At 69.8% G+C, this 57,124-nt stretch carries 48 protein-coding genes (2 of these 48 running past the window's edge); 29 read left to right on the top strand and 19 right to left on the bottom strand.

The features are described from left to right. The 8 genes from dapB to QRD43_RS04235 all read left to right on the top strand — a co-directional run. Positions 1-67: the end of a 4-hydroxy-tetrahydrodipicolinate reductase gene (gene dapB / locus QRD43_RS04270; protein ID WP_285981232.1), read on the top strand. The gene continues 749 nt to the left of window position 1, outside the view; 67 of the gene's 816 nt are visible here — the last part of the coding sequence; its start codon lies beyond the left edge, outside the window; the stop codon is at positions 65-67. Between the two features lie 5 nt (positions 68-72). After that, positions 73-711 (top strand): MotA/TolQ/ExbB proton channel family protein, encoded by a 639-nt coding sequence (locus tag QRD43_RS04265; protein ID WP_285981231.1) that lies wholly within the window; start codon positions 73-75, stop codon positions 709-711. 10 nt (positions 712-721) lie between these two features. After that, complete coding sequence (locus QRD43_RS04260; RefSeq protein ID WP_285981230.1) at positions 722-1,150, top strand: ExbD/TolR family protein; 429 nt, start codon at positions 722-724, stop codon at positions 1,148-1,150. Positions 1,151-1,187: 37 nt separating this feature from the next. Then, positions 1,188-3,842: a leucine--tRNA ligase gene (gene leuS / locus QRD43_RS04255; protein WP_285981229.1), complete on the top strand. Its 2,655-nt coding sequence runs from the start codon at positions 1,188-1,190 to the stop codon at positions 3,840-3,842. A 5-nt stretch (positions 3,843-3,847) separates the two neighbouring features. Then, positions 3,848-4,345: an LPS-assembly lipoprotein LptE gene (locus tag QRD43_RS04250; protein ID WP_285981228.1), complete on the top strand. Its 498-nt coding sequence runs from the start codon at positions 3,848-3,850 to the stop codon at positions 4,343-4,345. Positions 4,346-4,354: 9 nt separating this feature from the next. Beyond that, entirely contained in the window at positions 4,355-5,449 is a 1,095-nt protein-coding gene (holA, locus tag QRD43_RS04245) for a DNA polymerase III subunit delta (RefSeq protein ID WP_285981227.1), read from the top strand. 78 nt (positions 5,450-5,527) lie between these two features. After that, the gene (locus QRD43_RS04240; RefSeq protein ID WP_285981226.1) at positions 5,528-6,145 is read left to right on the top strand and encodes a methylamine utilization protein; all 618 of its coding nucleotides are present in this window, start codon (positions 5,528-5,530) and stop codon (positions 6,143-6,145) included. A gap of 30 nt (positions 6,146-6,175) precedes the next feature. Continuing rightward, complete coding sequence (locus tag QRD43_RS04235; RefSeq protein WP_285981225.1) at positions 6,176-8,590, top strand: putative bifunctional diguanylate cyclase/phosphodiesterase; 2,415 nt, start codon at positions 6,176-6,178, stop codon at positions 8,588-8,590. A gap of 10 nt (positions 8,591-8,600) precedes the next feature. Here QRD43_RS04235 and QRD43_RS04230 read toward each other — a convergent pair whose 3' ends face one another. The 7 genes from QRD43_RS04230 to QRD43_RS04200 form a co-directional block, all read right to left on the bottom strand. Next, positions 8,601-11,387 (bottom strand): sensor histidine kinase, encoded by a 2,787-nt coding sequence (locus QRD43_RS04230; RefSeq protein ID WP_285981224.1) that lies wholly within the window; start codon positions 11,385-11,387, stop codon positions 8,601-8,603. 97 nt (positions 11,388-11,484) lie between these two features. Further along, the gene (locus QRD43_RS04225; RefSeq protein ID WP_285981223.1) at positions 11,485-12,453 is read right to left on the bottom strand and encodes a 2-hydroxyacid dehydrogenase; all 969 of its coding nucleotides are present in this window, start codon (positions 12,451-12,453) and stop codon (positions 11,485-11,487) included. Then, positions 12,453-12,953 (bottom strand): CinA family protein, encoded by a 501-nt coding sequence (locus tag QRD43_RS04220; RefSeq protein WP_285981222.1) that lies wholly within the window; start codon positions 12,951-12,953, stop codon positions 12,453-12,455. Before QRD43_RS04220 ends, QRD43_RS04225 begins: the two co-directional genes overlap by 1 nt. A gap of 5 nt (positions 12,954-12,958) precedes the next feature. Then, entirely contained in the window at positions 12,959-13,531 is a 573-nt protein-coding gene (locus QRD43_RS04215) for a phosphatidylglycerophosphatase A family protein (RefSeq protein WP_434063825.1), read from the bottom strand. Between the two features lie 77 nt (positions 13,532-13,608). Continuing rightward, positions 13,609-14,571, bottom strand: coding sequence for a thiamine-phosphate kinase (thiL, locus tag QRD43_RS04210; RefSeq protein WP_285981536.1), 963 nt, complete (start codon positions 14,569-14,571; stop codon positions 13,609-13,611). 42 nt (positions 14,572-14,613) lie between these two features. After that, on the bottom strand, positions 14,614-15,246 hold the full coding sequence (locus QRD43_RS04205; protein ID WP_285981221.1) for a response regulator transcription factor: 633 nt from the start codon (positions 15,244-15,246) through the stop codon (positions 14,614-14,616). Positions 15,247-15,296: 50 nt separating this feature from the next. After that, positions 15,297-17,402 (bottom strand): sensor histidine kinase, encoded by a 2,106-nt coding sequence (locus QRD43_RS04200; RefSeq protein ID WP_285981220.1) that lies wholly within the window; start codon positions 17,400-17,402, stop codon positions 15,297-15,299. 263 nt (positions 17,403-17,665) lie between these two features. Between QRD43_RS04200 and QRD43_RS04195 the strand changes: the two genes are divergently transcribed. The 4 genes from QRD43_RS04195 (at position 17,666) to QRD43_RS04180 (ending at position 21,986) form a co-directional block, all read left to right on the top strand. Next, a complete protein-coding gene (locus QRD43_RS04195; protein WP_285981219.1) occupies positions 17,666-19,963 on the top strand; it encodes an NADP-dependent malic enzyme in 2,298 nt (765 codons plus the stop codon). Positions 19,964-20,379: 416 nt separating this feature from the next. Beyond that, positions 20,380-20,748 carry a guanyl-specific ribonuclease gene (locus tag QRD43_RS04190; RefSeq protein ID WP_434063824.1) on the top strand — a complete coding sequence of 123 codons (369 nt, stop codon included), beginning with the start codon at positions 20,380-20,382 and terminating at the stop codon, positions 20,746-20,748. A gap of 46 nt (positions 20,749-20,794) precedes the next feature. Next, positions 20,795-21,190, top strand: coding sequence for a barstar family protein (locus tag QRD43_RS04185; protein WP_285981218.1), 396 nt, complete (start codon positions 20,795-20,797; stop codon positions 21,188-21,190). A gap of 487 nt (positions 21,191-21,677) precedes the next feature. Further along, positions 21,678-21,986 (top strand): hypothetical protein, encoded by a 309-nt coding sequence (locus tag QRD43_RS04180; protein ID WP_285981217.1) that lies wholly within the window; start codon positions 21,678-21,680, stop codon positions 21,984-21,986. A 173-nt stretch (positions 21,987-22,159) separates the two neighbouring features. On the opposite strand, the gene rsmA is transcribed toward QRD43_RS04180, so the two are convergent. From rsmA to QRD43_RS04165, 3 genes are read right to left on the bottom strand one after another with little or no spacing between them, the layout of a single operon-like run. Next, the gene (gene rsmA, locus QRD43_RS04175) at positions 22,160-22,921 is read right to left on the bottom strand and encodes a 16S rRNA (adenine(1518)-N(6)/adenine(1519)-N(6))-dimethyltransferase RsmA (protein WP_285981216.1); all 762 of its coding nucleotides are present in this window, start codon (positions 22,919-22,921) and stop codon (positions 22,160-22,162) included. Between the two features lie 13 nt (positions 22,922-22,934). Further along, positions 22,935-24,251 carry a peptidylprolyl isomerase gene (locus QRD43_RS04170; protein WP_285981215.1) on the bottom strand — a complete coding sequence of 439 codons (1,317 nt, stop codon included), beginning with the start codon at positions 24,249-24,251 and terminating at the stop codon, positions 22,935-22,937. After that, entirely contained in the window at positions 24,244-26,748 is a 2,505-nt protein-coding gene (locus QRD43_RS04165) for an LPS-assembly protein LptD (protein ID WP_285981214.1), read from the bottom strand. The genes QRD43_RS04170 and QRD43_RS04165 overlap by 8 nt, the downstream gene beginning before the upstream one ends. Positions 26,749-26,847: 99 nt before the next feature. On the opposite strand from QRD43_RS04165, the gene QRD43_RS04160 reads away from it, so the two are divergent. Then, on the top strand, positions 26,848-27,897 hold the full coding sequence (locus QRD43_RS04160; protein ID WP_491572001.1) for an aminoglycoside phosphotransferase family protein: 1,050 nt from the start codon (positions 26,848-26,850) through the stop codon (positions 27,895-27,897). Positions 27,898-27,933: 36 nt separating this feature from the next. Here the strand turns inward: QRD43_RS04160 and QRD43_RS04155 are convergent, their stop codons facing one another. From QRD43_RS04155 to argS, 7 genes are all read right to left on the bottom strand, one after another. Next, entirely contained in the window at positions 27,934-28,884 is a 951-nt protein-coding gene (locus tag QRD43_RS04155; RefSeq protein WP_285981212.1) for a LysR family transcriptional regulator, read from the bottom strand. Between the two features lie 51 nt (positions 28,885-28,935). Further along, the gene (locus QRD43_RS04150; protein WP_285981211.1) at positions 28,936-30,456 is read right to left on the bottom strand and encodes an RNA polymerase factor sigma-54; all 1,521 of its coding nucleotides are present in this window, start codon (positions 30,454-30,456) and stop codon (positions 28,936-28,938) included. 12 nt (positions 30,457-30,468) lie between these two features. Then, entirely contained in the window at positions 30,469-31,242 is a 774-nt protein-coding gene (gene lptB, locus QRD43_RS04145; RefSeq protein ID WP_285981210.1) for an LPS export ABC transporter ATP-binding protein, read from the bottom strand. Beyond that, the gene (lptA, locus tag QRD43_RS04140) at positions 31,239-31,874 is read right to left on the bottom strand and encodes a lipopolysaccharide transport periplasmic protein LptA (RefSeq protein ID WP_285981209.1); all 636 of its coding nucleotides are present in this window, start codon (positions 31,872-31,874) and stop codon (positions 31,239-31,241) included. Before lptA ends, lptB begins: the two co-directional genes overlap by 4 nt. A gap of 208 nt (positions 31,875-32,082) precedes the next feature. Further along, the gene (locus tag QRD43_RS04135) at positions 32,083-32,760 is read right to left on the bottom strand and encodes a thiol:disulfide interchange protein DsbA/DsbL (RefSeq protein WP_285981208.1); all 678 of its coding nucleotides are present in this window, start codon (positions 32,758-32,760) and stop codon (positions 32,083-32,085) included. 50 nt (positions 32,761-32,810) lie between these two features. Beyond that, positions 32,811-33,494, bottom strand: a complete 684-nt coding sequence (locus QRD43_RS04130; protein ID WP_285981207.1) for an SPOR domain-containing protein — start codon at positions 33,492-33,494, stop codon at positions 32,811-32,813. 83 nt (positions 33,495-33,577) lie between these two features. Beyond that, a complete protein-coding gene (gene argS / locus QRD43_RS04125; RefSeq protein ID WP_285981206.1) occupies positions 33,578-35,302 on the bottom strand; it encodes an arginine--tRNA ligase in 1,725 nt (574 codons plus the stop codon). Positions 35,303-35,453: 151 nt separating this feature from the next. Between argS and QRD43_RS04120 the strand changes: the two genes are divergently transcribed. Then, positions 35,454-36,854, top strand: a complete 1,401-nt coding sequence (locus tag QRD43_RS04120) for a serine/threonine-protein kinase (RefSeq protein ID WP_285981205.1) — start codon at positions 35,454-35,456, stop codon at positions 36,852-36,854. A gap of 131 nt (positions 36,855-36,985) precedes the next feature. Beyond that, complete coding sequence (locus QRD43_RS04115; protein WP_285981204.1) at positions 36,986-37,366, top strand: hypothetical protein; 381 nt, start codon at positions 36,986-36,988, stop codon at positions 37,364-37,366. A 93-nt stretch (positions 37,367-37,459) separates the two neighbouring features. On the opposite strand, the gene QRD43_RS04110 is transcribed toward QRD43_RS04115, so the two are convergent. Together QRD43_RS04110 and QRD43_RS04105 are read right to left on the bottom strand one after the other, a co-directional pair. Continuing rightward, the gene (locus QRD43_RS04110) at positions 37,460-37,915 is read right to left on the bottom strand and encodes a DUF2214 family protein (protein ID WP_285981203.1); all 456 of its coding nucleotides are present in this window, start codon (positions 37,913-37,915) and stop codon (positions 37,460-37,462) included. A gap of 56 nt (positions 37,916-37,971) precedes the next feature. Next, a complete protein-coding gene (locus tag QRD43_RS04105; RefSeq protein ID WP_285981202.1) occupies positions 37,972-38,895 on the bottom strand; it encodes a LysR family transcriptional regulator in 924 nt (307 codons plus the stop codon). A gap of 218 nt (positions 38,896-39,113) precedes the next feature. On the opposite strand from QRD43_RS04105, the gene QRD43_RS04100 reads away from it, so the two are divergent. The 14 genes from QRD43_RS04100 to QRD43_RS04035 all read left to right on the top strand — a co-directional run. Next, positions 39,114-39,803 (top strand): haloacid dehalogenase type II, encoded by a 690-nt coding sequence (locus tag QRD43_RS04100; RefSeq protein ID WP_285981201.1) that lies wholly within the window; start codon positions 39,114-39,116, stop codon positions 39,801-39,803. Positions 39,804-39,833: 30 nt separating this feature from the next. Beyond that, the gene (locus QRD43_RS04095) at positions 39,834-42,026 is read left to right on the top strand and encodes a malate synthase G (protein WP_285981200.1); all 2,193 of its coding nucleotides are present in this window, start codon (positions 39,834-39,836) and stop codon (positions 42,024-42,026) included. 258 nt (positions 42,027-42,284) lie between these two features. Then, complete coding sequence (locus QRD43_RS04090) at positions 42,285-45,164, top strand: TonB-dependent receptor domain-containing protein (protein WP_285981199.1); 2,880 nt, start codon at positions 42,285-42,287, stop codon at positions 45,162-45,164. A 163-nt stretch (positions 45,165-45,327) separates the two neighbouring features. After that, positions 45,328-46,581, top strand: a complete 1,254-nt coding sequence (locus QRD43_RS04085) for a geranylgeranyl reductase family protein (protein WP_285981198.1) — start codon at positions 45,328-45,330, stop codon at positions 46,579-46,581. Positions 46,582-46,594: 13 nt separating this feature from the next. Then, positions 46,595-47,350: a class II glutamine amidotransferase gene (locus tag QRD43_RS04080; RefSeq protein WP_285981197.1), complete on the top strand. Its 756-nt coding sequence runs from the start codon at positions 46,595-46,597 to the stop codon at positions 47,348-47,350. Between the two features lie 119 nt (positions 47,351-47,469). Next, complete coding sequence (locus QRD43_RS04075) at positions 47,470-48,624, top strand: sensor histidine kinase (RefSeq protein WP_285981196.1); 1,155 nt, start codon at positions 47,470-47,472, stop codon at positions 48,622-48,624. Further along, positions 48,621-49,784 (top strand): sensor histidine kinase, encoded by a 1,164-nt coding sequence (locus QRD43_RS04070; protein WP_285981195.1) that lies wholly within the window; start codon positions 48,621-48,623, stop codon positions 49,782-49,784. Before QRD43_RS04075 ends, QRD43_RS04070 begins: the two co-directional genes overlap by 4 nt. 29 nt (positions 49,785-49,813) lie before the next feature. Continuing rightward, entirely contained in the window at positions 49,814-50,575 is a 762-nt protein-coding gene (locus tag QRD43_RS04065; RefSeq protein ID WP_285981194.1) for a LytR/AlgR family response regulator transcription factor, read from the top strand. 327 nt (positions 50,576-50,902) lie between these two features. Next, on the top strand, positions 50,903-51,436 hold the full coding sequence (locus QRD43_RS04060) for a hypothetical protein (protein ID WP_285981193.1): 534 nt from the start codon (positions 50,903-50,905) through the stop codon (positions 51,434-51,436). Between the two features lie 35 nt (positions 51,437-51,471). Beyond that, on the top strand, positions 51,472-52,404 hold the full coding sequence (locus QRD43_RS04055; RefSeq protein ID WP_285981192.1) for a hypothetical protein: 933 nt from the start codon (positions 51,472-51,474) through the stop codon (positions 52,402-52,404). Between the two features lie 455 nt (positions 52,405-52,859). Then, positions 52,860-53,495, top strand: coding sequence for a hypothetical protein (locus QRD43_RS04050; RefSeq protein ID WP_285981191.1), 636 nt, complete (start codon positions 52,860-52,862; stop codon positions 53,493-53,495). A gap of 245 nt (positions 53,496-53,740) precedes the next feature. Continuing rightward, positions 53,741-54,484 carry a hypothetical protein gene (locus QRD43_RS04045; protein WP_285981190.1) on the top strand — a complete coding sequence of 248 codons (744 nt, stop codon included), beginning with the start codon at positions 53,741-53,743 and terminating at the stop codon, positions 54,482-54,484. 45 nt (positions 54,485-54,529) lie between these two features. After that, on the top strand, positions 54,530-55,477 hold the full coding sequence (locus QRD43_RS04040) for a hypothetical protein (RefSeq protein ID WP_285981189.1): 948 nt from the start codon (positions 54,530-54,532) through the stop codon (positions 55,475-55,477). A 114-nt stretch (positions 55,478-55,591) separates the two neighbouring features. Then, positions 55,592-57,124, top strand: the 5' portion of a protein-coding gene (locus QRD43_RS04035) for a M14 family metallopeptidase (protein WP_285981188.1). It continues 183 nt past the right edge of the window; 1,533 of the gene's 1,716 nt are visible here — the first part of the coding sequence; it begins with the start codon at positions 55,592-55,594; its stop codon lies off the right edge, out of view.

Here is a 57,124-nt window from a genome sequence, read left to right as displayed (position 1 = left end):
GGCCCGCAGCGGCCCGGGCCTCTACGGCATGGACGACGTCCTCGGCCTGACCGGCCGGGGCGCCTGAGCACCATGGGCGGCTTCCTCCAGTTCTGGGCCCAGAGCGATGGCGTGGGCCGCACCGTGGCCCTCGTGCTCCTGGCGATGTCCGTCAGCGCCTGGGTGCTGATCTTCTGGAAGGGCTGGCAGCTGCGCCGGGCCCGCCTGGACCTGGCGCAAGGCATGAGCGCCTTCTGGAACGCCCCGTCGCTGGACGAAGGTCGCACCACCGTGGCACGGATCGACCGCGAAGGCGTGCTCGCGCCGCTGCTGCAGGCCGCCACCGAGGCCCCCGCCGCCCAGACCCTGGCCGCCCAGGGCGACCGGGACTCCCAGCTGACCCGCCGACTGCGCGACGCCCTGCACCGCATCGTGCAGCAGCTGCAGTACGGGCAGGTGCTCCTGGCCTCCGTGGGCAGCACCGCGCCCTTCGTGGGTCTCTTCGGCACGGTCTGGGGCATCTACCACGCCCTCGAAAGCATCTCGGCCGCCGGCAATCTCACCATCGACCGGGTGGCCGGCCCGGTGGGCGAGGCGCTCGTGATGACGGCGGCCGGCCTGGCCGTCGCGATTCCCGCCGTGCTGGCCTACAACGTCTTCGGCAAGCGCATCGGCGCCTGCGAGGCCGAGCTCGAAGGTTTTGCGCACGACCTGCGCGAATTCCTGGAATAGGCCTGCCGCCATGGCCTTCGGACGCCTGGAACGCCGCGAAGCGCCCAAGCCCATGGGCGAGATCAACATGACGCCGCTGATCGACGTCATGCTGGTGCTGCTGGTCATCTTCATGATCACGGCGCCGCTGATGACCTCCTCCCTGCGCCTCGACCTCCCCAAGAGCGAGGCCGCCTCACCCTCCGACACGCCGCAGTTCATCGCCGTCGCGCTAAGCCCGGCCGGCGAGCTCTTCCTGGGCGAGGAGCGTCTCGACCCGGCGACCTTCAAGACCCGCATCAAGCAACTCGGCCAGTCCCGGCCCGAGATGGAAGTGCAGCTGCGCGCCGACCAGGCCGTGCCCTACGGCCGCGTGGCCGAACTCATCGGCTGGATCCAGGACGGCGGCCTGCACCGCATTGCCTTCGTCGCCCAAGCACCGAGCAGCGACAAGCCCTGAAGCGGGCGCACCACACCCTGCGCCTACAATTTGGCGCATGAACGACAAGTACGCCCCCAACGAGATCGAAGCCGCCGCGCGGCAGTACTGGAACGAACGCGACGCCTACCGTGTTCTAGAAGACGAGAACAAGCCCAAGTTCTACGCCTGCTCCATGCTGCCCTACCCCAGCGGCAAGCTGCACATGGGCCATGTGCGCAACTACACGATCAACGACATGCTCACGCGTCAGCTGCGCATGAAGGGCTACAACGTGCTGATGCCCATGGGCTGGGACGCCTTCGGCCTGCCGGCCGAGAACGCCGCCATGAAGGGCAAGGTGCCGCCGGCGCAGTGGACGTACTCCAACATCGCGTACATGAAGTCGCAGATGCAGGCCATGGGCCTGGCGATCGACTGGTCGCGCGAGATCGCCACCTGCCAGCCCGAGTACTACAAGTGGAACCAGTGGCTGTTCCTGAAGATGCTCGAGAAGGGCATTGCCGAGCGCCGCACGCAGGTCGTCAACTGGGATCCGGTCGACCAGACCGTGCTGGCCAACGAGCAGGTCATCGACGGCCGCGGCTGGCGCTCCGGCGCGCTGGTCGAGAAGCGCGAGATCCCGGGCTACTACCTCAAGATCACCGACTACGCCGAGGAGCTGCTCGCCGCGGTGGCCAACCCCGAGGACAAGAACTACCTGTCCGGCTGGCCCGAGCGCGTGCGCCTGATGCAGGAGAACTGGATCGGCAAGAGCCAGGGCGTGCGCTTCGCCTTCCCGCATGACATCAAGGACGCCAGCGGCGCCCTGATCCAGGACGGCAAGCTCTACGTCTTCACCACCCGCGCCGACACCATCATGGGCGTGACCTTCTGCGCCGTCGCGCCGGAGCACCCCCTGGCCGCGCATGCCGCCGCCGGCAATGCCGAGCTGGCCGCCTTCATCGAGGAATGCAAGCAGGGCGGCACCACGGAAGCCGAGCTGGCCACGCAGGAGAAGAAGGGCCTGCCCACGGGCCTCGTGGTCACCCACCCGCTGACCGGCGCGCAGGTGCCGGTGTGGATCGGCAACTACGTGCTGATGAGCTACGGCGACGGCGCCGTGATGGGCGTGCCCGCGCATGACGAGCGCGACTTCGCCTTCGCCAACAAGTACGGCATCGAGATCAAGCAGGTCGTGGCCGTCGAGGGCCAGACCTTCTCGACCACCGCCTGGGCCGACTGGTACGGCGACAAGTCGCAAGGCGTGTGCATCCACTCCGGCGTGCTCGATGGCCTCACCCACAAGCAGGCCGTCGACAAGGTCGCCGAGCTCGTCGGCGCCAAGGGCCTGGGCGAGAAGAAGACCACCTGGCGCCTGCGCGACTGGGGCGTGAGCCGCCAGCGCTACTGGGGCACGCCGATCCCCATCATCCACTGCGAGGAGCACGGCGCCGTGCCGGTGCCCGAGAAGGACCTGCCGGTCGTGCTGCCCGAGGAGTGCATCCCGGACGGCAGCGGCAATCCGCTGAACAAGCACAGCGCCTTCCTGAACGTGCCCTGCCCGGTCTGCGGCAAGCCCGCCAAGCGCGAGACCGACACCATGGACACCTTCGTGGACTCGTCCTGGTACTTCATGCGCTACTGCGACGCCCAGAACCAGGACGCGATGGTGGGCGCCGGCACCGAATACTGGATGCGCCCCGGCGCCGCGATGGACCAGTACATCGGCGGCATCGAGCACGCGATCCTGCACCTGCTGTACGCGCGCTTCTGGACCAAGGTCATGCGTGACCTGGGCCTCGTGAAGATCGACGAGCCCTTCACCAAGCTGCTGACGCAGGGCATGGTGCTGAACCACATCTACTCGCGCCGCACGACACAAGGCGGCATCGAGTACTTCTGGCCGCACGAGGTCGAGAACGTCTTCGACGAGAAGAGCGGCAAGATCGTCGGCGCCAAGCTCAAGAGCGATGGCTCGGCCATCGACTACGAGGGCGTGGGCACCATGTCCAAGTCCAAGAACAATGGCGTGGACCCGCAGGAGCTGATCAACCAGTACGGCGCCGACACGGCCCGCCTGTTCGTGATGTTCGCCAGCCCGCCCGAGCAGACGCTGGAGTGGAACGACGCCGGCGTGGAAGGCGCGCACCGCTTCCTGAAGCGCGTGTGGGGCTTCGCCGCCAAGAATGCCGACACGCTGAAGGCCGCCGGCAATGACTTCGCCGCCCTGAGCGCCGACGGCAAGGCCCTGCGCCGCGAGGTGCACCTGGTGCTCAAGCAGGTCTCCTACGACTACGAGCGCATGCAGTACAACACCGTGGTCTCCGGGGCCATGAAGCTGCTGAACGCGCTGGAAGCCTTCAAGGACGTGGCCGGCCAGGCCGCCGCCGTGCGCGAAGGCGTCTCGGTGCTGCTGCGCGTGATCTACCCGGCCTGCCCGCACATCGCCCACACCCTGTGGCAGGCGCTGGGCTTCGCGGCCCAGCTGGGCGACCTGCTCGACACGGCCTGGCCGACGGTCGACGAAGGCGCGCTGGTGCAGGACGAGATCGAGCTGATGCTGCAGGTCAACGGCAAGCTGCGCGGCTCGCTGAAGGTGCCGGCCGGCGCCGACAAGGCCGCCATCGAGGCCGCCGCCCTGGCGCACGAGAAGTTCGCCGAGTTCAGCGGTGGCCAGGCCCCGAAGAAGGTCGTGGTCGTGCCCGGCCGTCTCGTCAACGTGGTGGTCTGAGCGCCATGGGCCCTGTCTCGCGCCGTGGGCTGCTCGCGCTGCCCCTGCTCTCGGGTCTGGCGGCCTGCGGCTTCGAGCTGCGCCGCGAGCCGGAGTTCGCCTTCCAGTCCCTGGCGATGACGGGCTTCGCGCCCGAGTCCCCGCTGGCCGAGGAGCTGCGCCGGCAGCTGCGGCAGTCGCCGCTGCAGCTGGTGCAGGATCCTTCCAAGGCCCAGGTCGTGCTGGAGGCGCTGCGGGACAGCCGCGAGCGCTCGGTCGTGGTGTCCACGAGCGCCGGCCAGGTGCGCGAGTGGCAGCTCAAGCTGCAGCTCGACTACCTCGTGCGCACGCCCGGCGCCGAGCCGCTGCTGCCCATCACCGAGCTGCGCATGAGCCGCGAGATGAGCTACCTCGAATCCCAGGCCCTGGCCAAGGAGCAGGAGGAAGCGCAGCTCTACCGCGCCATGCAGTACGACGCCGCCGCCCAGGTGATGCGCCGCCTTGCCAGCGTGCGCCTGCGCTGAACGGCCCGCATGCAGATCCGTCCTGACGCGCTGGCCGCGCAACTCGCCAAGGGCCTCAAGCCGATCTACACCGTGCACGGCGACGAGCCGCTGCTGGCCCAGGAAGCCGCCGACGCCATCCGCGCCGCCGCGCGCACGCAGGGCTACAGCGAGCGCAAGGTCTTCATCGTCACCGGTGCCTATTTCGACTGGGGCCCGGTGCTGGGCGCGGCGCAGGCCCTGAGCCTCTTCGCCGAGCGCCAGTTCATCGAGATCCGCATTCCCTCGGGCAAGCCCGGCAAGGATGGCTCCGAGGCCCTGCAGCGTTACTGCGCAGCACTGCCGGAGGATGTCCTCACCCTGGTCACCCTGCCCCGCCTGGACAAGACGCAGCTCTCGAGCGCCTGGTTCACCGCCCTCGACCAGCAGGGGGTGAGCGTCAAGGTCGAGCCCGTGGAGCGCCGCGCGCTGCCGCAATGGATCGCCCAGCGCCTGGCCGCGCAGGGCCAGTCCGTCGTGGAGGGCGAGGAGGGCCAGCGCGCGCTGACCTTCTTTGCGGACCGCGTCGAGGGCAACCTGCTCGCCGCGCACCAGGAGTTGCAGAAGCTCGCGCTGCTCCATCCCCCCGGGCCGCTGAGCCTGGAGCAGATCGAGGGCGCCGTGCTGAACGTGGCGCGCTACGACGTCTTCAAGCTCAGCGAGGCCATCCTTTCCGGCCAGACCGCCCGCGTGCTGCGCATGCTGGAGGGCCTGGAAGCCGAGGGCGAGGCTGCCGTGCTCGTCCACTGGGCCCTGGCCGATGACGTGCGGGCGCTCAAGCGCGTGCGCGACGCCGTCGATGCCGGCAAGCCCCTGCCGATGGCGCTGCGGGAGTCGCGCGTCTGGGGTGCCAAGGAACGGCTGTTCGAGCGCATCGTGCCCGGCCTGCACCGCAGTCAGCTCCAGGCGCTGGTGGATGCCGCCCAGGTCTGCGACGGCATTGTCAAAGGCCTGCGTCACCGGGACTGGCCACTGGATCCGTGGGCCGCGCTGCAGAAGCTGGCGCTCCTGTTGCTGGAGACGGCGCAGGGTCCCGTCGGGCGCCAAGCGGGCGGACGTCACGCCAGCCTCGTCCTGAAGGCCTGAGCCCGGCATTCCTGCCTGCCGCAGCGCGGCGTTTCGCGTTATGGTCTGCCCTGTGTTTCTTCGCAGGAAGGCGCCGGCATGCTGCCCCAGTCCCCACGAGCCCGTTTCCTGGCCGCGCTGTGCCTCGGCGGCCAGCTGCTGGCGCTGCCGGGCCTGTCCGCGGCCGCGAGCTGGCAATTCCAGGTCCGCAACCCCGAGGGGCAGCCGCTGGCCGATGCCGTGGTGGCCGTGGAGATCAAGGGCCCGACCCGCACCACCAGCGCTCGCGCCGAAATCGCCCAGCGGGAGCGCCGCTTCATCCCCAACGTGCTGGTCGTGCAGACGGGCACGGCCGTGTCCTTCCCCAACCAGGACACGGTTCGCCACCACGTCTATTCCTTCTCGCCGGCCAAGCGCTTCGACATCAAGCTCTATGCCGGGACGCCCGCCGAACCCATCGTGTTCGACAAGCCCGGCGTCGCCCCGCTGGGCTGCAACATCCACGACCGCATGAGCGCCTTCGTGGTGGTGGTCGACACCCCCGTCTTCGGCAAGACCGACGAGCAGGGCCTCCTCACCCTGGACATCCCCCCGGGCGAGCACGTCCTCAGGCTGTGGCATCCCTCCCGTCTGCAGCCGCAGCTCGTGGAGCAGAAGTTCAGCGTGGCGGCCGGCCAGGCCAGCGGCCAGTCCAGCCTCGTGCTGACGCCCCAGTGACGCCGCCGTGACGCCGCCGTGATGGGTTCAATGCCGCTGCCCGCCTTCCTCAACCCGCGCCGCATCGAGGGGCGCATCGTGGCGCTGTTCCTCGGCCTGCTGCTGCTCGTGCAGCTCGCGAGCTACGGCTTCATCGGCCACAGCATTGAAGCCAACGCGGAAGCCGCCATCGACGCCAAGCTGGCCACCGCGGGCCGCATGCTGCAGCGGCTGCTGGTGCAGCAGGCCGCGCGCGAGCAGGCCGCCGCCGAGCTGCTGGCCGCCGACTACGGCTTCCGCGACGCCGTCACCGCGGGCCAGACGCCCGAGGGCCAGGAGGACGTCGAGACCCTGCGGTCGGCCCTGGGCAACAACGGCGAGCGCGTCAACGCCTCGCTGGTGGCCTACGCCAACGTCAACGGCCAGCTGGTCGCCGCCACGCGCGACCGGGCCGAGCTCTACCTGCCGCTACTCAAACGCCGGCAGGTCGACCCCGAGCAGCCCACGCTGGTGCTCCTGGACCGCGAGATCATGCAGGTGGTGACGGTGCCGGTGCGTGCGCCCATGACCATCGGCCACGTGCTGATGGGCTTCCGCCTCGACGAGGTGCCGCTGCTGGACCTCAAGCGCCTCATCAACGTGGACGCCATGTTCGTCGTCGGCGAGCGCGGCCGCTGGCAGGACAGCGTGTCGGTGGCGGAGGACGGCGAGCGGGGCCCGGCCTTCTTCGCCGCCATGGCCGATCTGGCGCCCGGCCAGTCGCTGCGACGCGAGTGGGGCGGCCAGCACTGGCGCGTGCGCCTGCTGCCCCTGCCGCAGGAGCTGGCGGGCCGCCGCGAGATCGGCGCCGTGATGTGGGCCTCGTTCGACGAGGAGGTCGCGCCCTACCGCCAGCTGCAGTGGTCCCTGCTGGCATTGACCGCCGCGGGCATCGCCGCCTTCGCGATGGGCAGCGTGTTCACGGCGCGGCGCATCAGCCGGCCCATCGCCGCGCTGACGAAATCGGCCCAGCGCCTGGGGGCCGGCGACTACGACACGCCGGTGGCCTCCGGCTCCGACCTCGGCGAGGTGGCCGAGCTGGCCCGCAGCTTCGAGGCCATGCGCCAGGGCATCCGCGAGCGCGAGGAGCAGGTGCACCGCCTGGCCTACTGGGACCCGCTGACCGGGCTGCCCAATCGCGAGCAGTTCAGCCAGCGCCTGCAGGAGCGGCTGCAGGCGAGCGAGGCGCCCTGCGCCGTGCTGATGCTGGACCTCGACCGGTTCAAGCATGTCAACGACGTGCTCGGCCACCGCATGGGCGATCAGCTGCTGTGCGGGGTCGGCGCGCGCCTGACCGAGCTGTGCCGGGGTTCGCACAGCCTGCTGGCGCGGCTGGGCGGCGACGAGTTCGTGCTGCTGCTGGACGGCGCCGATGAGGACGCCGCGCTGGCCATGGCGCAGCGCATCCAGCGGGACTTCGAGCAACCCCTGCACATCGAGGACCAGACGGTCGACCTGGGCGCCGGCATCGGCATCGTGCTGTACCCGAAGCAGGCCCGGGACGCCGGCGGCCTGCTGAGCCGCGCGGAGCTGGCCATGTATGCCGCCAAGCGACGCCAGAGCGGCAGCCAGCTCTACAGCCCGAGCCTCGACGCCGGCAGCCAGGAGTCCCTCAGCCTCCTGGGCGAGCTGCGCCGCGCCGTCGAGGGCGGGCAGCTGCGGCTGTTCCTCCAGCCCAAGGTGGACCTGCGCAGCGGCCAGGTCATCAGCGCCGAGGCCCTCGTGCGCTGGGAGCACCCGCAGCGCGGCCTGGTGCCGCCGATGCAGTTCATCCCGTTCGCCGAACAGACGGGCTTCATCCGCCAGCTCAGCGCCTGGGTGATCGCTGCCTCGGCCCGCGCCTGCCGCATTGCCCGCGAACGGGGTCAGGTCTTGCGCATCAGCGTCAACCTCTCGACCCGCGACCTGATGGACCAGGACCTGCCGCTGAAGATCCGTGCGGCCATCGAGGCCGAGGGCGTGCCGCCGTCCGCCCTGTGCCTGGAGATCACCGAGAGCGCCATCATGGACGACCCCGCGCGGGCGCTGGGCACGCTGGAGCAGCTCTCGGCCATGGGCTTCAAGCTGAGCATCGACGACTTCGGCACGGGCTACTCCTCGCTGGCCTACCTCAAGCGGCTGCCGGTGGACGAGCTCAAGATCGACAAGAGCTTCGTGATGGCCATGGAGCGCGACCTCGACGATGCCAAGATCGTGCGCTCGACCATCGAGCTGGCGCACAACCTCGGGCTGTCCGTGGTGGCAGAGGGCCTCGAGACGCTGCAGGCCTGGCAGATCCTCGCCCGCCTGGGCTGCGACGAAGGCCAGGGCTACTACATCAGCCGGCCCATGCCCGAGGCAGAGTTCAACGACTGGCTGGCCCAGTGGACGGCCCCGGCGCTCGACGCCGAGGATCCGCCGGACACGCTGCTGGCCGGGCTCGGCTGACCCGACGTGCTCAGGGCGCCACCAGCGGCAGCTCCAGCACGAAGCGGCTGCCCTGCCCGGGCTCGCTGCTGACGCGGATGCGCCCGCCCAGCAGGGTCTCCACGATGTTCAGGCAGATGGACAGGCCGAGCCCGCTGCCGCCCTGCCCGAACTTGGTCGTGAAGAAGGGCTCGAAGACCCGCCTGAGCACGGCCTCGCTCATGCCCACGCCATCGTCGGACAGGCTCAGGTGGACCTGGTCCAGGCCGACAAGCTGGGACTCCAGCAGCAGCCGCCCCTGCTCCCGCCCCTCGAAGGCATGGGTGACCGCGTTGTTGATGAGGATCACCAGCACCTGGCTCAGCGCCCCCGGATAGCCCTGCAGCATCAGCCCCTGAGGCACGGACAGCTGCAGGTGCACGCCGGCGCGGCGCAGCATCAGGCCCAGGCTCTGCTGGCATTGCTGGCACAGCTCCAGCAGCTCGTAGGGCCGGCGCTGTTCGGCGCTGCGGTCCACCGCCACCTGCTTGAAGCTGCGCACCAGGGCCGCCGCCGTGTCCATGCAGCGCTCGATGACCTCGAGGCCCTCGCGCGTGCGTTCGGCATGCAGCTGCCAGTCGCTGCGCCTCAGGGCACCACGCTGGACCTGCGTCTCGAAGTCGCGGGCATCGCTCAGCAGCGCGGACGCCACGAGCAGGCTGTTGCCGATGGGCGTGTTCAGCTCATGCGCCACGCCCGCCACCATGGCGCCCAGCGCGGCCAGCTTCTCCTGGGCCATCACGTGGCGCTGCAGCTCCGACAGGCGCAGGTAGGCGCGGGCGTTGTCCAGCGCGATGGCGGCATAGGCGCAGAGGCTGGCAAAGATCAGCTCCTCGCGATGGCCGTAGGCCGCCACCTTGGGCGTCTGCACCGTCATGACGCCGACGACGCGCTCGCTGATCATCAGGGGCGAGAACATCACGCTGTGCATCTCGCTCGTGCCGGGCACCTGGGACTCCTCGTGCGGCCGCTCGTCGATGCCCAGCACGAAGCCGCGCCGTTCGCGGACGCAGCGGGCACAGTAGCTGTGGACCTCATCCACCGGCACCGGCGGATCGACGAAGGCCTGCGCCTCCTCCACACCGAAGGCGCAGACGAGCTGCGTCCGCGTCTCGTCGAGCAGGTAGATGGCCATGCAGCTGACCGGCAGCAGGGCATGCACATGGCGCTCCAGGGCCTCGAACACGCGCTCGGCCACCAGCTCGGCGGTGATCTCCTGCCCGATGCGGCTCAGGTGGGTGAGCACCTGGTGCGCATCCTCCAGCGCCTGGGCCCGGGCCGACTCGGCCTCGGCCAGCCGGCGCAGGTGCTCGCGCTCGGCGGACATGGCCTCGATCTGCTGGTGCAGATGCAGGGCCGCGGCCCGCTTGGCGGCCTCGTCGCTGAGGCTGTCACGCCGCACGAGCGCGGCCCGGCGGGCATGGGCATAGGCTTCCTCATGGCGCCCTGCGGCCGCCAGCGCCTCGGCGGCCTCCTCCAGCAGCCCGGGCGGCGCCCGGTATCCCTCGATGGCACCGGCGAGCGTCACCGCCTCGGACAGGCCCTCCAGCACGACCGCGGAGGTGGCGCCGGCAGAGCGGGCAATGGCCGTCAGCAGCCACAGCAGCTCCACCCGCATCGTCTGCTGCTGCAGCTGCTGCGCCAGCCCGAGCGCGGCCTGGGCCACGCCGCGCGCGTCGTCCAGCCGATGCAGGCGATGCAGGCTGCGGGCCCGCCCCAGCTCGCCGTCGAGGCGCAGGTCCGTGGACCCGACCTGCAGCGCGCGCGACACGAGCGTCTCGAACAGCGCCAGAGCCTGCGGCGCGTGGTCCGAATCCAGCTCCACCTGCCCGAGGTAGCTCAGGGCCAGCAGGATGGTCCGGCTGACGGGATGGCCGTCGAGCGTGTCGAGGCATTCCTGCAGCAGCTCCCGCGCCGCCGCCACCTGCCCGACCCGCCGCATCGCCTCGCCCGTCTGCGCGAGGCACAGGCCGATGGAGCCGGGCCAGCCGGCCTTGCGGGCCAGCGCCAGGCCCCGCTGCAGCCAGTCGATGGCGCGGGCGTAGTCGGAGGCGGCGGTGAAGGTGAAGCCCAGGTTGGATGCCAGCGCCATGGCCCGGCGCAGCTGGCCGGACGCGAGCGCCTGCTCGAAGCCGAGTTCGAACCAGTTCGCCGACGCCGCGAAATGCGACAGCAGCCCCTCGCGCACACCGAGGTAGTCCGCCAGCGCGGCCGCGCACATGGACGACAGGCCCTCCGCGGATTCGGGCAGGCGCCCCGCCCAGGCCTGGCGGGCCTGCTCGGCGTCCTGCAGCATGTCGGAGCGCGCCATCACGATGCGGAAGTACAGCTGCCGCTCCGGCTCCGCCGCCCGCTCGGCGTGGCGCAACGCCTCCTGCAGCGACTGGCGCAGGGCCTGGGTGTCCCCGCGATCCGCCGCCAGCATGTGGTGCAGCCAGCAGACATCCGCCAGGCCGCAGGCATCGTCCACGGCGGCGAACAGCGCCCGGGCCTGCGCCGCGGCCTGCTCGGCGTCGTCCAGGCGCAGATGCTGCAGGTGGACTTCGGCCAGGATCAGCGTCATGCGGCCCTGCAGCTGCACGCCTTGCTTCCCCGCCAGCGCCAGGCCCGGCAGCGCCTCCAGCACCTGCGTGGCCCACAGCAGGGCCTGGTGGCCGTCCTGCTGACGTTCGGTCCAGGCCCGCCGCGCCAGGGACAGCACCGACAGCGACGCCTCGGCGCCCCCGCCCGCGGGCGTCACGCGACCGGGAAACAGCGCAGGCCTGCGAAGCCAATCCATGGTGTGCCTTCCACCCGACGACAGTCGCAAGGCTATCGCAGGCGTCCCGCCGCTGGGAAGCCCTTGTTGGGGGACGCCCTACGGCCTGCCGGCCGGCTCAGTAGCCCTGGCTGCGCTCCACGCGATGCAGCAGCGGCGCCCCTCGGCGCCAGGCCCGCACATTGGCGGCCACGACCTCGGCCGCGGAGCGCGGGTCCGTCTGGGCCGCCGTGTGCGGCAGCACGGTCACGCGCTCATGCCGCCAGAAAGGGTGCGGCGCGGGCAGCGGCTCCTGCTGGAAGACGTCCAGCACCGCATGCCCCACCTGCCCGCTGTCGAGCGCCGCCAGCAGCGCCGCCTCGTCGAGATGCGCGCCACGCGCCAGGTTGATGAGGCTGGCGCCGCGCTTGAAGGCGGCGAGGCGGCGGGCGTCGAGAAAGCCGCGGGTCTCGTCGGTCAGCGGGAGGAGGTTGATGACCGTGTCCGCCGCAGCCAGGCCTTGGGCCAGCCCGTCGGCGCCATGCAGGCCTTGGCGTCCCTGCAAGGCTTCCGAGGGGCGCGGGCGGCGGCTCCAGCCGGTCACGGCATAGCCCAGGCCGGCCAGCGCACGGCCGACGCGCCCGCCCAGCTCGCCCTGCCCCAGCACCAGCACCTGCCACTCCGCGGCGCGCAGCTGCGGCGGCTGCCGCCACAGCGCCTCGCGCTGCTGGCGCTGGCACTGGAAGAAGCCCCGGTGCAGCGCCAGGGTGGCCCACAGGGCCGTCTGCACCATGGCCTCGTTCATGGCCGGGTCGACCATGCGGCACAGGGGCGGCTCCTGCGGCACGGTGCCGTCGAGCAGCAGCCGGTCGACCCCGGCCCACAGCGACTGGATGAGCCCCAGCGCCGGCAGGCCCTGCAGGCTGCCGGGTGGCGGGTTGGCCACCACGGCGACGTCGATGCGCCCGGCGGCCGCGCCATCGGCGGGCGACTGCAGGATCCACTCCTCGCCCGGCAGCGCCTGCTCCAGGGCCGCCAGCCAGCGCTGCTGCTCGGCCCGTCCCTCGGGCTGGTCCAGGCGCCAGCCCCCGCACAGCAGCAGGGCCATCAGCTGTCCCGGTCCTCCAGGGCCTCGCACAGTGCCGCAAGGCCCACGCGGACGGTGGCGGCGCGCACCGCATGGCGATCCCCCGTGAACAGCTCGTGCCAGACCTTGACCGGCTTGCCGTGGTGATAGAGCGCCAGCCAGACCGTGCCGACAGGCTTGTCCTCGCTGCCGCCGCTCGGGCCGGCAATGCCCGTCACGGCCAGCGTCCATTCCACCGGCGCATGCGCATAAAGGCCGCGGGCCATGCTCTGCGCCACCTCGGCGCTGACGGCGCCGTGCAGCTCCAGCAGACCGGGCGGCACGCCCAGCATCTCGGTCTTGGCCTGGTTGCTGTAGCTCACCACACTGCGCTCGAACCACTGGCTGGAGCCGGCGAGGCTCGTGCAGGCCGCCGCGATCAGGCCACCGGTGCAGGACTCCGCCGTGCCCATGCGTTCGCGCCGCTGGATGAGCGCGAGGGCGATGCGATCGATCAGTTCGGGTTCGTCAGGGCACAGCATGATGGTCATCCTCCGAGGGTGAAGCGCCACAGCGCCAATGCCACGAGCGTACATCCGGCCGCGACCAAATCATCCAGAAGGATGCCCACGCCCTGGCGCCAGCCGATGGGCTCACCGGGGCGGCACTTGAACAGGCCGTCCGCCCATCGCACGGGGCCGGGCTTGGCCGCATCGAAGTAGCGGAACAGGGCAAAGGCGAGCAGCTGCCCGCCGAAGCCCACCGGCATGACCAGGCACAGGATGAGCCAGAAGGCGAGGACCTCGTCCCAGACGATGGCCCCGGGGTCGGCCACGCCCAGGTGCTGGGCGGTGCGCGTGCAGGCCCACACGCCCACCAGCGTCCCGGCGGCGATCAGGGCCAGCCATTGCAGATCGCTCAGCCAGGGCTGCAGCAGCACGAAGCTGAGCCAGGCCCACAGCGTGCCGACGGTGCCTGGCGCCACGGGCGACAGGCCGCTGCCGAAGCCCAGCGCGATCCAGCGGGCAGGGTGGCGCAGCATGAAGCCGGCGGTCGGGCGGCGGGGTGCGGCACGGCGAGCCGCCGCGTCGGGCGGTGCTTCGGCCGGCGCCTCGGCCATGTGCACATCGTCTGGTCGCAGCGGGGCGCCGACGTCGTCCACGGGTTCCGGGGTCAGGTCTTGCGGGAGGCTCATGCTCAGCTCTTGAAATGGTCGAACGACGCGAAGCGCAGGGCCAGCGGGGCGCCATGGGGATCGAGGACCTCGAGGCCAGGCTCGGTGCGGATCCGGCCCACCCGCCGCACCGGCGTGCCCGCGCGGGCGGCGGCGTCCCGCACGGCCTGGTGCTGCTGCGGCGACGCGGTGAAGACCAGCTCGTAGTCGTCGCCCCCTGCCAGCAGGCACTCCTGCTGCAGGGCCAGGTCTTGCCCGGCCAGCACGGCGCTGCGCGGCAGGGCCTCGAAGTCGATCGTCGCCCCGACGCCGGAGGCCCTGAGCACGTGGCCGAGGTCGCCCATCAGCCCGTCCGACACGTCGATGGCGCTGCTGGCGATGCCGCGCAGGGCCTGCCCCAGCGCCACGCGGGGCTGAGGCAGCTCCATGGCGCGGCGCACTTGCGCGAACGCATCGCCCGGCAGGCTCCGCGTGCCGCGGAAGACCTCCAGCGCCAGCCGGGCGTCCCCCAGCGTGCCGCTCACCCACAGCTCGTCGCCGGCCCGAGCGCCGCTGCGCAGCAAGGCCTGACCCTGCGGCGCCTCGCCCATCACGGTGATGCAGACGTTGAGCGGCCCGGCCGTGGTGTCCCCGCCGGCCAGGGCAATGCCGTGGGCATCGGCGAGGGCGAAGAGCCCGCGGGCGAAGCCTTCGAGAAAGCGGGCATCGGCGCGCGGCAGCGACAGCGCCAGGAAGAAGGCACGCGGCGTCGCGCCGCAGGCGGCCAGGTCGCTGAGATTGACGGCCAGGGCCTTGTGCCCGAGACGCTCGGGTTCGACCGTCGACAGGAAGTGCCGGCCCTCGACCAGCATGTCCGTCGACACCAGCCACTGCGAGCCCGGCGTCGGCGACAGCACGGCGCAGTCATCGCCGATGCCCGTCGCCACGCCCGGCGCGGCCGGGCCCTGGCGGTCGAAGAAGCGGCGGATCAGCTCGAATTCACCCAGGCTTGCACTCATGCCGCGATTGTCGCCGGGCCGGCGCCTGCCTCAGCGCAGAAGGTTCGACAGCTCGACCGCGGACTTCACTTCCATCTTGTCGAAGACCCGCGCCCGGTGCACCTCCACCGTGCGCACGCTGATGTGGAGCTGGTCCGCGATGAGCTTGTTGGGCAAGCCCTGCACGATGAGCTGCATCACCTCGCGCTCGCGGTCCGTCAGCTCCTGCACGCGCTGCTGGAGCTGGCGCTCCTGCGTCCGCCGGGCGATGGCCTCGCCGCTCTGCGCCAGCGCCTGCAGCACGCGGTCCACGAGGGCGTTGTCGGAGAAGGGCTTCTCGACGAAGTCGTAGGCCCCGCGCTTGAGCGCGTCCACGGCGCTCGGCACATCGCCATGGCCGGTCAGGAAGATGACGGGCAGGCGTTCCAGCAGGCCCCGCTCGATCAGAAGCTCGAACAGCGCCAGGCCGCTCAGGCCGGGCATGCGGACGTCCAGCAGCACGCAGCTCGGGCAGTTCGGCCACTGCGCGCCGCCTTCGGGCAGGGCGTCCAGGAACTCGAGGAAGGCCTCGGCGCTGGGGAAGCCTTCGAAGAGCTGGCGTCGCGAGCGCAGCAGCCAGCCCAGGGCGTCGCGCACGACCTCCTCGTCATCGACGATGTAGACCATGGGCAGGCTGGCGGACATGGGCAGGCTCCTGTGTTCGGCACCGTGGATGGTAGACCGTCGCCCGGCCGTCAAGCCGCGTGATCCGCCGGCAGGGTGAAGCGGAACACGCAGCCGCGCCGCGCGCCCTCCTCGCCCAGGTTCTCGAAGTCCATCGCGCCGCCGTGCTGCTCGATCACGGTGCGGCACAGGCTGAGGCCAAGGCCCATGCCCTCGCTGCGCGTCGTGAAGAAGGGCGTGAAGAGCTGGCGCGCGACGCCCTCGGGAATGCCCGGCCCGCGGTCCTGCACGGTGATCATGACCCAGCGCCCCTGCACGCTGGCGCCCAGCGTCAGCACCCGTTCGCCCAGCGCCGTCTGCGCCTCCATCGCCTGGATGCCGTTGCGGCTCAGGTTCAGCAGCACCTGCTCGACCATCGTGCGGTCGCAGCGCAGGTCCGGCAGGCCGTCCGGCACGACCACGTCGATGCGGGTGCCGCTCTTGCGTGCCTGCAGGCGGATCAGCGGCAGCACCGCCTCGAAGAGCCGCGGCACGGCGATGCGCTCGCGCGCCTGCTCGCGGCGCCGCACGAAGTCATGCACGCTCTTGATCACGCGGCCGGCCCGCTCGGCCTGCTCGGCGATGCGGGTGACGGCCTGGCGCACCATGTCGGGCGTCTGCGGGTCCTGGGCCTCGAGGCGCAGCAGGTTGAGCGAGGCCGTCGCGTAGCTGGCGATGGCCGACAGCGGCTGGTTCAGCTCATGGCTCAGCAGCGAGGCCATCTCGCCCACCGTCGCCAGGCGTGCCGTGGCCTGCAGACGCTCCTGCTGCTGGCGCGACAGCTCCTCGATGCGGCGCTGCTCGCTGATGTCCAGCGCCGCGCTCATCCAGCCCGTCTGCTGGCCCTGGGCGTCCAGCAGCGGCGCCTCGAAGATCATCACCGGGAAACGCTCGCCGGTGCGCCGCATGAAGACCGTCTCGAAGCCCTGGCGCGGATCCTGGCCGCCTGCGGCGGGCTCGTCCGCCTGCCAGCGGGCGCTGCGCTCGCGATGGCGGCGCCGGTATTCCTCGATGAACTCGGGCGGCCAGTAGGGCGGCGCGCTCTGCTCGCGCTCACCGCCGGTGGCCAGGATCTCCTCGGCGCTGAAGCCGACCATCTGGCAGAAGGCCGGGTTCACGTAGCTCACGCGGCCGTCCATGTCCCGGGCGCGCAGGCCGGTGATCAGCGAGTTCTCCATCGCCTTGCGCAGCGCCAGGGCCTCGGCCAGCGCGCGCTCGGCGAAAGCGCGCCGTCGCACATCGCGCGCCAGCAGCACCACCACCGCGAACAGCGCGAGCGAGAGGCCCAGCACCAGCGAGGTCATCAGGTTGGGGATCAGCTTCGGGCTGCCCGACGCGCTGTCCACCCGCAGCTGCAGCGTCACCCCGGGCAGGTCCAGCACGCGCTCGGCGCGGTAATGGCCAGCGCCCCGCACGAGGCCGGCGCGGGCCAGCCGCGTGCCGTCGCCCTCGACGAAGCTGAACTCGTGCCGCCGCGCCTGCTCGGGCGTCGAGGCCTCGTCCAGCCAGGGCCGCAGGCCGATCGTGGCGACGAGGTAGCCCTCCGTGCGGCCGGCCTGCAGGCGCGGCAGGCACAGGTCGATCACCTCGAGGCCGTCCCCGCCGCCCAGGGGCACGAAGTAGCTGCGGGAGAACTGCGGCGAGCCCTGGCGCACGGCCGCGGTACAGGCCAGCTCGGACTCCAGCTGCAGCTCGGCACGGCCCAGCCGCGCGAAGATCGGACCGCCGAAGGGTGAATCGACCGCCCGCTGCACCTGCCGCCGGGCGTCGCGCCACTCCAGCCGCAGCAGCGGGCGCGAGGTACGCAGCAGCCGGGCGGCCTCGGCCTGCCAGTTCATCGCGACGTCCTCCCACATGAGCGCCTGCACGTCCTGCATCTGGCGCGCGCCGAGCTGCTGCAGCCGGCCCACGAGCTCCAGCGCCAGGGCATCGACCTGGTCCTGCGCCCGCTGGGTCTCGTAGCTGAGCGTCAGGGCCAGCAGCAGGCTCTGCGCCACCAGCAGCAGCGACACGAGGGCGGCCCACAGCAGCCAGCGGCGCCCGCGGCGGGACGGCAGGGCGGCGGCCGCCGGTGCGGTGTCGGGGCGCGAGGCGGGAAGCGGGTCCGGGCTCGCGCTGTCAGGGCGGGAATCACTCATGGGGTCCGCCCAGTATTGCTGCAGGCAGCGCAAATCAGATGCGCAGTTTCGCGTACCCCGGCCGGCGCATTCGGGTTCACACTAGGGCTTGAGACCCGCGGCCGCCTCCCAGGCACGGGCTGGATCACATGCAGATTCGGCATGATGGCGTCAGCTCGCGTCAGGACCCGGCTCCTACAATCGCCGCCCACCCCGGCTTGTCCGGGCAGGCGTCCGGCCCCGTGCCAGGCGTCGGCTCCGGCCCAGAACGACGAGATCTGTCCATGCCCACTGCTGAACAAAAACGCGCCCAGCTCCGCCAAGCCGCCCTGGAGTACCACGAGTTTCCGACCCCGGGCAAGATCGCCGTCACGCCCACCAAGCAGCTGGTCAACCAGCGTGACCTGGCCCTCGCCTACTCGCCGGGCGTGGCCGCGGCCTGCGAGGAGATCGTCGCCGACCCGGCCAACGCCTTCCGCTACACCTCGCGCGGCAACCTCGTCGCCGTGGTCACCAACGGCACCGCCGTGCTGGGCCTGGGGGACATCGGCCCGCTGGCGTCCAAGCCGGTGATGGAAGGCAAGGGCGTGCTGTTCAAGAAGTTCGCCGGCATCGACGTCTTCGACCTGGAGATCCAGGAGCGCGACCTCGACAAGCTCGTCGACGTGATCGCCGCGCTGGAGCCCACCTTCGGCGGCATCAACCTCGAGGACATCAAGGCGCCGGACTGCTTCTACGTCGAGCGCAAGCTGCGCGAGCGCATGCAGATCCCGGTGTTCCACGACGACCAGCACGGCACGGCCATCGTCGTCGGCGCGGCACTGCTCAACGGCCTGAAGGTGCTGGGCAAGGACATCAAGCAGGTCAAGCTCGTGACCTCCGGCGCCGGCGCGGCCGCGCTGGCCTGCCTGAGCCTGCTGCTCAAGCTCGGCCTGCCCCGCGAGAACATCTGGGTGACGGACCTCGCCGGCGTCGTCTACGAGGGCCGCACGGAGCTGATGGACCCGGACAAGGCGCAGTTCGCGCAGAAGACCGAGCAGCGCAGCCTGCGCGAGGTGATCGCCGGGGCCGACGTCTTCCTGGGTCTCTCGGCCGGTGGCGTGCTCAAGGCCGACATGGTGGCCAGCATGGCCGAGCGCCCGCTGATCTTCGCGCTGGCCAACCCGACGCCGGAGATCCTGCCCGAGGAAGTGCAGGCGGTGCGCACCGACGCCGTGATGGCCACCGGCCGCACGGACTACCCGAACCAGGTCAACAACGTCCTGTGCTTCCCCTACATCTTCCGCGGGGCCCTGGACTGCGGCGCGACCACCATCACCGATGAGATGGAGATTGCCGCGGTGCACGCCATCGCCGAGCTGGCCCAGGCCGAGCAGAGCGAGGTGGTGGCCGCAGCCTATGCCGGTGCCAACCTGAGCTTCGGGCCCGAGTACCTGATTCCCAAGCCCTTCGATCCGCGGCTGATGATCAAGATCGCCCCGGCCGTCGCGCAGGCCGCGATGGACTCCGGCGTGGCCCGCCGCCCCATCGTCGACTGGGACGCCTACCGCGAGAAGCTGCAGAGCTTCGTCTATGCCTCGGGCACGACGATGAAGCCCATCTTCCAGATCGCCAAGCGGGCCGGCGCCAACAAGCGCGTGGCCTACGCCGAGGGCGAGGAGGAGCGCGTGCTGCGCGCGGTGCAGGTGGTGGTCGACGAAGGCCTCGCCCGCCCGACACTGATCGGCCGCCCCGCCGTCATCGCCCAGCGCTGCGAGCGCTTCGGCCTGCGCCTGCAGGAGGGCCGCGACTACGACATCGTCAACGTCGAGCAGGACCACCGCTACCGCGACTACTGGCAGACCTACCACCGCCTGACCGAACGCAAGGGCGTGACGGAACAGCTGGCCAAGATCGAGATGCGCCGCCGCCTCACGCTGATCGGCGCCATGCTGCTGCACAAGGGCGAGGTGGACGGCATGCTCTGCGGCACCTGGAGCAACACGGCGATGCACCTGCAGTACATCGACCAGGTCATCGGCAAGCGCCCGGGCGTCAAGACCTACGCCTGCATGAACGGCCTGATCCTGCCGGGCCGTCAGGTCTTCCTGGTGGACACCCACGTCAACTACGACCCGACCGCCGAGCAGCTGGCCGAGATCACCGTGATGGCCGCCGAAGAGCTGCGCCGTTTCGGCATCCGCCCCAAGGCCGCCCTGCTCTCGCACAGCAACTTCGGCTCCAGCAACCATCCCTCGGCGGTGAAGATGCGCGAGGCCCTGACGCTGATCCAGCAGTCCGCCCCCTGGCTGGAGGTGGACGGCGAGATGCACGGGGACACCGCCCTGGACGCCAACTACCGCACCCAGCTGATGCCCCGCACCACGCTGTCGGGCGAGGCCAATCTGCTCGTGATGCCCAACATCGACGCCGCCAACATCAGCTACAACCTGCTGAAGACGACGGCCGGCGGCGGCATCGCCATCGGCCCCGTCCTGCTCGGCGCGGCCAAGCCGGTGCATGTGCTGACGCCCTCGGCCACGGTCCGCCGCATCGTCAACATGACGGCCCTGACCGTCGCGGACGCCAACGCCGCCCGCTGATGGCCCGGCCCGCCGCGCCTCGGTCCGGGAGGACCGGGGCCGGCCCGCGCAGCGCCTTCGGCAGGCGGCAACGCAGGAGTCCAGCGCTGTCCGGCGGCCTCATTTGCACCTTTTTTGTGCAATCCAGTCCCTGGGGTGACGACTCTTAACAAAAGTTTGTGACGGCTCACTGAGCGAGAATCCCGAGCAGGAAGTGTGCATTTAAGCCCTCCATAAGCATTGTGGGCGCACACTCACATTGCCGCATTTCTAGGCATCGGCAAAACCCTCGGCTTGAGATTTCCGGGGGGCTTCGGTACCATCTTGCCTTCAGGATTCAGGGTAAACCCGTGTTTTTGCTCGATCGGTCAGGGGCTGGGCCCGCATGGCGTCCGTGGGGCAGAGCCCTGGCAGCGGCCGTCAGTGCCGTCGCCACAGTGGCTGTCCTTGCGACGGCGCCCACAGCGCACGCCAAGGGAAACGCCAATGAAGGCGCCACCTCGACCGACGCAGCCAGCAGCACGGTGGCCTTGTCGGCCTTGCCGCGCGAAGCCCAGCAGACCCATCAGCTGATTCTTTCCGGGGGACCCTTCCCCTACGAGAAAGACGGGGTGGTGTTCGGCAATCGCGAGAGGCAGCTGCCGAAGAAGGCTCGCGGCTTCTACCACGAATACACCGTCAAGACGCCGGGGGCTCGCAACCGCGGCGCCCGGCGGATCGTGTGCGGCGGCCAGCCCCCCAGCAATCCCGAGGTTTGCTATTACACCGAGGATCATTACGCGAGCTTTCGCAAGATCGTGAAATGAGCAGCGGCGCACCCAGTTCTGTGACCATTCTAGGAGGAACGTGACCATGCTTTTGCAGACCGTCCGTCCCAATATCGTGCAGGCCATACGGGCCTACCGCGTAGAGGACTTGATGCAGGCGGCCCAGGCGGCCGGCCAGCATTTCCTCTATGCCAACCTGACCGAGGCGGAGTCCAAGCAGGAGGTGTTGGAAGGGATTGCACAGTCTTTCCTCTTCCCCGCCCACTTCGGCAAGAACCTCGACGCGCTGTACGACTGCATGACCGACCTGGTCCACAAGTCGGGCGCGCAGCCGGGCTTCGTCGTGGTGCTGGAGCAGTTGCCGGACAACCTGCGCTTCGACCGTGAATCGCGCGAGCAGCTGCTGGATGTCTTCCGCGACGCCGCCGATTACTGGAGCGACCGCAAGATACCCTTCCGGTGTTTCTATTCTTTTCAGTAGCCCGCTCCCAAGAAAACGGGTCATGGGAGCGGGCTACTGAGGTGGCCCCGGTTGCTGAGAAACCTGCAACGAAGAGCAGCAAGGCTGCTGCGAATGCCAATTTCGGCATGAACATGCCAATGATGAGCAGCGCGTTCGATACGGCCATGTGGCTCAGCGCGGCATGAGACCACCCCCTACGGCCTGACGGCCGCCCCCTCGAGGGGGCAATACCGACTGCCCGGCCAAGCCGGATCAGCGGTATTCGCTAGGGGCGAAGCCCACCGGGTTGCACCGGTGGGCTTCTTTGTTTCTGGGGTGGTGTCCATGCGGGGGACACGGAGCACCCCGCTCGGCCCCACAGACGGCGGCATGAGGGACCGCTCAGCAGCGGCTGCCGCCGGTCGTCAGGCCCGGGTCGTGGGGCTGCTCTCGGCCAGGAGCGGTCATCTACGAACGACCGGATTCAGTTAGGCTGGGCGACCCGCAAACAAAAAGGCATGTCCGCATGTACCCAATTCCCCAGCTAGCCTTGCAGATCGAAGCAGAGTGGGCTCCCGAGCTTGGCGAGCACTTCGGCCGGCTCACTGATCAGGTGCTGGAGAAGGTCAGACCGTGGTTTGATTTCCCTGAGGGACTGCTGCGAATCGAACTGATGGATGGTTCGGCCGTGCAGTTCAATCGTGCGTTTCACATCGTCAACGAAGCCAAACGCGCAATTGCCGTGTTTACGGAACATTGCGGTCACCATGTCTTCCCGCACCACGAGGCAAAGATCTATCGGGACGGGAGACTTGTCTATGCGCAAGCGGCCTGACCAGTCGTACTGCATCACCTTGATGCGTCCGCTCTCTAGGAGCCTGCTAGCCCTATTCCATTTCCGCTCCGGGTCGCTGACAGCCGGTGGACACAACTGAACGGAACGACTGCACCCCGCCTGCCCCGTCGTGACGACAGGGTCAAGAAAAAGCCCGCTCATGGCGGGCTTGGTCATTTCTGGAGCTGCTGCGCCAGGGCCACGTATTCGTGGACCGGCACTTCCTCGGCGCGCCGCTGCAGGTCGAAATGCCCCTGGAAACCGCGCTGGGCCAGCCAGACGCCCAGGCTGTGACGCAGGAGCTTGCGACGCTGGGAGAAGGCGGCAGCGACCATCTGCTCGAGCAGGCCGGCATCGAGCGCCGGCGGCTCGGCCAGCGGGATCATGCGCACGATGGCGGAATCCACCCGCGGGGGCGGGTCGAAGCACTCCGGCGGCACATCGAGCACCGACTCGATCTGGTAGCGCCACTGCAGCATCACGGAAAGTCGGCCGTAGTCCTTGTTGCCCGGCGCCGCCGCCATGCGGTCCACGACTTCCTTCTGCAGCATGAAGTGGTGGTCCACGACATGGTCCACGAAGCCCAGCAGATGGAAGAGGATGGGCGTGGAGATGTTGTAGGGCAGGTTGCCGACGACACGCAGCTTCTGGCCCTTCGCCGCCGCGATGGCCGCGAAATCGACCTTCAGGACGTCAGACTCGATCACCTCGAGGTCCCCCCGCTTGCGCAGGCGGGCCGCGAGGTCACGGTCCAGTTCGATCACGGTCAGCGGCTGGATGCGCGCCACCAGCGGCAGCGTCATGGCCCCCAGGCCGGGGCCGATCTCCACCATGGCATCACCGGCCTCCGGCGCGATGGCGTCGATGATGGACTCGATCATCACGCGATCGGTCAGGAAGTGCTGACCGAAGCGCTTGCGGGCGACGTGCTGCATCAGGCGCCTTCGCTCACTGCCACTCGCGCATCTCGATGAAGGCGTTGGCGCGCAACTCCTTCACCCAGTCCTTGTAGGCATCCTCGTAGCGGCGCTCACGCAGCGCGGCACGCGCCTGCTCGCGCAGCTGCTTGGGCTGCAGCTCGACCTGCCGGCGCTCCAGCACCTGGATCATGTGCATGCCGAAGCGCGAGGCCACCGGGCCGGAGATGCCATTCAGCGGCAGGGCGTTCATGGCCTCCTCGAACTCGGGCACGAAGTTGCCCGGGCCGGCCCAGCCGAGATCGCCGCCGTTGGAGGCGCTGCCGTCCTCCGAGTTCTCGCGGGCGACCTGCTCGAAGGTGACCTGCCGGGACTCGATGGCACGCTTGAACTCCTGCAGGCGGCGGGCAGCCACCTCGGCCGTCAGCTGCTGCGACGGGCGCAGGAGCACATGGCGGGAGTGCGTCTCGGTGATGATGTTGGGATTCGCCGCGGCCTCGCGGGCCAGCAGCTTGATGATGTGGAAGCCCACGTCCGAGCGGATCAGGCGCGGGTTCACCTGGCCGGGCTTGAGCTCGCGCACGGCGTCCACGAACACGTCCGGCAGACGGTCGGCCTGGCGCAGGCCCACTTCGCCGCCGCGTTCGCGGTTGGCATCCTCGGAGAACTCGCGGGCCACCTTGGCGAAGTCCTCGCCCGCCTTCACGCGGGCCAGCGCCGTTTCCGCGCGGGCCTTGCGCTCGGCGATCTGCGCTTCCGTGCTCTTCTCCGGGATCGGCACCAGCACCTGCGCGACGTTCAGCTGCGGGTTGCTGTCCGCCTTGGCCTGGCGCTCCTCCAGGTAGCGGTCGATGTCGCCGTCGGTGATGCTGATGCGCTTCTGCACCTCGCGCTCACGCACGCGCTCGATGAGCATCTGGTCGCGCAGGTTCTCGCGGAAGGTGCGGAAGTCCATGCCGTCTGCCTTGAGCCGCTCGCGGAGCTCCGGCATGGTCAGCTTGTTCTGGGCCGCCACGTTGGCGACCACGCGGTCCAGCTCCGGCTCGTCGATGCGCGACCCCGTCTCGCGGGCCAGCGTCACCATGGCGCGCTCCTCGATCAGGGACTCCATGGCCTGCTTGCGCAGCGCTTCCATGTCGGGATTGGCCTCGCCGCGGCGGCGGGCTTCCTCGCGTGCGCGCTCGGCCCGCAAGGTGATTTCACTGGCCGCCACCACGTCCTGGTTCACCACGACCGCGATATGGTCCCCGGGCTTGATGCGGCTGGCACCGGTCTGGGCCGAGGCCAGGGGCAGCACGCCAGCACAGAGGCCGGCGAGGAGAAGAATGCGTAGGGACAGATCAGTCATAGATGCCATGAGAGCTGGCCGAGCGGTCTGAGCTCAGCTGACGGTAACCGGGGATATTGTCCTTCAAGACCTTGAGCGCATTGGAACCCAGCTGGGAGAGGCCCACCAGCTCGATCTGCAGCAGCAGCCGCGTGTTGGTTTCGGCGCGGCCGGCGGAGAGCCGCTCGGCACCGAAGCGCAGCACCCAGCAGCCCGCGTCGTACTCGAAGCCCACCACCGAATCCGTGAGGCGGCGGTCGCGCATGCTGTACTGGACGCGACCGGCGCTGTACCAGGCGCCCCCGCAGCTGGCCGTGCTGCTGCGGCGCTGCGGGCGCTCGGCCGCGCCGAACAGCGGCCACTGCCAGGCCAGCTCGACCTGCTCGCTCTGCTCGCGTGCCAGGCGGTAGGCCACGCTGACGGTGCGGAAGGGACCGGGCGCGTAGCGGGCGCGCAGCACCGATCGCATCGTGCGGCCGGTCTCGGGGCTGTACTGCAGGGCGCCGTCCATCCACCAACGGCGATCCAGGTGTGCCGCTCCGAAGAGCAGCACGTCGGAGACCCGCTGCGACACCGGCTTGTCGTCCGGCGTCACCCGCTGATCCTGGAAGAGGAAGCGCTGCACCAGGCCCAGGCGCAGCATCTCCTCGCCCTGCGCCGCATCGAGCCAGCGCGAGGTCACGCCGGCCGTCAGCGAATGGGCATCGGAGACGCGGTCCACGCCGGAGAACTGGTTCTCGGCGTAGATGGAATCGGCGTTGAAGTCCTTGGCGGCGCTGTCGAAGCGCGGGAAGAGGTCCTGCTGGCGGTACGGCGTGCGGACATAGAGCAGGCGGGGCTCGAGGCTCTGCTGCATGGCGCGGTCGAACAGCGTCGTGTTGCGCTCGAAGACCCAGCCGTGGTCGAGGCTGAAGGTCGGGATGCTGCGACCCAGGCTCGTGCGGCCGTCCGCCACCGGCTGGTCCAGGCGATAGCGCGCGGCATTGATCGAGAGCTTGGGCACCAGCCACCAGGCGGCGCTGCCCATCGGCAGGCTCATGTGGCCCAGCAGGTGCATGCGCTCGCCGGTGTTCTGGCCCTGCGGCAGCGCGGCGGTGGCGAGATCGAAGCGGTTGTACTCGAGCTCCAGCCCGCCCTCCAGGCGTGCGCGACGGCCCCAGGGCCGGAAGCCGGCCAGCACGACGTCATCCGCCTGGGTGTTCAGGCGCAGACCGACCTGCGGCGAGCGCTGGTAGGGCGTCTCGAACTGCGAGGCCTCGTCCAGGCCCTGCAGGGCCTGCCAGCGCTGCACGCGGGCGTAGGACTGCATCTCGCCCCAGCCGTAGCTGCGCAGGCGGCTCAGGCTGAAGTCGGCCGGCAACAGGCGCTGCGGCACGTTCTGCAGGCGGCGCGGCATGTCCTTCCAGTACTCGTCGTCGGACACCCGCTCGAGCCGCCAGCGGTAGCGCCAGTCGTCCACGAGCTCGCCGTCATGGCTCAGGCGCAGGTCCCAGCGCGAGCGGTCGATGAGACGGTCCTTCGGCAGCAGGGCGAGGTTGAGCTGGCCGCTGTGCCCGGGCTCGAGGTAGCGGAACTCGCTGTCCACGCCCGTGCCGCGGCGCGTCATGAAGAAGGGGGTGATCGTGGCGTCGCGCTGCGGCGCGATGTTCCAGTAGTACGGCAGGCCCAGCTCGAAGCCGCTGCGGTTGTCCAGGCCCATGTTGGGCGGCAGCCAGCCCGACTTGCGGCCCTCGCCCAGCGGGAAGCTCAGCGCGGGTGCCGCGAGGATGGGCACGCCGTAGAAACGCAGCACGGCGTCCTCGGCCACGCCCTCGTTGGCGTCGAAGTTCATGCGCAGCTGCTTCGTGGTCAGCTGCCAGGCCGGCCGGCCGCTGCCCTCCTCGACGGGGCAGCTGGAGTACGTCGCTTCGTCCGCCTGCACACGGGAGGCATCCAGGAAGCGCAGACGCTGGGCGCGGCCGCTGCCGCCGGTCAGCGCAAAGCTGTACTGGGGCGCCAGGAACTCGCCCTCGAACTTCTCAAGGTAGAGCTGCAGGCTGGGGCCGCGCACCACGGTGCCATTGCGGCTGACCTCGACCGAGCCCTCGGCCCGGGCCAGGTCCTTCACGTGGTCGTAGCTGAGCTGGTCGGCACGCAGCAGCAGGTCGCCGTAGCGCAGCCGCACCAGGCCCTGGGCCACGGTCTGGGCATCCACCTCGCTCTTGAGGGAATCGGCCTCCAGCACCAGCGCCGGCTTCTGCTCGCTGCCATGACGCGCCGGATCCAGGCTGCGGGCCGGCCGCAGACGCGGCGGGATGGCCTCGGGATCGATCGACGACGGCGGAATCGTCTGGGCACCCACGCTCAAGGCGGCGGCCGCGAGCGGCGTCAGCACGAGCAGGGAGCGCAGGGAGGGCAGCGGGGGGGTCAGGACGGAGGCGGGGCGCAGCACAGCGACGGCATCGTTCGGGGTGGAGTGGCAGCCCGCGAGGCAGGCCGGCGCTCGCCATGACGGCGGTTTGTAGAATTCATTATCCATGAGCCGGCTGCCACGCCCCCCTGCCCTCGGACAGGGATCGCCCGGCTCTCCTCTCACCCCCCGGATTCGCGCGGGTGACCCGAGCAACCCACGATCCTGCTGCCGCCCATGTCCGCCGTCTCCTGGTCCGACCCCGCCCGCGCCGATGCGCTGCTCCACTGGCTGCGAGGCCTCGACCCGGCGCTCGGCCTGCGCCCCGACACCCTGCGCCCGGCCAGCCAGGACGCCAGCACGCGCCGCTACCTGCGCCTGGACGGCGCGGACGACCGCAGCCTGGTGCTGATGGACGCCCCGCCCGCCAGCAACGACCTGCGCCCCTTCCTGCAGGTGGGCGCCCAGCTGCGCGATGCCGGCCTGCATGCGCCGGACGTCCTCGCCAGCTCGACCGAGCTGGGCTTCATGCTCCTGGAGGACCTGGGTGACACGCCCTATCTGCAGGCCCTGCTCGCCGCCGAGCCCAAGGAGGCCGACCGCCTGATGCGTGCCGCCATCGGGGCGCTGGTGCAGTGGCAGGCGCGGGCCGACGCCAGCAGCCTGCCGGTCTATGACGAGGCTTTCGTGCGCCGCGAGCTGCAGATCTTCGTCGACTGGTGCGTGCACAAGGAACACGGCCGCGAGTGGACCGAACAGCAGCAGACCTGGTGGGAGATGAGCTGCAAGGCCCTCGTGCGCAACATGCTCGACCAGCCCTTCGTGGCCATGCACCGCGACTACATGGTGCGCAACCTGATGGTCTGCGAGCCCCTGCCCGGCATCCTGGACTTCCAGGACACCGTGCGCGGTCCGGTCTGCTACGACATCGCCTCGCTGCTGCGCGACGCCTTCATCTCCTGGGACGAGGAGCGCGAGCTGGACTGGGCCATCCGCTACTGGGAGCAGGCCCGCCGCGCCGGCGTCCCCATCGGCGACGACTTCGGCGAGGTCTGGCGCCGCATCGAGTGGTGCGGCCTGCAGCGCCACCTCAAGATCCTCGGCATCTTCTGCCGCCTCAAGCACCGCGACGGCAAGCCGCACTATGCCGAGGACCTGCCGCGCCTCTTCGCCTACGCCATCAAGGTCAGCACGCGCTACATCGAGCTCTCGCCGCTGACGCACCTGCTGCAGGATCTGCGCGGCAGCCTGGTGCAGGACGGCTTCAGCCTGCGCTGACCCGGCCGCTCGCGGGCGCCGCGATCCGCCCCTCGTTCAGCGGGTCGCGCAGCCCGCGGCCTCCAGCCACGGGTCGTGGTCCTGGCCGCCGAAGATGCTCACGAGAAAGTCCAGGAACACCCGCGTGCGGGCCGGCACGAACTTGCGCGAGGGCATCGCCGCCCAGATGTCGTAGCTCTGCAGGCGCCACTGCGGCAGCACGCGCTCCAGGGCGTGCTCCATCAGGGCATCCTCGATCATGAAGGACGGCAGCGCCGCGATGCCCAGGCCGTGCAGCGCCGCGGCGTAGTTGGTGTCGTTGTGGCCGGTGGTCAGCACGCCGCGCCGGCACTCGCCCTCGATGCGTTCGTCCGGCGCGCCGTCCTGCCCGCGGCGCATGAAGACGATGCCGCGCTGCTGGATCGCCATCGGCGGTACCAGCACATCGAACTGCGGCAGCTCCTGCGGATGCTGGGGCCGGCCGCGCCGCTGCAGGAACTCCGGCGCCGCGCACAGGATCACCTCCGTGCGTGCCAGGCGCCGCGCCACGAAGTCGCCCTGCAGCGGCTCCTTGGTGCTGAGGATGCTGATGTCGAAGGCTTCGTCGATCTGCGTCACCGGCCCCGGCGAATGCAGCTCGATCGTCACGTGCGGATACTGCTGGTGAAAGCGCGCCAGGTGCTTGGCCAGCTGGTGCACGGCAATGGCCGGCGGCACCAGCACGCGCACGTGGCCGCGCGCCTCGTGCGTGGCCGACTGCACCAGCGCCTGGGCATCCTCCAGCTCCATCAGCACGCGGCGGCAGCGCTCCAGGTAGGCCTCGCCCACCTCGGTGAGCGCCAGGCGGCGCGTGGTGCGGTTCAGCAGGCGCGCCCCGAGGTGCTCCTCCAGCTCGGCCACGAGGCGCGTCACCACGGCCGGCGCGAGGTCCAGCGCCCGCGCCGCGCCGGCAAAGCTGCCCTCGTCGATCACCCGGGCAAACACGCGCATCGCCTTGAGCTGGTCCATGGGGAGCGGATCTCCGTGCGGCTGGGGTCAGGTCTTGCGCGACAGGGCGTCTCAGGCCTTGCGCAGGTTCGCCGGCGCGATCTTCAGCGCCTCGCGGTACTTGGCCACGGTGCGACGCGCCACCTGGATGCCCTGCTCCTCCAGCATGCTGGCCAGGGCGCTGTCGGACAGCGGCTTCTTCGCGTCCTCCGCCGCCACGAACTGCTTGATCAGTGCCCGCACCGCGGTGCTGGAGGCATTGCCGCCGGTCTCCGTGGCGAGGCCCGAGCCGAAGAAGTACTTGAGCTCGAAGGTGCCCCAGGGCGTGGCCATGTACTTGGCCGTGGTCACGCGGGAGATGGTGGACTCGTGCAGGCTGAGCTCGTCGGCGATCTCACGCAGCACGAGCGGCTTCATGGCCAGCTCGCCGTGGGTGAAGAAGCCCTTCTGGCGCTCGACGATGGCCTCGGACACCCGCAGGATGGTGTCGAAGCGCTGCTGGATGTTCTTGATGAACCAGCGCGCCTCCTGCAGCTGCCCGCCCAGCGGCGAGTTGGTCACGCCGCCGCGCGTCTGACGCAGGGCCTGGGCGTAAAGCTCGTTGATGCGCAGCTTCGGCGCCACCTCGGGATTGATCATCACCCGGAAGCCGCGGCCGGACTTCTGCACGATGACATCGGGGATCACCGCCTGCGCCACGTTGCGCACGAAGGGGCGGCCCGGCTTGGGCTCGAGGCGGGAGATCAGGGCCTGCGCCTCGCGCAGCAGGGGCTCGTCGGCGCCGGTGAGGGCGCCCAGGCGGCGCAGGTCGCGCCGCGCGAGCAGCTCCAGGTGCTGCTTGCAGATCAGGATGGCGACGGCCTGCACCTGGCTGCGCGGCATGGCCCGCAGCTGAAGCACGAGGCACTCCGCCAGGTCTCTCGCGCCCACGCCGGCCGGCTCCAGGCTCTGCAGCCACTTGAGCGCACAGCGCAGGCGGTCCAGCAGCTCCTCCTGCACCTCGGGATCGGCGTCCGGGTTCAGGCTGGCGGCGATCTCGTCCAGCGGGTCCTCGAGATAGCCGTCGTCGTTCAGGGACTCGATCAGCACCAGCAGCGCGGCCCGGTCGAGCTCGCTGAGGCTCATGCCGGCCATCTGCGCCTGCAGGTGCTCCTGCAGGCTGACGCTGCCGGCGTCGGTGTCGGCGCGGTCGTCGCCGTCGTCGCTGCCGCTGCCACTGCTGCTGCCGGGCATCTCGCGGATGCCGTCGAAGTCGTCGCCCTCGGTGCCGTTCTCCCAGTCCTCGCGCTCGGTGGTGCCGAAGTCCTCGGCGCGCATCTCGGCCTGGGCCTCGCCGGCGTCGCTGCCGACAGCTCCGGCATCGTCGCCCCCCTCGTCCCTCCCACTGCCGGCCGGCACCTGCAGCTCGGCGCGCGGGGGCTCCTGGCGGGTCTCGAAGTCCTCCTCGGTCTCGAGCAGCGGGTTCTGCGCCAGCATCTGCTCGACTTCCTGGTTCAGCTCCAGCGTCGACAGCTGCAGCAGCCGGATGCTCTGCTGCAGCTGGGGCGTCAGCGAGAGATGCTGCGAGAGGCGGACCTGCAACGAGGGCTTCATCGGGAGACGCCCTTACATGCGGAAGTGTTCGCCCAGATAGACCTTGCGGACTTCGGGGTTCTGGACGATCTCGTCCGGCTGCCCCTCGGCCAGCACGCGGCCCTCGCTGATGATGTAGGCGCGATCACAGATGCCCAGCGTCTCACGCACGTTGTGGTCGGTGATCAGCACGCCAATGCCGCGCGCCTTGAGGAAGCCGATGATGCGCTGGATCTCCAGCACCGCGATCGGATCCACGCCCGCGAACGGCTCGTCCAGCAGGATGAAGCGCGGCTGCGTGGCCAGGGCGCGGGCGATCTCGACGCGGCGGCGCTCGCCGCCCGAAAGGGCCGGAGCCGGGCTGTCGCGCAGCTTCTCGATGCTGAGGTCGGCGAGCAGGCTCTCCAGCAGCTCGTTCACGCGCGCCACGGGCCAGGGCTTGCCCTGCTCGTCCTGCTGCAGCTCCAGCACGGCGCGGATGTTTTCCTCGACGCTGAGCTTGCGGAAGATGGAGGCCTCCTGCGGCAGGTAGCTCAGGCCCAGGCGCGAGCGCTGGTGGATGGGCAGGCGCTGCACGGGCTGGCCGTCGATGCGGATCTCGCCGGCATCCGCACGCACGAGGCCCACGATCATGTAGAAGCTGGTGGTCTTGCCCGCGCCGTTGGGGCCCAGCAGGCCCACGACCTCGCCGCTGTTCACGGCCAGGTGCACGTCCTTCACCACCTTGCGCACGCCGTAGCTCTTCTGCAGGCCTTCGGCCTCCAGGCGGCTGGGCGGCCCGGCTTCCAGGGCGGGGCGCTGGTTCATGGCGTCTTGCGGGGGGGTTGCAGGGCCGGGCTCGGCTGCAGCTGCAGCGTCGGGGCGGATGCCGCCGGCACGGGCGCCGAGGCGCTGCCGCGCGGGCTCATCACGAGGCGGACCCGGCCGTTGGGCTGCAGGGCGCCCTGGCCGCCCTCGACGCCAAAGACCTCGGTGCGGTTGTCATAGACGATCACCGCACCGCTCACCTCGTCGACCACCACGGTGCCCCGCATGCGGCGCACCACGGCATTGCCGATGAAGCGGATGGTGTCCGCGCGGCCGTCGTACTCGAGCTGGTCGGCATAGCCCTGGATGGATTCACCCGGCACGTCGCGGTCCTGGCGGAAGTTGACCGGCTTGCCGGTCTCGCCCTGGGCATAGGCCAGCACAAAGCCGTCGGCGCCTTGCTGGATGTCCATGCGCTCCGCCTTGAGCTGCATGCTGCCGCGGCTGAGGATGACGTTGCCGTTGAGCTCGCTGCGCTGGCGGACCACGTCCACCCGGCCGTTCCTGTCGGCGCTGACGTTCAGGGGCTTGTTGGCGTCGTCCCGGGCCGCGTGCGCGGGGACGATGCCGATCAGGCCTGCCACGAGGGGCAGGCACAGCAGGGCAGGGGCTCGCAGGCCGGTGGCAGTCATACAGCGCTCGGACAAAAGTTCAGGAGGCCCGGCCCGGCGGGACGGCACCCGGGGGGGCCGCCCACATCGCATACAAGGCACGGTTCTTGCAGACCATTCTGCCACGAGGACGCCCCGCCCCGGGGGCTCCCGTCGCCCCCGCGGCCAGGGGCCTGACACCCGTTCGCGTGTCTGACCCCAAGCGGCCGGCGGCCGGCCGGTGCCGGGATCAGGCGCCCTGGCGTGCCCGCTTGATGAGGATCTCCATCACGGCGAGGGCGCGCAGGCCGCTCTGCTCTTCGTCGATGCGAGCGCCGCCGGCGGCCATGGCCGGCGAGGTCAGGTAGCGGCCGGCGATGCCGATCGAGGGCACGCCGTCGATGCGGAAGGCCTCGGCCAGCCGGTCGGCCTGGCCGCACTTGGTGCTGATCCCCATCGACCCGAAGGTGTCCTTGAACTTGGCCGCATCGACGCCCTGCTTGGCCAGGAAGGCGGCCATGGCGTCCAGCACGTCCAGGCGCTGGCCCTGGCGATGGATGGCGTCGAAGATCTTCGCCCGGACCTCGGCTTCCTTTCCCATCACCTCCAGCGCGAAGAAGGTGCGCTGGTGCACAAGCATGTTCGGGCGGAACAGCACATGGGACTTGCGGAAGACCACGTCGGCCGGCAGCTGCTGCGTGAAGGCGGACAGCGCCGGTTCGAACACGTAGCAGTGCGGGCAGCCGTACCAGAAGAACTCCACCACCTCGACCTTGCCGGGGGTGGTGGACAGCGGCTGCTGAAGCTTCTGGTAGTGGCGGCCTTCCACCGGTCCGCCCTGGGCATGGGCCAGCGGAGGCAGGCTCAGCGCGGCGAGGCCGGCGCTGGCGGCGGCGGCGGCAGTGAAATCACGACGGTTGATGCTCATGGCAGTCTCCTGGAAACGGGGGCGTCAGGGGCGGACGTCAGGGGCGGGATTCAGCGCTGGACCAGGGCCAGATTGGCCTCCAGCCCTGCCGACTCGACCTTGCCGCGCTGGGCTTCGGCCTCGGCGCGGCTGTCCATCGGGCCGATGCGCACCCGGTAGACGGTGCGGCCCGACTGTTCTTTCTCGTAGACCTTGGAGGTGAAGCCCAGCATCGCCAGCTTGGCGCGCTGGGTCTCGGCGTCCTCGGCCTTCAGGAAGGCACCGACCTGCACGAAGAACAGGTTGGCGCCGTCGCCGGGCTTCTCGGCAGCCTTCTCGGCCGTCTTCTCGGCCACCTTCTCCATGACCTTGTCGACGGACTTGTCCGCGGCCTTCTCGGCCGGCTTGTCGGCCGCCTTCTCGGGGGCCTTCTCCGGGGCCTTGTCGGCGACCTTGTCCGCCGGCTTCTCGGCCGGCTTCGCGGCCTCCTGCGGCGCCGAGGCCGGGCTCAGCACGCCGCTGGCGCTGCGTGCGGCCTTGCCGGCCAGCGGGGCGTTCGGGTCCCAGTTCTTGTTGCGGGCAGCTTCCTCGGCGTCCTGCTCGGCCGTGCGCTGCGGCACCTTGTTCACGAAGGGGATGGGCACCTTGGTGATGTAGAGCGCCACGCCCAGCGCGACCGCCAGGCCCAGCAGCAGGCCCACGATCATCCCCAGGACAAAACCACCGCGCTGCTTGCCAGCTTCAGCCTTGCTCATGCCATCTCCATGCTCGCGGCCCCACCGGGGGCCGACCCTTCAACGCGGCGGATTCTAGGCTCGCCGACCGGTTCGGAAAGCCGTCAGGCCAGCGCCTCGCGCGCCATGACGTCGGGAGCGCTGACGCCCAGCACGGCCAGCGCATTGCGGATGACCTGGCGGGTGGCGGCCAGCAGGGCCACGCGGGCGCGCGTCAGCTCGGGCGCCTGGTCCAGCACCCGCTCGGCGGCGTAGTAGCTGTGATAGGCCCCGGCGAGGTCGCGCAGGTAGAAGGCCACGTCGTGCGGGGCCAGGTCTTGCGCGGCGCTCGTGAGCATGCGCGGGAAGTCCGCCAGCTTGAGCATCAGGGCGGCCTCGGTGGGGGCCGTCAGCAGGCTCAGGTCGGCACCGGCCAGACCGGCTTCATCGCCGCCCTGTTCCGCCCACTTGCGGATCACCGAGCAGATGCGCGCATGGGCGTACTGCACGTAGAAGACCGGGTTCTCGTCGTTCTGCTTGAGCGCCAGGTCGACGTCGAAGGTGAACTCGGTGTCGGCCTTGCGGCTGATCAGGAAGAAGCGCACGGCGTCGCGGCTGGTCCAGTCGATCAGGTCGCGCAGCGTCACGTAGGAGCCGGCGCGCTTGGAGATCTTGACCTCCTCGCCGTTCCTCATGACCGTGACCATCTTGTGCAGGATGTAGTCCGGGAAGCCCTGCGGAATGCCCAGGTTCTGCGCCTGCAGACCGCCGCGCACGCGGGCGATGGTGCCGTGGTGGTCGGTGCCCTGGATGTTGATGCACTGGGTGTAGCCGCGCCCGAACTTGTTGACGTGGTAGGCCACGTCCGGCACGAAATAGGTGAAGCCGCCCTCGCGCTTGCGCATCACCCGGTCCTGGTCGTCGCCATAGTCCGTCGAGCGGAACCACAGGGCGCCGTCCTTCTCGTAGGTCTTGCCGCTGTCGATCATGCGCTGCACCGCGGCTTCGAGCTGGCCGTTGGCGTAGACGCTGGACTCGAGGAAGTAGTTGTCGAACTTGAGGCCGAAGGCCTGCAGGTCCAGATCCTGCTCGTGACGCAGATAGGCCACGGCGAACTGGCGAATGCCGTCGAGGTCCTCGACATCGCCCGAAGCGGTGAACTCACGATCATCGGCTTTGACCGTTTCCTTGCGCAGGAAGGCGTCGGCGATGTCCTGGATGTAGTCGCCGTTGTAGAACTTCTTGCTGTCGGGATGGTCGGGATCGGTGGGCCAGCAGGCGTCGCCGGGCTTGAAGCCCTTGAGCCGCAACTGCGTGGAGTGGGCCAGCGTGGCGATCTGCACGCCCGCGTCGTTGTAGTAGAACTCCCGGGTCACATCGTGGCCCTGGGTCTTGAGCAGCGAGCAGATCGCATCACCCAGCGCAGCCTGGCGGGCATGGCCCACGTGCAGCGGGCCGGTCGGGTTGGCCGAGACGAACTCGATCATCACGTGCTTGCTGGTGGCCGGAAGGTCGCCGAAATGGCTGCCGGCGCCCAGCACCTCGGTGACGACCGCCTGCTTGGCGGCATCCTTGAGGCGGATGTTGATGAAGCCGGGGCCGGCAATCTCCATGCCCTCGACCCATCGCTGGAAAGCCGGCTTGGCCTGCAGCGCCTCGATCAGCGCCTGGGCCAGCTCGCGGGGGTTCTTCTTGAGCGGTCGGGCCAGCTGCATGGCGGCCGTGCAGGCGTAGTCGCCGTGGCTCGCCTGCTTGGGCGATTCGAAGGCCGGGGCCAGCGTGGCCTCGGGGCTGATGGAGTGGATGGCCTCGCCCAGGGCGGCGAGCAGTTCCTGCTTGGCTTGGATCATGGGCGCGATTCTACGAAACCCCCCGGCCCCGAGGCCGGTCGCCGGCCTTCTCCCGCCCCTGTGTCATCACGGAACACCTGTTGCCAGCTGCTGTTACCGGCTGTTCACGGTCTTGCCTCGCCTGGGGGCCTGGGGCAGGATACGAGCCGACATGAGCTTCGACTCCCTCCCCCTTGCCAGCTCGCTGCCCTCTGCGGGGGCGGACGCGCTGGGCACCCTGTCCACGCGGGACCTCCCGGCCTACATCGGCAAGTACCGTGTGCTGCGCCAGCTGGGGGAAGGCGCCACAAGCGACGTCTTCCTGGCGCTGGACGAGTTCCACGAGCAGGAGGTGGCCATCAAGCGCCAGCGCGCCTGGGCCAGCCAGCAGCGGGACTCGGCCGAGGGCCACATCAGCTCGCGCTTCTTCGCCGCCGAGGCCGCGCTGGCCGGGCGCTTGCAGCACCCCAACGTGGTGCAGATCCTGGACGCCGTGCCCGATGCCGACGCCCCCTTCCTCGTGATGGAGTACGTCCCCGGCGTCACGCTCAAGAGCTTTTGCCGCAGCGACCGCCTGCTGCCGCTGGACCAGATCGTGGAGCTGGGCTTCAAGTGCGCGATGGCCCTGGGCTACGTCTTCCGCCAGGGCGTCATCCACCGCGACGTCAAGCCCGCCAATCTGCTGGCCGTGCTGGACGCCCAGGGGCAGGTGACGGATGTCAAGGTCAGCGACTTCGGCAGCGCCCTGAACCTCAATGCCGACCAGACGCAGGTCCACCGCGTGGGCTCGCTGGCCTACATGCCGCCGGAACAGATCGAGGGCGGCGACGTCGGCTGCCAGGCGGACATCTACTCGCTCGGTGCCGTGCTCTACCACCTGGTGGCCGGCCGGCCGCCCTTCGACGCGCCCAACCAGATGGCGCTGATGCACCAGATCTACCACCAGGCGCCGCAGTCCCTGGCGGACCTGCGCGGCGGCGTCACGCCCGAGCTCGACGCCGTGGTGCAGCGCGCGCTTGCCAAGCATCCGGCCGAGCGCTACCCCGACTGGGACAGCTTCGCCACCGCGCTCTCGGAGCTCGTCGCGAAGCAGCTCGTTCCGCTGGCCCGGCTCTACGAAGTGAAGGATTCCGAGCGCTTCAACCTCGCCCGCGGCCTGGAGTTCTTCGGCGGCTTCGGCGACGTCGAGCTCTGGGAGGTGGTGCACCGCGCCAAGTGGCGGCGCTACCCCGAAGGGCATGCGCTCTACAAGAAGGGCCAGGAGGGCAACAGCTTCCACATCATCGCGGCCGGCGAGGTGGAGGTCTTCCGCGACGGCCAGCAGGTGGCGACGCTCGGAACCGGCACGTCCGTGGGCGAGATGGCCTACCTGGCGCCCAATCCCGAGCTGCGCCGCCACAGCACCGACATCCGCGTGACGCAGGTCTGCACGACGATCTCCTTCACGCCCGAGTCGCTGGCGCTGCTGAGCCCCGAATGCCAGCACCGCTTCGACCGTGCCTTCATCCAGGTCCTGGTGCGGCGGCTGCATGCCGCGCACGAGGCCATGGCCCATCCCCGGCGCATTCTCTGAGGCGGTCAACCGCAAGACGGCCTCAAGCATTGAGTCTCGTAAGCACGCAGGGCAAGACCTGACCCCAACGTGACCCACCCTCCCTCGCAGTCCCCTGTGGTTCCCTTTTCAACATGCAAGGCAGTCCGATCATGAAGAAGTCCCTCTCCCTCCTGGCCCTGAGCTTCCTCCTGGGCGCCGCCCATCTCGGCGCCCACGCCGCCACCTGTGACGACACCGCCGCCGAGAAGAAGCTGGCCGGCGCCGCCAAGACCAGCTTCCTCAAGAAGTGCAATGCCGACGCCGGCGCCGCGAACGGCTGCGACGCCAAGGCCACCGAGAAGAAGCTGGCCGGCGCGGCCAAGACCAGCTTCCTGAAGAAGTGCAATGCCGATGCCGCGGGCGGTGCCGCTGCAGAGGCCAAGCCCGACCCGGCCGCGGCCTGCGCGGCCCAGGCGGCCGAGAAGAAGCTGGCGGGCGCCGCCAAGACCAGCTTCGTCAAGAAGTGCACGGCCGACGCCGCCAAGGGCTGATCCCGCGCCACGCCCCGACGTGACAAGGCCCGCTGCATGCGGGCCTTTTTCATGGGCGGTCGCCGATGCGTGCCGCATCAACGCATCAGCGCATCAACGCGTCAGCACCCCGCGCGCCAGCATCGCCCCGAGGATGGGGAAGACGAGGATCAGATGCGCCTGGATCATGACGAGCCGGCGCGTGGCGGCGATCTCGGCGGCCTCGGGCAGGCGGCCCGTGGCGTCCAGCGCGCGGCCCCAGCGCCGGAAGGTCAGCGTCGGCTTGATGGAGAGGAGCCCGACGACGACGAACAGCGTCAGCTTGGCATGCAGCAGCGGCTGGCCCCAGTACCAGGCCGAGCCCTTCATGCCCAGGAAGGCGCGCAGCAGCCCGGAGGCCAGCAGCGCCACCGCGGCGATGCCGTAGATCAGGTCCACGCGCTGCAGGCGCTTCACGACGGCGGCATTGAGCCATTCGACGCGGCACAGCGCGGCCTCGCTGCTGATGAAGACCACCAGGGTCAGGATGGCAAGCCAGTGAAAGATGGCCAGGCCGGTCTCGAGCATCATCGACACACTCCCTCAAGCGGCAGGAACGCCTGCACGAACGCAGGCGCGAGTGTGCCTCAAGCCTCGACGCGCGCGGGGCGCTGCCAGTACTCCGCGCTGCCGTAGTGGTGTTTGAGGAAGTCGATCCACAGCCGCACCCGCAGCGGCAGGTGCTTGCGCTGGGGAATCAGCGCGTAGATGCCGTTGGGCGGCGCCGCGAAGTCGTCGAGCACCGACTGCAGGCGCCCCGCCGCGACGTCCGCCTCGACCTCCCACGTGCTGCGCCACGCCAGGCCCAGGCCGGCGATGCACCAGTCGTGCAGCACCTGGCCATCGCTGCAGTCCAGGCGCCCGACGGGGCGGATGTGCTGCAGCTGCCCGTCCACCGTGAAGGCCCAGCCGCGCGACTGGCTGGCGTCCGAGCTCAGCACCAGGCAGGCGTGGCGGGCGAGCTCGTCCGGGTGCTGCGGCAGGCCCGCGCGCCTCAGATAGGACGGCGCGCCGACGCACAGGCGGCGGTTGTCCGCCAGGCGCATGCTGACGAGGCTGGAGTCGGCCAGGTCACCCACGCGAACGGCGCAGTCGAAGCCTTCGTGGACGATGTCGACCACCCGGTCGGAGAGGTTCAGCGAGAGCGAGACATCCGGGTGCTGCGCCAGGAAGTCCGGCACCAGAGGCGCGACATGGCGCCGCCCGAAGCCGGCCGGCGCCGTGATGCGCAGGTGGCCGCTGGCCTTCACGCCGCCCGCACTGACGCTCGCCTCGGCATTGGCGAAGTCCACCAGCAGGCGCTGGCAGTCCTCCAGGAAGGCGGTGCCCTCGTGCGTGAGCGACAGCCGGCGCGTCGTGCGCAGCAGCAGCTTCACGCCCAGGCGCTCCTCCAGCGCGTCGATGCGCCGCCCCATGACCGCCGGCGCCACGCCCTCGGCCTGCGCCGCGGCGGTCAGGCTGCCCTTGGTGGCCACGGCGACGAAGGATTCGATCTGTTTGAGCCGGTCCATGCGCCGCATTCTGCGCCCATGCTCGACACATCGAAGCAATCAGCGCCCAAATGTTGGATTTACACCTACGCAGGGTTGCAATCCCGTTTTCATCCCGTGAAATGTGTTTTCTTTAGGTGGAATCGGCGGCATCCTGGCGTTGATCTTTGCGTTTTCATCACGAATCTTGGTGTGTGCAACGCAGCAATCGCACGCCCGTTTGGCCCTAAATTGGGACCATGGCTGCATCCACCGTCCGCGCCGTCCTCTTCGACGCCTATGGCACGCTCTTCGACGTGCACAGCGTCGCGCTGATGGCCGAGCAGCTCTTCCCCGGCCAGGGGGCCCTGCTCTCGCAGCGCTGGCGGGACAAGCAGATCGAGTACAGCCGCCTGTGCTCCATGAGCGGCCAGTACCAGCCCTTCTGGGACCTCACCCGCGCCGCGCTGCGCCATGCCTGCCTGAGCCTGAAGCTCACCCCCGGCGCGGGCGGCGAGGAACGGCTGATGAATGAATACCGCCACCTCAGCGCCTTTCCCGAGAACCGCGAGGTCCTGCAGCAGCTGAAGGCGCGGGGCGTGCGCGCCGGCATCCTCAGCAACGGGGATCCGGGCATGCTGCAGATCGCCGTGCAAAGCGCCGGGCTCGCGCCCTGGCTGGACCCGGTGCTGAGCGTGCACGAGACCCGCCGCTACAAGACCGACCCCGCCGCCTACGCCCTCGGCCCCGCGGCCCTGGGCCTGCCGCCGCGCGAGATCCTCTTCGTCTCCAGCAATGCCTGGGACGCCCTGGGCGCAACCTGGTACGGCTTCACCACGCTGTGGGTGAACCGCCAGGGCCAGCCGCGCGAGCAGCTGGGCCCGCCACCGCACCACGAGGCCAGCTCCCTGCGCGGGGTGCTGGCCCTCTTCCCCGACACCGCTTCCTGATTCTTTCCCTTTGCCTTCACGAGGTTTGCCATGAACGCACGCACTTCCCTCCACCGCCTGCAGGTCGACAGCCGCCTGGCTGCCTTCATCGACCAGGAGGTCCTGCCCGGCACCGGCGTGGACCGCGACGCCTTCTGGGCGGGCTTCGACGCCCTCGTCCATGAGCTGGCCCCGAAGAACGCCGCCCTGCTGGCCGAGCGGGACCGCATCCAGGCCGCCATGGACCAGTGGCACAGCGCCCATCCCGGCCCCATCACCGACATGCCCGCCTACCAGGCCTTCCTGAAGGCGCTGGGCTACCTCGTGCCGGTGCCCGAGCAGGTGCAGGCCACGACGGCCAACGTCGATGCCGAGCTGGCCACCCAGGCCGGCCCGCAGCTGGTGGTGCCCATCCTCAATGCCCGCTACGCCCTGAACGCGGCCAATGCGCGCTGGGGCTCGCTCTATGACGCGCTGTATGGCACGGACGCCATCCCCGAGACCGACGGCGCCGAGCGCGCCGGCGCCTACAACCCGGTGCGCGGCGCCAAGGTCATCGCCTTCGCCCGCCAGGTGCTGGACCAGGCCGCCCCGCTGGCCGGCGCCTCCCACCGCGATGCCACCGGCTACCGCGTCGAGAACGGCCGTCTGGTCGTGAGCCTGACCGGCGGCGCCACCACGGGCCTGCAGGATCCTGGCCAGTTCGCCGGCTACCAGGGCGACGCCGCGGCCCCGAGCAGCGTGCTGCTGGCCCACCACGGCCTGCACCTGGACATCCAGATCGACCGCAGCACCGCCATCGGCAAGACCGATGCCGCCGGCATCGCCGACGTGGTGATGGAAGCCGCGCTGTCCACCATCCTCGACCTGGAGGACTCCGTCGCGGCCGTGGACGCCGAGGACAAGCTGCTGGCCTACCGCAACTGGCTGGGCATCCAGCGCGGCACGCTGACCGAGGAAGTCGCCAAGGGCGGCAAGACCTTCGTGCGTCGCCTGAACGCCGACCGCCGCTACACCGGCCCCACCGGCGGGGAGGTGGTGCTGCACGGCCGCTCGCTGATGTTCGTGCGCAATGTCGGCCACCTGATGACCAATCCGGCCATCCTGTGGGACGGCGGCAAGGAGATACCCGAGGGCATCATGGACGCGGTCATCACCACGGCCATCGCCCTGCACGACCTGAAGCAGCTCTCCGGCAGCGGCCTGCGCAACTCCCGCCGCGGCTCCATCTACATCGTCAAGCCCAAGATGCACGGCCCGGCCGAGGTGGGCTTCGCCAACGAGCTCTTCGGCCGCGTGGAGCAGCTGCTGGGCCTGCCCGACAGCACGGTGAAGCTGGGCATCATGGACGAGGAGCGCCGCACCTCGGTCAACCTCAAGGCCTGCATCGCCGCGGCCGCCAGCCGCGTCGCCTTCATCAATACCGGCTTCCTGGACCGCACGGGCGACGAGATGCACACCGCCATGCTGGCCGGCCCGATGCTGCGCAAGGGCGACATGAAGACGAGCGCCTGGATCCAGGCCTACGAGCGCAGCAATGTGCTGGTCGGCCTGGCCTGCGGCCTGCGCGGCCGTGCCCAGATCGGCAAGGGCATGTGGGCCATGCCCGACCTCATGGCCGCCATGCTGGAGCAGAAGATCGCCCATCCCAAGGCCGGCGCCAACACCGCCTGGGTGCCGAGCCCGACGGCCGCCACCCTGCATGCGCTGCACTACCACCAGGTCAGCGTGGCCGCCGTGCAGCAGGAGCTCGAGCGGACCGACGAAGCTGCCGAGCGCGCCGGCATCCTGGAGAAGCTGCTGACCATCCCCGTGGCCGCGAACCCGAACTGGAGCGCCGCCGAGCGCCAGCAGGAGCTGGACAACAACGTCCAGGGCATTCTGGGCTATGTGGTGCGCTGGGTCGACCAGGGCGTGGGCTGCTCCAAGGTGCCCGACATCCACAACGTCGGCCTCATGGAAGACCGCGCCACGCTGCGCATTTCCAGCCAGCACATCGCCAATTGGCTGCACCACGGCGTGGTGACCGAGGCCCAGGTGCGCGAGACCTTCAGCCGCATGGCCGCCGTCGTGGACCAGCAGAACGCGGGCGACCCGGCCTACCGGTCCCTCGCCGCGAATCCGCAGGGCGCCGCCTTCCAGGCCGCGCTGGACCTGGTCTTCAAGGGCAAGGAGCAGCCCAGCGGCTACACCGAGCCCCTGCTGCATGCCTGGCGCCTGAAGGTCAAGGCTGGCAAATGCTGAGCCGCTGAGCCCCTGCCGATCCGATCGCCCAGCGCACGCCAGACATGCTTATTTCGCTGGGAGCACAGGATCTTTACATGATGTTGCGACGCACCAACGGCGCGCCGGACCGCTAGGGTTATCCCGATCAGCAAGCGTCCCCATGCGGCTCAAACTGCGCCCTCGCCCGCCACACCCGGGTGGGCGAGGGCATTGTCTTTGAGCCTGCGCGCCTGCCGCAGGCCGATGACGCCGAATTCATCCCCGGAGGAATCTGCTTTGAAACTCACCCAAATTAGCTTCGCCGTTGCGGCCACCATCGCCGCAATCGCCCTGCCCGCCAGCGCCCAGCAACAACTGGAACGCGTTGAAGTCACCGGCAGCCGCATCCTGTCGCCGAACGCAGAGTCGCCCGCGCCCATCCAGGTGATGACCGCCAAGGACATCGCAGCCTCCGGCGTGGCCAACATCCAGGACCTGCTGACGAAGAACCCGGCCATCGGCACCCCCTCGCTGAGCCGCACCAACTCCAACTTCCTGACCTCCGGCGGCGGCGTGGCCACCATCGACCTGCGCAACCTGGGCTCCAACCGGACCCTGGTGCTGGTGAATGGCCGCCGTTATGTGTCGGGCGTCCCCGGCGACACCGCCGTTGACCTGAACACCATCCCGACCGACTTCATCGAGCGCGTGGAACTGCTGACCGGCGGTGCCTCCTCGACCTACGGCTCCGACGCCGTGGCCGGCGTGGTCAACATCATCCTGAAGCGCAACTTCAACGGCCTGACGCTCGACGCGCAAGCCGGTCAGAGCTCCAAGAGCGACGACAAGAAGAAGAAGTTCAGCGCGACCTGGGGCACGAGCACCGACAAGGACAGCCTGATGGCCCACATCGGCTTCACCCGCCAGGGTGAGGTCCGCTCGGCCAGCCGCGACGGCAGCGGCGTGGACAACAACTCGCTGGTCGCCGGTGGCCGTTCCAACAAGGCCGAAGACCTGTACCGCACCTACCTCGGCTTCTCGGGCTATGCCCCGGCCGGCCACTTCTTCGCCGGTGACGAGGACTTCACCTACGACGCCAACGGCAAGCAGATCGCCTGGTCGCAGAACGGCCCGAACGGTGACGGCGTCGGCGCCACCGGTTTCAACCGCAGCGCCTTCCGCCGCATCGCCGTGCCGGTGGACCGCCTGCTGCTGGCCAGCAAGGGCGAGCACCAGATCGCTGACGGCCACACCGCCTTCTTCGAAGCCACCTACGCTTCGACCAAGTCCTCGACCAACATCGAGCCGTTCCCGCTCGACACCAGCAACATCTACCCGGATTCCGGCGGTGAAGTGCCCGTGTCGTTCAACGTGAACGGCAAGATGGTGCGCAACCCCCTGGTGCCGGCCAACGTCACCAGCGACACCTACTTCTTCACGAAGCGCATGAGCGACTTCGGCCCGCGTCACCAGGATGTCGAGCGCGACACCATGCGCGTGCTGGGTGGCGTGAAGGGCGACCTGACCAAGGTCTGGAGCTATGAGGCCTACGCAGGCTACGGCTTCACCAAGGAAGCCCAGACCGGCTCCGGCCAGGTCAACGTCCTGAACTTCCGCAACGCGCTGGAAGTGATCCCCGACGGCAAGGGCGGCGCCATGTGCCTGGACGCGAACGCTCGCGCCCAGGGCTGCGTGCCCGCCAACGTGTGGGGCATCGGCACGATGAGCGACGCCGCCATCAAGTACATCCAGGCTCCTCAGTCGCTGACCACCAAGGTCACGCAGAAGATGGCCGGCGCCTCGGTGAGCGGCGAGCCCTTCGACCTGCCCGCAGGTCCGGTGGGCGTGGCTGCCGGCGCCGAATGGCGTGAGGAAGGCTCCAGCACCCAGTACGACGCGCTGACGCAAGCCGGCCTGAACGGCGGCAACCAGCTGCCCAACACGTCGGGCAACTACAACGTCAAGGAAGGTTTCATCGAAACCCGCCTGCCGCTGCTGAAGAACCTGGCCATGGTCAAGTCGCTGGACGCCACCGTCGCGTACCGCGTGGGTGACTACAGCACCGTGGGCAACACCCGCAGCTGGAACGCCGGCCTGGACTGGGCCGCCAACTCGACCGTGCGCGTGCGCTTCACGCAAGCCCTGTCGACCCGCGCTCCCAACATCAACGAGCTGTACCAAGGCCGTTCGCAGACCTTCCCGAGCGTCAGCGATCCCTGCCAGGGCGTGAAGCTCACCGACACCGGCGTGCTGGCCGATCGCTGCAAGGCTGCGCCTGGCGTGATCGACAACATGAAGGCCAACGGCGGCGTGTTCACGCTGACCCAGCCTGACCAGCAAGGCGTGAGCGGCTTCGACAGCGGCAACTCCGCCCTGGACGCTGAACGCGGCAAGTCCACCACCCTGGGCCTCGTGATCACCCCGAAGAACATCCCCCTGCTGAAGAACTTCAGCTTCACGGCGGACTACTTCGACATCAAGATCGAGAAGGCCATCAACAACCCGGGTCGCGACTACGCGCTGGACCAGTGCTACAACGGTGGCGACACTGCATTCTGCAAGTTCATCACCCGTCGTGCCGTGGCCACCAGCGGCGGCAGCGCCGGCGCCCTGACCTTCATCGACCAAGTGCCGGTGAACAGCGGCGGCCAGCAGATCCGTGGTCTGGACCTGACCAGCAGCTACAGCGAGAAGGTCGGCCCCGGCCGCGTGAACGCCCGCCTGTCCTGGACGCACCTGCTGGAAGCCTGGACGAAGGCCACCGACACCTCCACCGAGGACAGCTCGCTGGGTGAAGTCGGCAACCCGAAGAACAAGTGGACCCTGGGCCTGGGCTATGACCTCGGCAACTGGAACGTGAGCACCACGACCACCTACATCGGTGAGTCGTACCTCGACGACCAGTTCTCGAAGAAGTACCTGACGGACACCACCGGCAAGTACACCGGCTTCACGAAGGACACCTTCAAGATCGGCAGCAAGGTCTACATCGATCTGCAGGCTTCCTACAAGATGGGCAAGGCTCAGTTCTACTTCGGTATCGACAACGTGGCCGACACCAAGGCGCCCCCGATCGTCTCGGGCCTGCCTGGCAACACCACCGGTACCCAGACCAACGCCAGCGTGTACGACCCGATCGGCCGTCGCTACTACGTCGGCGTGCGCTACTCGATGTAATTCCTTCCTCGCCTGACCCGGCCTTCGCGGCCGGGTTCACGGTGAAAGGCACAACCCCGGCTCTCGCGAGAGGCCGGGGTTTTTTCATAGGCGAAAACAGTAGAAGCCTGATGGCCAGCGTCGCACCGGACTTCCTAGAATCGACGCTCATCCCCTCGACGCCATGACTGACTTCCCTGCCGCCGAACCCCTGGCGGCCCCTCCCGCGCCGGCACTGCCGGACACCTGCGACACCCTCATCATCGGCGCCGGCCCTGCCGGCAGCGCCTGCGCCCGCTGGCTGGCCCAGGCCGGCCGCCAGGTGCTGCTCGTGGACCAGCACCCCCTCGGCCGGGACAAGACCTGCGGTGACGGCCTGATCCCCGATGCCCACCACGCCCTGCAGCGCCTCGGCGTGCTGGAGGCCGTGATGGCCCGCGCCGAGCGCGTGAACCATGTGGGCTGCATCGGCCCGCGCGGCGGACGCATCGACGTGCCCGGCAGTCTGGCCGTGCTGCCACGCCAGGTGCTCGACGAACTGCTGGCCCGCCACGCGATCGCCGCCGGCGCGCGCTTCGAGCAGGCCCGCTTCGAGCGGCCGCTGCAGGACGCCGACGGCCGCGTCTGCGGCGCCGTGCTGCGCCAGGGCGACACCGAACGTGAGGTCCGCGCCCGCTGGGTCATCCTGGCCACCGGCGCGGTGCCCAAGGCGCTGGCCGCGGCCGGCGTGTGCGAGCGCCACACCCCCAGCGGCGTCGCGCTGCGCGGCTATGTGCAGGCGCCGGCGATGGTCGGGCGCATCCAGGCCATGGAGGTGGTCTGGGACCGCTCCGTCCAGCCCGGCTATGGCTGGATCTTCCCGGCGCCCGGCGGGCACTTCAACATCGGCGTCGGCGTCACGGACAGCCACCGCGACCTCGCCGGCAAGGGCCGCAAGAAGGACGTCAACCTGCGCGCCATCTTCGACGCCTTCTGCCAGCACTACGCGCCGGCCGCGGAACTCATGCGCCAGGGCCGCCTGGTGGGCGATCTCAAGGGCGCCCCGCTGCGCTGCACGCTCAAGGGCGCCCGCTGGACGCGGCCCGGGCTGCTCGTCACCGGCGAGGCGGCGGGCAGCACCTACTCCTTCACCGGCGAGGGCATCGGCAAGGCCATGGAGACCGGCCTCCTCGCCGCCGAGGCCCTGCTCGCCCACGGCAGCGACGACAGCGCCGCGCGCGGGCACTACGAAGCCGCCCTGCACGCCTTGCAGCCCCGCTTCCAACTCTACGAGCGCGCCAACCGGATCAACGCCGCCCCGTGGATCGCCGACCTCCTGATCTGGCGCGCCAGCCGCAGCCCGCGCCTGCTGCAGCGCATGGGCGGCGTGCTGAACGAGACCAGCAACCCGGGCAATCTGCTGAGCCTCAAGGGCATCGGCCGCCTCTTCTTCGAATGAGCAAGGAACCGCCATGTGCCAGCTGTTGGGCATGAACTGCAATGTGCCGACCGACGTGATGTTCAGCTTCACCGGCCTGGCCACCCGCGCCGAGGAGCACAAGGACGGCTTCGGCATCGCCTTCTTCGAGGGCCGCGGCCTGCGCCATTTCGTGGACCACCACAGCGCGCGGGTCTCGCCGCTGGCCGGCTTCATCCGGCACTACCCGATCCAGAGCGACAACGTCATCGCCCACATCCGCAAGGCCACGCAGGGTCAGGTCATGCTGGAGAACACCCACCCCTTCGTGCGCGAGCTGTGGGGCCGCTACTGGGTCTTCGCGCACAACGGCAACCTCAAGGACTTCCACCCGCCCCTGCACGCCGCCTTCCGGCCGGTGGGCGACACCGACAGCGAGCGCGCCTTCTGCTGGCTCATGCAGGAGCTGGCCAAGGCGCACTGCACCGTGCCCAGCATCGAGGAGCTGAGCCTCACGCTGGCCGAGCTGATGCCCCGCCTGAACGCCTACGGCACGTTCAACATGCTGCTGTCCAACGGACAGGCGCTGTGGGCGCATGGCTCCACGAAGCTGCACTACCTGCTGCGCCAGCACCCCTTCGGTCGCGTGCACCTGCAGGACGAGGACCTGAGCCTGGACCTCTCGCAGCACACCTCGCCGCTGGACCGCGCCGCCATCATTGCCACCGAGCCGCTCACGCGTGACGAGCCCTGGGTGGCTTTCCAGCCCGGGGAGCTGAAGGTCTTCGTGGGTGGCGCACTGGCTGCCTGAGCCGGGCCCAGCCGCCACGCAATCGCCACGCAATCGCCCCTCGGGCCCATCCGCCCGTGCCGGCTGCCATTCGCCGCATCGCGGGTCCATGAGCGGACGGCGCCGGAGATACTGCTGCCATGACGCCGAACGCCCCTGACCTGACCCTGTCCTGGCATGCCGCCCTGCGCCGTGATGCGACGCAGGCGCTCGGGCGCATCGCGCGCAACGAGAACGGCATCTGGCGCAACTCCCAGTTCCTCGGCGCCGTCTTCGGCGGCGCCTGCGGCGGCATGGGCCTGTTCGCCGGCGTGATCCAGTCCCGGGGCGCGCTGTGGGAGGCCGCGCTCGCCGCCTTCGCCTTCGGTTGCGGCTTCCTGGGGCTGCTGGGCCTGGCCTGGCTGCGGCCCCTGTGGTTCTCCGGGCGGCCCGCTGTGGCGCTCAGCGCCATCTGCGGCTTTGGCGCCGCGCTCGTGGGGATGACGACCGGCCTGCGCAAGGTCCCCGTCGACAAGACCCTGCCCTGGTCGCAGCAGATGGACGGTCTCGTGAACGCCGCCAAGGTCGGCATGCCGATGCCGCTGATCCTGGTCTTCACGATCCTGCTGGTGCTGATCCTCACCGCCAGCCAGCGGCGCGAGCACATGGCGCGTGACCTGGCCCTGGCCCAGAGCCGCGCGGAGCAGGAGCAGGCCCGGCGCGAGGCCAGCGAGGCCCGGCTGCGGCTGCTGCAGGCCCAGATCCAGCCCCATTTCATCTTCAACACGCTCGCCGCCGTGCAGCACTGGGTGGACACCGGCGATGCCCGCGCCAGCCCGCTGCTGCGCCAGCTGAGCACCTTCCTGCGCGGCTCGGCCGAGCTGATGCTGCAGCCCGAGGTGCGCCTGGCCGACGAGCTGCAGCTGGTGCAGTCCTACCTGGGCGTGATGCAGGCCCGCTGGGGCGAACGCCTGCGCTACGCCCTGGACATCGACCCGGCCTGCGCCGCGGCGGCGAGCCTGCCGCCGGGCATCGTGCTGAGCCTCGTCGAGAACGCCCTGGAGCACGGCATCGCACCGACGCTCGATGGCGCCGAGCTGCACCTGCGCCTGACGGCACGCCCGGCGGGCGGCTGGCAGCTGCTGATCGAGGACAGCGGCGTCGGGCTCACCGAAGGCTGGCAGGAGGGCCTCGGCCTCTCCAACAGCCGGGCGCGTCTGCAGGGCGTCTTCGGCAGCCGCGCCTCGCTGGACCTCACCCCGCGCGCGGACGGCCCCGGCACCCGCGTGTGCCTCCAGCTGGAGCGTGCGCAATGAGCCTGCGCGGGCTTGGGGCGCGCCTGCGCCAGTTCTGGCGCGAGGTGGACTGGCGCGTCGCGCTCTTGCTCGGCCCGCGGCACCGCTTCACGCCCGCCCAGTGGACGCGGCTGGATGCCCTGCCGCCCATGTCCGCGAGCATCACGGCGGCCGTCTGGCTGAACATCCTCGCGTCGGGCGCCTTCTGCGTGATCGCGATGCGGCAGTTCTTCAGCGTCACGAGCGCGGCGGAGCTGCTGGTCGTGTTCCTGGTCAGCCAGGCCATCGGCATCCTGCAGCTGCTGATGCTGCGCAGCCTCTGGCGGCGCCCGACGATGACGCGCCTGTACCTCCTGTTCGGCCTCTACGCCGCCGTGTGGGGCGCCTCGGCCGAGGGCATGCACGTCTGGCAGCTGCATGCCGGCACCGCCAGGGAGCCGGCCCGGTTCATGCTCACCACGCTGATGCTGGGCATGATGCTGGGCGCCCTGGCCCTGTGGATCATGGCCTGCTGGCGCAACGAATACTGCGATCAATGGCTGCGCGAGCAGGACCGGCAGGCCGAGGCCCTGGAGCTCGCCCGCCGCCTGGCCACCGCGCAGATCCAGCCGCACTTCCTCTTCAACTCGCTCGCGGCGCTGCAGCACTGGGTGCAGCACAAGGACGACCGCGCGGCCCCGCTGCTGGGCTCGCTCACGGGCTATCTGCGCGCCACGCTGCCGCTCTTCGAGCGCGACCTGCTCAGCGTCGCCGAGGAAGCCGAGGCCGCGCGGCGCTACCTGGAGGTGATGCAGGCCCGCCTCGGCGAGCGCCTGCGCTTCCGCCTGGACATCGCGCCCGATGCCGCCCAGGCCCTGCTGCCGCCGGGCGTGCTCCTGACGCTGGTGGAGAACGCCGTCGAGCATGGCGTGCAGCCCCGGATCGATGGCGGCGAGATCTGCATCCGGGCCCGCCAGGACGCACAGGGCGGCCTGTGCCTGCAGGTGCTGGACGACGGCGACGGCCCGGTGCCAGGTCTTGACTTCGACCAGCCCACACCCGGCGCCACGCGCCAGGGCGGCCTTGGCCTGCGCAACACGCTGCTGCGCCTGCGCCAGGCCTTCGGCGAGCGCGCGAGCCTGCAGCTGCGCCCCTTGGAGCCGGGCGGATGCGCCGCCGAAGTGCGCATCCAGCCGGCCTGAACAATGACGAACGCCAGGAGAGAGGCCCCATGAACACGACCATCCGCACCCTCATCGCCGACGACGAGGAAGGCCCGCGCGAGCAGCTGCGCGCCGCCCTGCAGCGCCTCTGGCCCGAGCTCGACATCGTGGCCGCCAGCCGCCATGGCGTCGATGCCTGGGACGACTTCCTCGCGCACGAGCCGCAGGTCTGCTTCCTCGACATCAACATGCCCGGCCTCACCGGCATCGAGGTCGCGCGCCGCATGGGCGCCACCGCCCGCCCGCCGCACGTCGTCTTCGTGACGGCCTACGGTGACCATGCCCTCGCCGCCTTCGATGCCGGCGCGGTCGACTACGTCATGAAGCCCGTCGAGGACGCCCGCCTCGTCCAGGCCATCGAGCGCCTCAAGGCCCGCCAGCAGCAGCCCGCGCCGGACCTCCAGGCCTTGCTCAAGCAGCTGCTGCCCCTGGCCGCCACCCCGCCCAAGCCGCGCCTCATCCAGGCCTCGCTCGGCCGCGAGGTGAAGATGATCGACCCGCAGGACGTGATCTATTTCGAGAGCGACAACCGCTACACCCGCGTCGTCTACGACGGCGGCGAGGCCCTGATCCGCACGCCGCTCAAGGAGCTGCTCGCCTCGCTCGACGCCGAGCTCTTCTGGCAGGTCCACCGCTCCGTGCTCGTCAACAGCCGCTGCATCGCCAGCGCCGTGCGCCTGGACGAGAACACCATGCAGCTCACGCTCAAGGGGCGGGACGAGAAGCTGCCGGTGTCACGGCAGTTCCAGGGCTTGTTCAAGGGGCAGTGAGGGCGAGGGCGGGCGCGGCACGGGTGGATCGCAGTGCGCACGAAACCTGTCAGAGATGACAGGGGGCCTGGGAATCGGACATCCCTTTTGATCATTAGGATGGCGACCCTCCCCACGGCCGGCGGGCTGCGGGGTCTCATCGACAGACCATGATCGCCATGAAGATTGCCTTGCCTTGCCTTAATCCTCAGCCTCCAGAGCGCTAGCACGTACGCCGCTGACGTGCAGCCCGCGAGCGTCTTCCCCGATTTGCCATATACAACGCAGCGATTCTTCAAGCCTGCTGCCAACGACAAGTCGAGCCGGCCGACAGGCGGCAGGACAGCCTTGCGATACAACCCCATCTGTACCAGTACAGACCTGCCCTGCAACGGGGAACCCAGTGACTACTACAACAGCATGGGGGGCTGGGAGTTGGTGCTCGACACCGTCGTGGAACTGGAGCGGGTCGAGGTGTTTGGCCGCTCTGCATCGCAGAACGCCGTCTGCATTGGCTCTGCCTGCCGCGAGTACATGGCGGACCTTAAGACCATCTATGAGAGCTCGAGCGGGTCGGTGAAGACCGCTCTTTGGGGCCTGATTCGGAACCCAAAGCACTTGGAGCAGTGCGTTCCGCTGGGTCGGAACCTAGTGCCACCCTACAGCAGCCTGGACAGCGAAGCTGCGGTAGCAGGCATCGCCAAGTCATTCTTCTTGAACAGTGGCATCCAGACAGTTGTCGGTGACCAGTTCGATACTCGCCAAGCCAATGGCGTTGTCGTCCGATACAAAGTCACCCTGATCACCTACGCATATGGCATCGGGAATGTGTCGTTTGTGGGCTCCGTACCCGTGGGAGATGCCAGTAGCAAGTGCCGTTGACGCAGCCCCTGTGCCCTATGCCTCCACACCTCCACATGTTTGCTCGTCGTTCAATGCAAGTCTGCCTGGCATCGCTTTTCATGGCGTTGCTGGCGCTCGGGGTGGTCTGGCTGCGGGCTGCACCCGAAGGCGCCACCCCAAGCCCAGAAGCGAAAGAGCCGTCTCCGGCGGCCCTCGCCTCCGTGCCGTCGCGCCTGTCCAGCGGGCTCAGCGCCAGTCGCGCTGTGATGCCTCACGAGGCTCCCAGCGCTCCGCTCTCGACGTATGCCCTCATCATCCAATCACAGGCGGACCGCAATCCGGTCGTCCGGGCCCAAGCGCGAGGGCTCGTCAGAGCATGTAGAGGTGCCGTGGTAGCGCTGTTTGACGCCCACCGGAAGCATCAAAGTGAGATCGACCTTCGGACGGCCTTGGACAGTCGCACCGCCTTGCCGCGGCTTCCAGAGGAAGCAGGCGTCCAGCATGAGCAACGCCAGCGTGCCCGTGAACTGATACTCGCGCACTGCAGTTCGGTGGCTCATGATGAGCAAGCGCTGAACCACCCTGCGGTCAGCGAACTCGACGCGGCTTGGCACCTGGAATTCAAGGAAGCCTTGCGCATCCAGCTCCAGGCCCAGGATTTCCACGGCGCGGTTTTCCAGGTGCTCATGGGCCGCAAGTCGGCGGTGGCCTACTTCGAAGGGCTCCCGTGGGGAGGCGCAAGCCCGGAGGGCTATGCGCGTGCTCTCTACTACGCGATGGCGCTGGATCCCAGGCCCAGTACTCAGACCTCGATTCAACTGAGCATGGCAGGCAATTGCCTGGAATCGGGCATGTGCGACTTTGACCTGGAGGCCATGCCGCTGTTCCGAGACCCCAATACACCAGCCATCCGTGCACAGGCTCACGCCCTGGCCCCTCGCATCTTTTCGGCCATGAAGGAGGGGCGTGTGGAAGCGTTCCTTTCCCCTGCTGCGCCTGCCCCCTGACTCAGCGGCAGCCCCGGCTTCTGCTGGGTCTCCCGTACCCGATGAACGCAGATCGGGCGAGCCGTCGACCAGTCGCTGGCAACCCAGAATGAAGCGATCCAGGGTGCAGGGACGAGAACACCCTGCCACCCACGCCGCCGATCCCTCCGCTGATGCCCCGCCTCCGTCCAGCCTCTGCATTGAAAGTCACGGCCCTCGGTGCGCTCCTGGGCCTGCTGGCCTTTGGGCTCTGGTGGCGCCAGGCACCTCGGATCGAACCCTGGCCGGCAGGCGGCGAAGTGACGGTACCGCCGCCTCGTGCGGCGAATCCTCGACCCGCCGCGGCACGGGCGGCCGGCACCTCTGCCCCGCTGCCACTGCCGGCGCCCGTCGATGCGCCCCCGGAAACGTCCGCCTACGCGATCGTCCTTGCCGGGGTCGCGAAGCAGACGCCCCAGGCGCTCGCCAAGGCCCGGATGCTGGGCAGTCTTTGCGTGGGAAGCTATGGCCTCCTGCTCACGCCGCCCGGGGACTGGCGCAGCACCGCGGCAGGCGTGCGGGGCCCACTGCCTGCATTGCCCGGCGAGACGCCGCAGATCAGCGCGCAGCGGCAGCAGGCGCTGGAGCTTCTGCACCGGCACTGCGATCCCGTGATGCAGGACGCGGATGCCATGAACCGCGACGAGGTGCGACTCCCTCTCCGCTCCCAGCCCCCCCATTTCGTGAAGGACCTGCAAGCGCAGCTTGCGGCCCGGAGCTACCTGGAGATCGGCACGACGCTGATCAGCGGACGAGCGACGCCGATCGCCTACTTCGACGGCGCGCCCTGGGGTGGCGTCGGCCCGGAGGCGTTCGTGCTGGCCGTCCACCTCGCGACGTGGATGGACCCCCAGCCCGTCGGCCGGATGGCGGCACAGCTGGACGTCGCCATCCATTGCCTCCGGCACGGCCGCTGCACGGCAGACGAGGTCACCCTGCATGCGCTGGGCGACGACACCCGCCCCTCGCCCGAGACCCTGGCCCGGGCCCGCGCCCTGGCACCCCGCCTCTTCGCGGCGATGCAGGCCGGGCGTGTGGATCCCTTCCTCCCCCCGAGTGCGCCGAAGCCATGACAACGCGAGCTATCCGATGGTGGCGACGGGCCCTGCTGGCAGGCCTCGCGCTGCTCGGCGTCGGCCTGGGGCTGCACGTGTGGATGACCCAGGCCCCGGCGTCCGCGGGTTCGTCGACGCCTGCTGCAGCGACGGCAGCCCCCACCCTCTCGCCGGTCCCATGGAGGGCCGCGCTGCCGGCAGCCTCCGCCGCCTCGCCAGGTCCAGTGGGCACCTCGGCCTCCTGGGCCCGGTGGAGCGAGACCATGAGGCGCCTTCGGGATGTGCCGCCATCGCTGCTGATCCACCGTGCCGCCCTCACGCGGGCGCCTGAGGACTTCTTCGCCGCCCAGGTGCAGCTGCGCCGCTGCCTCGACCAAGGGGTGACACAGGCCATGGTGGCTCACGTCGCCCCGACAGCCTCCGAGCAGATGAAGCAATCGATCCGCCAGCTCGAAGCACTCTGCGGGCAGCGAGGCGATCGCGGGCAACTCGCCTATGTCGCCCAAACCTGGCGTCCTGACTCGCCCCCACGAATGGCCTACGAGGCCCAGCAGCGCAATGACGTGGCCGGACTGGTCGACTATGTGCGTTCGACGGGCTCCGCGGACTTCGCTGCGCAGGTGCTGCCGGGCTACATCACCGCCGATTTCCTGGAGGCGCGCGGCCTCCTGCCGCCCCTGACCCCCGAGCCCGCCGACCGGCTGGGTCTGGACGAGCATCTCGACCTCGCCGGCGTGAGCCATCTGCGGGACCAGTTCGCGGTATCCAGGATCGTCGCGATCTGGTCCTGTCGCCGCCTGGGCACCTGCGTGGAGGAGGCGCAGCTGGACTACGCTTGCCATGCACTCGACCTGTGCGTCGATGATTGGCGAGACTTTCCCGAGAAGAAGGTCTTCAACCGAAGCCCGGTGGATCCCAATGGCAGTCCCAGCTTCTTCTGGGTCTCCCGCACCCGCTGGGCGCAGATTGAGCGAGCCGTCGCGCAGTTGCTGGGTGAGCTGAAATGAGCCTGCCCGCGCGCTTCATCCGTCGGCACCTCGGAGCCTGCTGACATGCGACGTCTTCATCCCCTGCTCACGACCGCCGCGCTACTGGCACTGCTGCTGATCCTGGGCTGCTGGAGGGCCTGGGCGCCGGATGTGCCGCCGGTGGCGCAAGCGTCACACAAGGCCCCTCCCGCTTCGCCGGCGCGGACCGCCGATCGGCCGCAGTCCTCGACGGCACCCCGTCGGCAGGACCCCCCCTCGCGCGCCAGCGCAGCCGCCTCCGGGCACAGCCTGCCCACCGCCTACACCCTCGTCCTCGACGGCCTCACCCGGCAGACCCCGCAGGCGCTGGCCACCGCCCGGCGGCTGCGAACCCTCTGCATGGCCGGCTACGGCGTGCTCTACCGGGAGCTGAGCGGCCCTGCCGAGGACACGATGGCCGCGCTGACCGCGCTGACCGGCCCGCTGCGCCCGTTGCCCGATGAAACGCCTGAGGTGAGCCAACAGCGACAGAACGCGCTGGAAACAGTCCAGCGGCAGTGCAGCGCCCTGGTGCGCGACCCACAGGTCATGAACCGCCACGAGATCCGCTTCGTGCCCAAGGCCAGCCCGTCCGGCTTCGCGGCGGAACTGCAGATGTACCTGAGCGCACAGGACTTTCATGGCGCCGGCATGACGATCCTGACGGGGGCGAGAAGCACGCCCATCGCCTTCTTCGACGGTCTGCCCTGGGGCGGCACCTCGCCGGAGACCTTTGCGCTGGCCGTGCACTTCGCCATGGGGATGGACCCGCGCCCCGAGGGGCGGCTGGCGGTCGCGCTGGACCAGGCCGCCCAGTGCCTCCAGGACGGTTACTGCACCGAGCAGGAGATCGCCCTGCACGCGCTGGGCGCGGACACCCGCCCCTCGCCCGAGACCCTGGCCCGGGCCCGCGCGCTGGCGCCCCGCCTTTTCGCGGCGATGCAGGCCGGGTGGGTGGAGCCCTTCCTCGCGCCCTGGGACTCGCGTCCCTAGCGGGCGGCGACGCTCCACCGCCCCAACTTCCCGAGTGCTCGCCCGGGTTCGCCCCCACCCCTCGGGCCCCGGCGGCCCCGTAGCATGACGCCCTGCCTCCACAAGACGCATGCCATGGCCGCCGCCCTCCCGATCCCGGACTTCAGTCAGTTCCTCCGCTACCAGCCCCTCACCGAACTGCTGCAGGCCTATGCCGCGGCGCGCCCGCAGCTCGTCTCGATGCGCTCGATCGGGCAGAGCCACGAGGGCCGCGAGATCTGGCTGCTGGCCGTCACGAACGCGGCCACGGGCCCCGACACCGACAAGCCCGCGCTCTGGCTGGACGGCAACATCCACGCCGCGGAGCTGACGGCCTCGACGACCTGCGTCTACTACCTGCATCAGCTGCTGAGCCAGCACGGCCAGGACAGCGAGGAGGGACGGCGCGTGAGCGCGCTGCTGGACAGCCGCGTGGTCTACCTCGTGCCCCGCCTGAACCCCGACGGTGCCGAGCTGGCGCTGGCGGACCGGCCGCGCCACATCCGCTCCTCCACGCGCCGCTACCCGCATGACGAGGACCCGGTGGATGGCCTCACGATGGAGGACGTCGACGGCGACGGCCGCATCCTGACCATGCGCGTGCCCGACCCGCACGGCGGCTACAAGAAGCACCCCGACGACCCGCGCCTGATGGTGGCGCGCGAGCCCGGCGAGTTCGGCGGCGAGTACTACCGCCTCATGCCCGAGGGCTTCATCCAGCACTACGACGGCCTGCAGATCAAGGTCAACGGCGACGTCGAAGGGCTGGACCTCAACCGCAACTTCCCCGGCGGCTGGCGGCAGGAGCACGAGCAGGGCGGCGCCGGCCCCTACCCGGCCAGCGAGCCCGAGGTGCGGGCGATGGTGGACTTCATCGTGAAGCACCCCAACATCGGCGCGGCCATCAGCTTCCACACCTACAGCGGCGTGATCCTGCGCCCCATGGGCAGCTGCAGCGACGACGACATGGCGCCCGAGGACCTCTGGCTCATCAAGCAGTTCTCGGCGCTCGGCGAGAAGCACACCGGCTATCCGGCCGTGAGCATCTGGCACGACTTCAAGTACCACCCCAAGGACAGCATCAGCGGCACGCAGGAATGGCTCTACGAGCACCTCGGCGCGCTCTTCTGGGTGGTGGAGCTGTGGAACCCGAACCAGGAGGCCGGTATCAGCGGCTACAAGTGGATCGACTGGTTCCGCGAGCACCCGGTGGAGGATGACCTCAAGCTGCTCCAGTGGAGCGACGAGCACTGCGGCGGCCAGGCCCATGTCGACTGGACGCCCTTCCAGCACCCGCAGCTGGGCGCCGTAGAGATCGGCGGCTGGGACAAGATGAACTACTGGCGCAACCCGCCGCCCGCGCTGCGCGAGCGCGAGGCCGCGCGCTTCCCGGCGTGGCTCACGCAGATCGGCCTGTCGCTGCCGCGGCTGGAACTGTTGCGAGCCGAGGTACGTGCCCTGGGCGCCGACACCTGGCGCGTGCGCCTGGCCGTCGCCAACACGGGCTACCTGAGCGCCGCCGTGACCGCCCGCGCCAAGGAGCGCGAGGTGGTGCGCGGCGTGATGTTCGAGATCGAGCTGCCGGCCGACGGCAGCGGCAGCCTCGTCACCGGCAAGTCGCGCATGGAA

The sequence above is a fragment of the Roseateles subflavus genome (assembly GCF_030285365.1).
In the GTDB taxonomy this organism is placed as follows: domain Bacteria; phylum Pseudomonadota; class Gammaproteobacteria; order Burkholderiales; family Burkholderiaceae_C; genus Roseateles_B; species Roseateles_B subflavus.
The sequence above is the reverse complement of the archived record's forward strand: the minus strand, read 5'-3'. Positions and strand labels throughout refer to the sequence as shown.

What these genes read in the sequence shown, in the direction of transcription:
- QRD43_RS04225 (WP_285981223.1), bottom strand. Translation starts at nt 12,453, where the DNA reads ATGGCCCTGCTGCTGTGCGGGGGCTGGCGCCTGGACCAGCCCGAGGGA.
- leuS (WP_285981229.1), top strand. Translation starts at nt 1,188, where the DNA reads ATGAACGACAAGTACGCCCCCAACGAGATCGAAGCCGCCGCGCGGCAG.
- QRD43_RS04235 (WP_285981225.1), top strand. Translation starts at nt 6,176, where the DNA reads ATGCCGCTGCCCGCCTTCCTCAACCCGCGCCGCATCGAGGGGCGCATC.
- QRD43_RS04200 (WP_285981220.1), bottom strand. Translation starts at nt 17,402, where the DNA reads ATGAGTGATTCCCGCCCTGACAGCGCGAGCCCGGACCCGCTTCCCGCC.
- QRD43_RS04220 (WP_285981222.1), bottom strand. Translation starts at nt 12,953, where the DNA reads ATGCTGTGCCCTGACGAACCCGAACTGATCGATCGCATCGCCCTCGCG.
- QRD43_RS04205 (WP_285981221.1), bottom strand. Translation starts at nt 15,246, where the DNA reads ATGTCCGCCAGCCTGCCCATGGTCTACATCGTCGATGACGAGGAGGTC.
- QRD43_RS04135 (WP_285981208.1), bottom strand. Translation starts at nt 32,760, where the DNA reads ATGAGCATCAACCGTCGTGATTTCACTGCCGCCGCCGCCGCCAGCGCC.
- QRD43_RS04075 (WP_285981196.1), top strand. Translation starts at nt 47,470, where the DNA reads ATGACGCCGAACGCCCCTGACCTGACCCTGTCCTGGCATGCCGCCCTG.
- QRD43_RS04240 (WP_285981226.1), top strand. Translation starts at nt 5,528, where the DNA reads ATGCTGCCCCAGTCCCCACGAGCCCGTTTCCTGGCCGCGCTGTGCCTC.
- QRD43_RS04045 (WP_285981190.1), top strand. Translation starts at nt 53,741, where the DNA reads ATGAGGCGCCTTCGGGATGTGCCGCCATCGCTGCTGATCCACCGTGCC.
- QRD43_RS04230 (WP_285981224.1), bottom strand. Translation starts at nt 11,387, where the DNA reads ATGGATTGGCTTCGCAGGCCTGCGCTGTTTCCCGGTCGCGTGACGCCC.
- QRD43_RS04165 (WP_285981214.1), bottom strand. Translation starts at nt 26,748, where the DNA reads ATGGATAATGAATTCTACAAACCGCCGTCATGGCGAGCGCCGGCCTGC.
- QRD43_RS04085 (WP_285981198.1), top strand. Translation starts at nt 45,328, where the DNA reads ATGACTGACTTCCCTGCCGCCGAACCCCTGGCGGCCCCTCCCGCGCCG.
- QRD43_RS04095 (WP_285981200.1), top strand. Translation starts at nt 39,834, where the DNA reads ATGAACGCACGCACTTCCCTCCACCGCCTGCAGGTCGACAGCCGCCTG.
- QRD43_RS04080 (WP_285981197.1), top strand. Translation starts at nt 46,595, where the DNA reads ATGTGCCAGCTGTTGGGCATGAACTGCAATGTGCCGACCGACGTGATG.
- QRD43_RS04115 (WP_285981204.1), top strand. Translation starts at nt 36,986, where the DNA reads ATGAAGAAGTCCCTCTCCCTCCTGGCCCTGAGCTTCCTCCTGGGCGCC.
- QRD43_RS04070 (WP_285981195.1), top strand. Translation starts at nt 48,621, where the DNA reads ATGAGCCTGCGCGGGCTTGGGGCGCGCCTGCGCCAGTTCTGGCGCGAG.
- QRD43_RS04180 (WP_285981217.1), top strand. Translation starts at nt 21,678, where the DNA reads ATGTACCCAATTCCCCAGCTAGCCTTGCAGATCGAAGCAGAGTGGGCT.
- lptB (WP_285981210.1), bottom strand. Translation starts at nt 31,242, where the DNA reads ATGAACCAGCGCCCCGCCCTGGAAGCCGGGCCGCCCAGCCGCCTGGAG.
- QRD43_RS04195 (WP_285981219.1), top strand. Translation starts at nt 17,666, where the DNA reads ATGCCCACTGCTGAACAAAAACGCGCCCAGCTCCGCCAAGCCGCCCTG.
- QRD43_RS04105 (WP_285981202.1), bottom strand. Translation starts at nt 38,895, where the DNA reads ATGGACCGGCTCAAACAGATCGAATCCTTCGTCGCCGTGGCCACCAAG.
- QRD43_RS04170 (WP_285981215.1), bottom strand. Translation starts at nt 24,251, where the DNA reads ATGACTGATCTGTCCCTACGCATTCTTCTCCTCGCCGGCCTCTGTGCT.
- holA (WP_285981227.1), top strand. Translation starts at nt 4,355, where the DNA reads ATGCAGATCCGTCCTGACGCGCTGGCCGCGCAACTCGCCAAGGGCCTC.
- QRD43_RS04055 (WP_285981192.1), top strand. Translation starts at nt 51,472, where the DNA reads ATGTTTGCTCGTCGTTCAATGCAAGTCTGCCTGGCATCGCTTTTCATG.
- QRD43_RS04120 (WP_285981205.1), top strand. Translation starts at nt 35,454, where the DNA reads ATGAGCTTCGACTCCCTCCCCCTTGCCAGCTCGCTGCCCTCTGCGGGG.
- QRD43_RS04110 (WP_285981203.1), bottom strand. Translation starts at nt 37,915, where the DNA reads ATGATGCTCGAGACCGGCCTGGCCATCTTTCACTGGCTTGCCATCCTG.
- QRD43_RS04040 (WP_285981189.1), top strand. Translation starts at nt 54,530, where the DNA reads ATGCGACGTCTTCATCCCCTGCTCACGACCGCCGCGCTACTGGCACTG.
- rsmA (WP_285981216.1), bottom strand. Translation starts at nt 22,921, where the DNA reads ATGCAGCACGTCGCCCGCAAGCGCTTCGGTCAGCACTTCCTGACCGAT.
- QRD43_RS04050 (WP_285981191.1), top strand. Translation starts at nt 52,860, where the DNA reads ATGCTGGGCAGTCTTTGCGTGGGAAGCTATGGCCTCCTGCTCACGCCG.
- QRD43_RS04150 (WP_285981211.1), bottom strand. Translation starts at nt 30,456, where the DNA reads ATGAAGCCCTCGTTGCAGGTCCGCCTCTCGCAGCATCTCTCGCTGACG.
- QRD43_RS04100 (WP_285981201.1), top strand. Translation starts at nt 39,114, where the DNA reads ATGGCTGCATCCACCGTCCGCGCCGTCCTCTTCGACGCCTATGGCACG.
- QRD43_RS04215 (WP_434063825.1), bottom strand. Translation starts at nt 13,531, where the DNA reads ATGGCCGAGGCGCCGGCCGAAGCACCGCCCGACGCGGCGGCTCGCCGT.
- QRD43_RS04265 (WP_285981231.1), top strand. Translation starts at nt 73, where the DNA reads ATGGGCGGCTTCCTCCAGTTCTGGGCCCAGAGCGATGGCGTGGGCCGC.
- QRD43_RS04155 (WP_285981212.1), bottom strand. Translation starts at nt 28,884, where the DNA reads ATGGACCAGCTCAAGGCGATGCGCGTGTTTGCCCGGGTGATCGACGAG.
- QRD43_RS04065 (WP_285981194.1), top strand. Translation starts at nt 49,814, where the DNA reads ATGAACACGACCATCCGCACCCTCATCGCCGACGACGAGGAAGGCCCG.
- lptA (WP_285981209.1), bottom strand. Translation starts at nt 31,874, where the DNA reads ATGACTGCCACCGGCCTGCGAGCCCCTGCCCTGCTGTGCCTGCCCCTC.
- argS (WP_285981206.1), bottom strand. Translation starts at nt 35,302, where the DNA reads ATGATCCAAGCCAAGCAGGAACTGCTCGCCGCCCTGGGCGAGGCCATC.
- QRD43_RS04130 (WP_285981207.1), bottom strand. Translation starts at nt 33,494, where the DNA reads ATGAGCAAGGCTGAAGCTGGCAAGCAGCGCGGTGGTTTTGTCCTGGGG.
- QRD43_RS04250 (WP_285981228.1), top strand. Translation starts at nt 3,848, where the DNA reads ATGGGCCCTGTCTCGCGCCGTGGGCTGCTCGCGCTGCCCCTGCTCTCG.
- QRD43_RS04260 (WP_285981230.1), top strand. Translation starts at nt 722, where the DNA reads ATGGCCTTCGGACGCCTGGAACGCCGCGAAGCGCCCAAGCCCATGGGC.
- QRD43_RS04185 (WP_285981218.1), top strand. Translation starts at nt 20,795, where the DNA reads ATGCTTTTGCAGACCGTCCGTCCCAATATCGTGCAGGCCATACGGGCC.